This window comes from Mesorhizobium sp. WSM1293, assembly GCF_000513875.1.
GTDB classification, from domain to species: Bacteria; Pseudomonadota; Alphaproteobacteria; order Rhizobiales; family Rhizobiaceae; genus Mesorhizobium; species Mesorhizobium ciceri.
The window spans coordinates 55,508-111,591 of record NZ_AZUV01000013.1; the positions used below are offsets into that span (position 1 = coordinate 55,508).

The following is a 56,084-nucleotide window of genomic DNA, read 5'->3' on the forward strand; positions in this document are numbered from 1 at the left end:
TGGAGCGGCAGCGACTGGGCTCGCCACCAGATCCATCATCGCGACTTCACCATTCCGCCGGCCCTGGCTGCCTACCCTTCGCACGGTCATATCGACCTTTTGTCGCAAGCGCGTGGCAAAGGCATCGGCCGGCGGGCGATGGCTTTTCTCGAGCAAAGGCTCGCCGCGCTCGGTTCACGCGGGCTTTGCCTCGAAGTGATGCCGGACAATCACAACGCGCTGCGCTTCTACAGGGCCATCGGGTTCGCGGTGTTGCGGGAGCCGGGATTGCCGGACCACAGCATCTATGTCGCCAAACGGCTGACAACCGCACCGGGAGTTATATGAATGGTGGGCGATGACGGGCTCGAACCGCCGACATCTTCGGTGTAAACGAAGCGCTCTACCAACTGAGCTAATCGCCCGCTCCGGGCCGGACCTTTAAGCGGTCAGGGTCCGCTTCGCAAGGCCAAATGAGCGCAGGACGCCCTGGTTGGATGCCGGTTCTGCCAACAAAACGCCGGCTGTCAAAAAACCTTCTCCTGTTTGCTGTTATGATGGTTTGGTGCGCTTGACACCCGGTGGCGAACCCCTTATCCAGCGCCCCAACGACGAACACGGCTGACACGTGTTCGCCATGCGCGGGTGTAGCTCAGTTGGTTAGAGTGCCGGCCTGTCACGCCGGAGGTCGCGGGTTCGAGCCCCGTCACTCGCGCCATTTCTCTCAAGGGTATCAAGCCCTTGGCTTTGGAGAAATGTCGACATTGATTGTCAAAAATGTTGTCTTGCAAGAGACCTGAGGTCACTCAGGTCCGTTCGGCTCGTGCAGACGTCTTGCCGCGCAAGATCATCCTCTCGCCAGCAGCGCCTCGACCTCCTGCAGCGTCGGCATGGATGGCGCAGTCCCTGGCCGGGTCACCGAGATTCCGGCGACGGCGCAAGCGAAGCGCACCGCCTGCAGCGGTTCCACGCCCCTCGAAAGTGCTGCCGCAAGCCCGCCATTGAAAGCATCGCCTGCCCCCGTGGTTTCGACCACCGGGCCGGCGCTGACGGCTGGAACATGGTCGGAGCGATTTTTCGAGTGCAAAAGCGCACCCTTGTCGCCGAGCGTGACGATGACCGTGCCGACGCCCTTTTCGAGCAGCCTGTCCGCAGCGGCTCGCGCCTCGTCGACCGAGGACACCTTCATCCCGGTCAGTTCCTCCGTCTCGGTCTCGTTGGGTGTGAAGTAGTCGCAGAGCGTGTAGATGCGGTCGGGAAGTTTTGCCGCGGGGGCTGGGTTGAGGATCGTCGTCACCCCTGCCCCACGCGCGATCTCCAGCGCGCGCATAGCTGCTTCGATCGGCTGTTCGAGCTGCGTGACAAAGACGCCGGCATTGCTGATCAATGCGGCATTGGCTTCGATATCGGCTGGAGAGATCAGCATGGCAGCACCGGGGCTGACGATGATGGCGTTGTTGCCGGTGGTCTCCTCGACGAAGATGTAGGCCGCGCCGGTGTAGCTTTCCGGCGTATCGATGACGGCATTCTTGACGCCCGCCTGCGCCCAGGTCTGCCTGGCCATGTCGGCGAAGGGATCGACGCCGAGGCGGGTGAGGAAGGTGACGTCAGCGCCGAGCTTGCCGGCGGCCACCGCCTGGTTCGAGCCCTTGCCGCCGGGACCCAGCGTGAAGGATGTGCCGAGGATCGTTTCGCCCATGCGCGGCTGCCGCTGCGCCCTGTAGGCGGTGTCGGCGACGAACACACCCAATATGACGACCGGCTTGCCCGAAGCCATGCCGCTACTCCGCATCCGGCGGCACGACGCCCTTGCGGAAGGCGAAGCAGCCATAGAAGCGGCGTTCGCCGGTCTGGATGACACAATAGGCTTGTTTGGCGCGCTCGTAGAAGGCGTAGCGCTCGACCGCGATCATCGGCCACGACTTGCCCTCGGCCTTATCGACTTCCTTCTGCACTTCCTTCTGCACTGCAGGAATCTCGTCCGGCTTGCCGACGATTTCCATGCGCGCGGCCGAATCGTCGACGAACGTGTCGAGCGGGTAGAGCGACAGCACCGCCTTGACCACTTGCGCGGCCGAGGCATCGATGCGCAGCACGCGGCCGAGCGCCGTCTGGCGCGCCACCGAATCGGACGGAAAATTGGTGTCGGCGATGATCAGATCATCGCCATGCCCCATTGCCCGCAATGCCTGCAGCACGTCGGCATTGAGCAGCGGGTTGATGCCTTTGAGCATGGTATTCCTCGTGCGTTGGGATCAGAGACGCTTGCCGGTCTCTGCGTCGAAAAGATGGATCTGGTCGAGCCTTGGCTTCAGCTTCAGCGTATCGCCCGGCTTGAAGTCGTGGCGCTCGCGAAACAGCGCCACCATCTCGCCTTCGCCGAAGCGCAGGAACACCAGCGTTTCCGAGCCGGTCGGCTCGACCACCGAAATCTTCGCCGGCACGCCGTCGGGATGGATCTCGAGGTGCTCCGGTCGCACGCCATAGACGACCGCTTGACCGTCCTGCGCGGCATTGCCCGATCCGATCGGGAACAGCGTGCCTGCGATGTCGACCCCTGGCTTGTCGCCCTTGCGCATGGTGCCCTTGAGCAGGTTCATCGAAGGCGAGCCGATGAAGCCGGCGACAAACAGGTTGGCCGGGCGGTCGAACAGTTCCAGCGGCGCGCCGACCTGCTCGATGCGGCCGTCGCGCATGACAACGATCTTGTCGGCCATGGTCATGGCCTCGATCTGGTCGTGGGTGACGTAGATGGTGGTGGTCTTCAGCCTCTGGTGCAGTTCCTTGATCTCGGTGCGCATCTGCACGCGCAGCTTGGCGTCGAGATTGGACAGCGGCTCGTCGAACAGGAACACCTGCGGATTGCGCACGATGGCGCGGCCCATGGCCACGCGCTGGCGCTGCCCGCCGGAAAGCTGGCGGGGATAGCGCTTCAGATAGGGATTGAGGTCGAGGATGTCGGCGGCGCGCTTGACCCGCTCGGCGACCACGGCCGGATCGGTTTTCCTGAGCTTGAGCGCGAAGGCCATGTTCTGCTCGACCGTCTTATGCGGATAGAGCGCATAGTTCTGGAACACCATGGCGATGTCGCGCTTGGCCGGCGGCAGATGATTGACGACGCGGTCGCCGATGGCGATCGTGCCGGCGGAGACGGTCTCCAGCCCGGCCACCATCCTGAGCAGCGTGGACTTGCCGCAACCCGAGGGGCCAACCAGTACCACGAACTGTCCGTCTGCGATGTCGACGCTGACTTCGTGCAGAACCTTGACCGTTCCAAAGGCCTTGGCCACCTTGCTGATCGCGACTTGCGCCATGTCTCCCCCATCGGCTCCATTAGCCGTAGGCGCAGAAGCTAACCAACGCGACCTGCCAGGGCAAGTCGGTCCCTTATAGATAAAAACCCGCTCTCGTTGACACGGCGTTGGGTTGTGAGAATAGTGGCAGGCGCTGGTCAAAATGTCGGTGCCCGATCCGCAATCGGAACTTCAATCGACGCAGGGTGGGGTCCTGCCTAATTCGTTTCCGAAACGGGAGCATCGTTGGCGCTCCGGCGTCCGACAGTTGGCCGATTTATTCACACTGATGTTCTGGGAGGAATAGGCGATGAGAACGGGTCTTTACGACAAACTGGTTCGAGCCGGCGCCACAAGGCGCGACATATTGAAGGGTGCGGCAAGCATGGCCGCGATCGCAGCCGCATCCGGCGCCGGACTTGGCGCCTTGACGCGCCCGGCCTCCGCGGCAAGCGAATTGCGCACAAAAATCCTGCAGATCCCCGGCGTCGGCAAAGGCCAACCGACGGACGCCGATTTCCAGAAGGTCGGTGAACTCTGCCTCGAAGCCACCAAGGCCAATGTCAAGGAAGGCGAATTCGCCGGCGTCGAGCTGACCTTCATGGGTCTCAACAACCAGAACCTGCACAATGTGCTGTTCCGCGGCTTCCTGAAGCCATGGGAGACCTATACCGGCGCCAAGATCAACTGGATCGACCTGGCGCAGGCCGACTACAACGCCCGCCTGCAGCAGTCGATCGCGACCGGGACCGTCGACTTCGACATCATCGAAATGGGCGCGCCGTTCGAAGGCGATGTCTGCGGCAAGGGCCTGACGTCGGAAATGCCCGACTGGGTCAAGACCCAGATCGATTTCGACGATCTGGTCAGCTATCTGAAGCCGCCGGTCGGCACCTGGGACGGCAAGCAATACCGCGTGACCGTCGACGGCGACGCGCACAACTTCAACTACCGCACCGACGTGTTCGCCGATGCCGACCTCGCCAAGGCCTGGAAGGACGGCGGCGGCGAAGGTGAATGGGGCGTGCCGAAGACCTGGCAGCAGGTTCAGGCGGTGACCAAGTTCCTGAAGGGCAAGAAGCTCAAGGACCAGGACGTCTATGGCTATCTCGACGCGCCGAAGCCCTGGGGCGGCTTCGGCTTCTATTTCCTTGGCAGCCGCGCCACCGCCTATGCCAAGCACCCCGACGACAAGGCCTGGCTGTTCGACGCCGACACGATGAAGCCGCGCGTCAACAATCCGGCCTGGGTGCGCGCCATCCAGGACGTCATCGACGCGCTGCCCTCCGAACCCGCCGACCAGATCAACGCCGATCCGAACACGACCGCCTTCCAGCAGTTCCTGGCCGGCACCGGCTCGATGGTCACCTGGTGGGGCGACGTCGGCTCCAACGTCAAGACCAACGACTCTTCCGTCGTCGGCGACGTCACCGGCTTCTCGATCCTGCCGGGCTCGGACGATGTCTACAATGCGAAGACCGGCGCCTGGGACAAGCTCGCCAGCGGCCCGAACTATGCGCCCAACTGCGCCTATCTCGGCTGGGGCGTCTATGTCATGGCCCGCGTCGATGCCGACGAAAAGAAGAAGAAGGCGGCATGGTCCGCTGCAGCCCATCTCGGCGGCAAGGACCTGTCGATCTGGACGGCGATGTATCCGTCGGGCTTCCAGCCTTACCGCAACTCGCATTTCGACATTCCCGAATGGGTGGCGGCCGGCTACGACGAGGCCTTCATCACCTCCTACCTCAAATCGGAATCCGACAGCTACAACCATCCGAACGCGGCGATCGAGCCACGCATCCCCGGCATCTTCCAGTACTACAGCGCCGCCGAGGACATCCTGGCCAACACTTTCGCGGGCAAGATGAAGGCGCAGGAAGGCGCCGACGCCATCGCGGCGGCATGGGAGAAGCTGACCGACCAGATCGGCCGCGACAACCAGATCAAGCTCTACAAAGCTTCGCTCGGCATGTAGGCTGGCCTATGAACCGTGGTCCGGCGGCAACGCCGGACCACTTTAGACAGGCTCCGGCTCCTCGAGAGCCTTCAAACGGGCGAGATTTGTGGCTGACCAGACATCGACCGCGAACCCGTGGCCGGCAGATGCCGGCACTTCCGATCTGATCTCTCCAGGCCGTAAACGCCTTGGCTGGGCGCTGATGGCCGTTGCGACGCTTGGCCTGCTGGCGACGATCGTGCTGGAGATCCTCTACAAGGGCAGCCCCGATACGATCGGCTTCGAGACCTGGCGCCCCGTCGTCTATGCCTATGTTCTGTGGGGCGTGGCGATCGGTGTCGGCCAGGTGCTGACGCGCGGCGAAGACGGCCAGCGTGCCCTGTTTCTGCTGCCGGCGCTGCTGTTCACCATCGCCATGGTGATCTTCCCGACGCTGTTCGGTTTCTACATCGCGCTCACCGACTGGAACCTCAGTTCCTTCAGCGGCCGCCGGTTCAACGGGCTCGACAATTTCTGGCAGATGCTGGGCGATCCCTACTACCGCAACGCGCTGTTCAACATGGTGCTCTACGTGCTGGCGGTGGCGGTCGAATATGTCATTGCCTTCGGCTTGGCGCTGCTCCTCAATGCCCAGATCCGGGCGCGAAAATTCTTCCGCGTCGTCTTCCTGATGCCGCTGATGCTGTCGCCGGTCGCGGTGTCGTGGATGATCGGAAAATCGCTGATGGAATACAGGTTCGGACCGGCCGCAACGCTGGCGCGCCATCTCGGCTGGGAAAATCCCGCCTTCTTCTCCGATCCGATCATCGCGCGCATATCGATCATGATACTGGATGCCTGGACCTTCATTCCGTTCATGATGATCATGCTGCTGGCCGGGCTGCAGGCGATGTCGCGCGAGGTGCTCGAAGCCGCACGCGTCGACGGCGCCAATGCGTGGCAGACCTTCTGGCAGGTCACCTTCCCGCTGATGCTGCCGGTGTCGGTGACGGCGGTGGTCCTGCGCATCATCTTCAAGCTGAAGCTTGCCGACATCATCATCACCGTGACGTCCGGCGGCCCCGGCGGCGCCACCGATTCCGTGTCGAGCTTCATCTACCGCGAATACCGCGACCGCTCGAATGTCGGCTACGGAACCATGCTGGCGATGGCCTATCTGGTGATCATCGTCGTGTTCGTCACGTGGTTGTTGAAATTTGCCAACCGTTTTGTCCGCAATGTCAATTAAAGCAAGATGGGGGTGAATTGAGCCCGATGAGCGTTCAGACCACCGAATATGTCGCCTCGGAGATCCGCTCGCCGGCGAGCTTCCTCGCCAGCCGCGTCTTCATCTATGGCGCGCTGGCCTTCTGGGCGTTCATCTGCCTGTTCCCGATCTATTGGACGATCACGACCTCGTTCAAGACCGCAGTCGACGTCACGCAAGGCCATCTCATCCCCTTCGTCGACTTCCAGCCGGACTGGAAGGGCTGGCGTTCGCTCGGCCTGTCGCCGGACTCGATCTTCCAGACCTCGACCGTGCGCGAGGAGTTCCTCAAGCGCTTCATGAATTCGGTGATCACCTCGGTCGGCGCGTCGAGCCTCGCCATCATCATCGGCAGCCTCGCCGCCTACGGGCTCACCCGCTATCGCTACCATTTCGCCTGGTTCAAGAACGAGGACATCTCGTTCTTCTTCCTGTCGCAGCTGATCCTGCCGCCGGTGGTGCTGGCGCTGCCCTTCCTGGTGCTCTACCGCGAGGTCGGCCTGCTCGACACGCGCATCGGGCTGATCCTGCTCTACACGCTGATGGTGCTGCCGATCGTCATCTGGATCATGCGCGACCAGTTCAACTCGATCCCGGTCGAGCTCGAGGAAGCCGCCCTTGTCGACGGGCTGTCGATCTGGGGCGCGTTCTTCCGCATCGTCATGCCGATCGCGCTGCCGGGCATGGTCGCCGCCTTCATCCTGGCGATGGTGCTGTGCTGGAACGAGTATTTCTTCGCCGCCCTTTTGACCTCGACCGACGCCAAGACAATTCCCGTCATGGTGGCGAGCCAGACCGGCTCGCAAGGCATCAACTGGTGGTCGATGGCGGCACTAGCGACGGCGGCCATCGCGCCGCTCGCCGTCATTGGCATCGCGTTGGAGCGCTATCTGATCATGGGCATGACCGCGGGCGCGGTGAAGTAGCATGGCGCCCTCTTACCTTGGGAGAAGGAAGAACCGCGCTAGGGCCTTAGAATCATCCGCAGATGATCCATGATCATGGCCACGCCCTTCTGCCCGAGCTCGGCCGAGGCGTCCTTGGCACTCGCCGTATACCAGCCGGTATTGTCGGCGAAGTGATTGGCATCGACAGCCTCCGGGCATAGCGCCAGCATCAGCGAGGTCTCGCCGATGCCGGCATGGTCGAACGGGTACTTGCCGTTCATGTCAGCCGACATCAGCGGATGCACCTGCACCCAGTTGAAGAAATTTTCACCCGCCGCGTGTCCTGAATAATAGTCCGCCATCGCCTGCGACCCCCACCAGCCCTCGCCGCGCTCCTTTTCGAGGAAGCGGAAGATCGCCTGGCGGCCGGCGGCCTTGAACGCCAGATCGGTCGGCATGCCGGCGACAAAGTTCTCGGTCTGGTGGTGGATAATGGCGTGGATGTTGCGGAAGCCGATGCGCAGCAGGCTGTAGAACAGTTCCTCGCCGAACGGCGCCAGCGCATTGCCGCCGACCTGCACCGAGCCGCTGCCTTCCGGCGGCGCCACCGCATAGCTTGCCGCACCGTAGTAGAAGGGCGGCAGGATGACGACGTCCTTCTCCTTTTCGAACAGCTCCAGCGTCTTGATGACGGCCAGCGTGTCCATGCCGACGGCCATGTGCTCGCCATGGTATTCCAGCACGCCGAGCGGCAGAGCGACCGGCCAATTCTCGGCGATCGCCCTGCGGATCTGGTGTGGCAGCATCAGTTCATAGCGCATGATCTATTCCATGTTGGTGTGGCGGGCGCGCATGGCTTCGGGCGACACGCCGGTCAATTCCCTAAGCTTCAGCACCATCACCTCAAACAGCAGGAACAGCGCGCCTTCGAACACCGAGCCCATCGGCAGGACCGATGTTTTTTGCGCCCCCTGATCGTTGGCCATGGTCTGCGCGGGAATGAGCAGCGTGAAGTCGGCAAGCCTTGCCGCGCTGCCTTCGGCCTGGGCGGTCAGCAGGAGATTGGTTGCACCTGCTTGGCGCGCGACCTGCATCAGGGTCAGCACGGTCGAGGTTTCTCCCGGCCCGGAACTGACCAGGAAGACATCGCCCTGCCCCAGAGGCGGCGTGTTCATGTCGCCGACCACGGAAACCGGCAGGCCCAAATGGTAGAGCCGCATGGCAAAACCCTTGACCTGCAAGGCCTCGCGGCCGCAGCCATAGACGACGATCTGTCGCGCGCCGGCTAGCGTTTTGCAGGCGGCGTCGATCCGGCTTTCGTCGATGCGTGCCAGCACGCCACCCAGCTCCTCAAGTGAGGTCTCGAACAGGCTTTTGCTCTTGTCGCTCACCGCAAACCCGCCATTGAAAAATCACCCTGGTATTTGCCGCTCTTGCTGCCACGAACAGCTTGATTTCGTTATGCTAGCAACCGTGAAAATGCGTGTCCAACGCGCAGCTATGCTTTTGCCTGATCACAGGCGTGATAGTGTCATGTCAGACAAATCAGGCGAGGCAAACAGCAGGATATGAAGACACGGCATTTCGACCGCATCGGCAATGGCGGCATCAGTTTCACCGAGCTCGGCTTCGGCGCGGCGCCGCTCGGCAATCTCTACCGTGCCGTCTCCGACGAGGACGCCAACGCCACGCTGGAGGCCGCCTGGGCGACCGGCTGCCGCTACTACGACACCGCGCCGCTCTATGGGCTCGGCCTCTCGGAAACGCGGCTCAACCCGTTCCTGCGCGGCAAGAAGCGCGCTGACTATGTGCTGTCGAGCAAGGTCGGCCGCATCATGCGTGCCTGCCCGCCCGAAGAGCGCACCGGCATCGGCAAGTTCTTCGACACGCCATCACGCCGCGAGGTGTACGACTACAGCTATGACGGCGTCATGCGCTCGTTCGAAGCCTCGCTTGAGCGCCTCGGCGTCGATCGGATCGACATACTCTTCGTGCACGATGTCGACATCTTCACGCATGGCAGCAAGGAAGCCTCCGACCGGCGCATCGAGGAGTTCATGCGCTCGGGCTATTACGGCCTGCTGTCGCTGCGCGACCAGGGCGTGATCAAGGCGTTCGGCGGCGGCATCAATGAGTGGCAGGTCGCGCAGACGCTGGCTGAGCGCGGCGACTTCGACCTGTTCCTGCTGGCCGGGCGCTATACGCTCTTGGAACAGGAGGCGCTGACGTCCTTCCTGCCGCTCTGCCAGGCACGCGGCATCGGCATCGTTCTCGGCGGACCCTACAACTCCGGCATTCTCGCAACAGGGCCGAAGCCCGGAGCCTACTACAACTACTCCGAAGCGCCGAAGGACATACTCGACCGGGTCGCCGGGATCGAGAACGTCTGCAAGCGTCATGGTGTCAGGCTGATCGAGGCCGCCCTGCAATTCCCGCTGCTGCATCCTTCAGTCGTTTCGGTGATCCCCGGTGGCCAACGGCCGAGCGAAGTCGAGAGCAATCGCTCGCTGCTCGATGCGAAACTGCCCGCAGCACTTTGGGCGGATCTCAAGGAGGAAGGTCTTATGCGCACTGATGCGCCGACCGCATAAGCCGGCCGCGTCGCGTCAGCGTCGGGCACCAAAATGAAAAGCCGGGCAAGCCCGGCTTTTCTGGTCGCATGAACCGACGTAGGGCACCAAAATGAAAAGCCGGGCAAGCCCGGCTTTTCTGAGGTCTCTGAAAAGAAAAAACGCTTAGTTGACTGCGTCCTTGAGGCCTTTGCCGGCCGAGAACTTCGGCACGGTACGCGCCGGGATCTTCACTTCGGCGCCGGTCTGAGGATTGCGGCCGGTCGAGGCGGCACGCTTTGACACGGTGAAATTGCCAAAGCCGACAAGCCGGACATCGCCGCCCTTCTTCAGTTCGCCGGTGATCACGGAAAATACCGCATCGACCGCCGACTGCGCGTCACCCTTCGAAATGCTCGCGGCGTCGGCGACAGCGGACACCAGTTCGTTCTTGTTCATAAAAATTCCCTTCCATGAGAACACCGGAACTATCGACTCATCCGGCAGGAAACGGACTTTAGAAAGAAGCGCTCCCGCAACCAAGTCGAAAAGGCAGGAAAAAAGCGGAAAAAGCCCGGAATTCCGGGGTTTTTCACATGAAAAAGCCGGGCGTCAGGCCCGGCTCTCCGTTTGTGCGCTGCAACCTCGACGAAAACCAACGCATGGCCCCGAAAACCGTAGCCGGTTTGCGGCAAGGGCCATGCGCAAGTCTGGGCGTCAGAGCGTCCTTTGTGCGTCCAGATGGACGCCCGGCGCTCTAATGCGCCAGGGACTTTCCAGCGTCGTCGGCACTGTCTGTCGCAGCCGGCGGATTGACCGGCTCGACCCATTCGATCGGCTCCGGCATACGCACCAGCGCGTGGCGCAACACCTCGCCGACACGTGAGACCGGAATGATCTCCATGCCGTTCTTCACATTGTCCGGAATCTCCGCCAGATCCTTGGCATTGTCTTCCGGGATCAGCACCTTCTTGATGCCGCCGCGCAGTGCGGCGAGCAGCTTCTCCTTGAGCCCGCCGATCGGCAGGATACGGCCGCGAAGCGTTATCTCGCCGGTCATCGCCACATCCGCCCGGACCGGAATACCCGTTAGTACCGATACAATAGCTGTCGCCATGGCAGCACCTGCAGACGGGCCGTCCTTCGGCGTGGCGCCTTCCGGCAAGTGCACGTGGATGTCGCGCTTGTCGAACAGCGGCGGCTCGATGCCGAAATCGACGGCGCGCGAGCGGACATAGGAGGCCGCCGCCGAAATCGATTCCTTCATCACGTCGCGCAAATTGCCGGTCACCGTCATGCGGCCCTTGCCGGGCATCATGACGCCTTCGACCGTCAGCAGCTCGCCGCCGACTTCCGTCCAGGCGAGTCCGGTAACGACACCGACCTGATCGTCAGCCTCGACCTGACCGAAGCGGAAGCGTTCAACACCGAGGTAATCGGCGAGGTTCGCCGCCGTGATGTTCACCGTCTTCTTCTTCGTCTTCAGGATCTCGGTCACCGCCTTGCGCCCGAGCTTCATCAGCTCGCGCTCCAGGCTTCTGACGCCCGCTTCACGGGTGTAGGTCTGGACGATGGCGCGGATCGCGTCCTCACCGACGGAAAACTCCTTCGGCTGCAGCGCGTGATCGCGGATCACCTTAGGCATCAGGTGCCGCTTGGCGATCTCGATCTTTTCGTCCTCGGTGTAGCCGGCGATACGGATGATCTCCATGCGGTCCATCAAGGGCGCCGGGATGTTCAGCGTGTTCGCCGTCGTCACGAACATGACGCTCGACAGATCGTATTCGACCTCGAGGTAGTGGTCCATGAACGTCGAGTTCTGTTCCGGATCGAGGACCTCGAGCAACGCCGATGACGGATCGCCACGGAAGTCCTGGCCCATCTTGTCGATCTCGTCGAGCAGGAAGAGCGGGTTGGACTTCTTGGCCTTCTTCATCGACTGGATGACCTTGCCGGGCATCGAGCCGATATAGGTGCGCCGGTGGCCACGGATCTCGGCCTCGTCACGCACGCCGCCCAGCGCCATGCGGATGAACTCGCGTCCAGTCGCCTTGGCGATCGACTTGCCGAGCGAGGTCTTGCCGACACCGGGAGGGCCGACGAGGCACAGGATCGGCCCCTTCAGCTTCTTCTGGCGGCTTTGCACGGCGAGATACTCGACGATGCGCTCCTTGACCTTGTCGAGGCCGAAATGGTCGGTATCGAGCACGTTCTGCGCGAAAGCCAGATCCTGCTTGACCTTGGAGTTCTTGCCCCACGGGATAGACAGGATCCAGTCGAGATAGTTGCGCACGACGGTCGATTCAGCCGACATCGGCGACATCGTCCGGAGCTTCTTCAACTCGGCTTCCGCCTTTTCGCGGGCCTCCTTGGAGAGCTTGGTCTTCTTGATGCGCGCCTCGATCTCGGCGGCCTCGTCGCGGCCGTCCTCACCTTCGCCGAGTTCCTTCTGGATCGCCTTCATCTGCTCGTTCAGGTAGTACTCGCGCTGCGTCTTCTCCATCTGGCGCTTGACACGCGAGCGGATGCGCTTCTCCACCTGCAGGACGGAGATTTCGGCTTCCATGAAGCCCATCGCCTTTTCCAGCCGCTCCTTGACCGAAAGCGTGGCCAGCATCTCCTGCTTCTCGGGGATCTTGATGGCGAGATGCGAGGCAACCGTGTCGGCGAGCTTGGAGTAGTCGTCGATCTGGCTGGCAGCACCCACCACTTCGGGCGAGATCTTCTTGTTCAGCTTGACGTAATTCTCGAAGTCGGTGACGACCGAACGCGCCAGCGCCTCAACCTCGACCTCTTCCTCTTCCGGCTCGACCAGCGCCGCGGCGCGGGCCTCGTGGAAATCGGGACGGTCGGTGAACGAGACGATTTTCGCACGCGAAGCGCCTTCGACCAGAACCTTGACGGTGCCGTCGGGCAGCTTGAGCAATTGCAGCACATTGGCGAGCGTGCCGATGTCGAAAATGGCATCGGGCTCGGGATCGTCATCGGCGGCATTCATCTGGGTGGCAAGCAGGATCTGCTTTTCCTGACCCATCACCTCTTCCAGCGCCTTGATCGACTTCTCACGCCCGACGAAGAGCGGAACGATCATGTGCGGGAACACCACGATGTCGCGCAGTGGGAGAACTGCGAAGACGCCGTCGCTGGGTGCCTTGGATACTTTGGCCATTGTCCAACCTTTCATGTCGCGGCCGCTAATTGAGCCAACCGCGAATCTTATATTAACGACCGAGGATCGTTCCGCCTACCACCGTTTGTGACGGGAGTTTTACAGCACAGAAATCGGGCACCTCGGCCTTCTCCAGTTAGTTGGATGCACGACCCCCAAAGATCAAGGGGCGTGTCCAAATCCGCACTCCCAACCCGTCCGCGAGTGACACATTTGCGACGCCAAGCCCGTACGCCGCGCAAACCGCTGTGCGACAGCAAAACGGCGCCTTGCGGCGCCGTTTCAGAATTTCGCTGCGGGCTCATGTCAGGCGCTGACATTGCCCTTCTTTTCCTTCTGCTCGGAGTAGATGTAGAGCGGCCGGGCACTGCCGGTCACCACCTCCTCCGAAATCACCACTTCGCGCACGCCTTCGAGTGCGGGAAGCTCGAACATCGTGTCGAGCAGGATCGCCTCCATGATCGAACGCAGGCCGCGCGCGCCGGTCTTGCGCTCAATAGCGCGCTTGGCGATCGCCGAAAGAGCGTTCTCATGGAAGGTCAGGTCGACATTTTCCATCTCGAACAGCCGCTGATACTGCTTGACCAGCGCGTTCTTCGGCTCGGTCAGGATCTGGATCAGCGCCGGTTCGTCGAGGTCTTCCAGCGTCGCCAGGACCGGCAGACGGCCGACAAACTCAGGGATAAGACCGAACTTCAACAGATCCTCGGGCTCGACCAGGCGGAAAACATCGCCAGTGCGGCGATCCTCCGGCGAAGCGACGACCGCGCCGAAGCCGATCGACGTCTTGCGGCCGCGATCCGAGATGATCTTGTCCAGCCCGGCGAAGGCGCCGCCGCAGATGAACAGGATGTTGGCTGTGTCGACCTGCAGGAATTCCTGCTGCGGGTGCTTCCTGCCGCCCTGTGGCGGCACGGAGGCGACGGTGCCTTCCATGATCTTCAAGAGCGCCTGCTGCACGCCCTCGCCCGACACGTCGCGGGTGATCGAGGGATTGTCCGACTTGCGCGAAATCTTGTCGATTTCGTCGATGTAGACGATGCCGCGCTGGGCGCGCTCGACATTGTAGTCGGCCGACTGCAACAGCTTCAGGATGATGTTTTCGACGTCCTCGCCGACATAGCCGGCTTCGGTCAGCGTCGTCGCGTCAGCCATGGTGAACGGCACGTCGATGATGCGGGCCAGCGTCTGCGCGAGCAGCGTCTTGCCGCAACCGGTCGGGCCGATCAAAAGGATGTTGGACTTCGCCAGTTCGACATCGTTGTTCTTGCCGGCATGCGCGAGGCGCTTGTAGTGATTGTGGACCGCCACCGACAGCACGCGCTTGGCGTAGGGCTGACCGATGACATAGTCGTCGAGAACCTTGAGGATCTCCTGCGGTGTCGGCACGCCTTCGCGCGACTTCACCATCGAGGTCTTGTTCTCTTCACGGATGATGTCCATGCAGAGCTCGACGCACTCGTCGCAGATGAAGACCGTCGGACCGGCGATCAGCTTGCGCACTTCGTGCTGGCTTTTGCCGCAAAACGAGCAGTAAAGCGTGTTCTTGGAATCGCCGCTGTTGTTGCCGACCTTGCTCATTTTCATGTCCTTTCATGGCCGCCCGCCGATGGTCTGGCTGAAAGGGCGCATACTCTATCTATCGCGGGAATCCGCCGCCGCCAGTGTGTCCCGGCTCCCGCAACGCATTCCGTACGAAACACAAATCAGAAAACGTGGCAATGATTCGCGACAACCCCGCATAAAGCTAAGCCGCCGAAACTCAACATAGCCTTAACGTAGGCAATCCTGTCCCCCGAGGGAACAGCCAATTGTGGCCGAAATGCCGCAAGACGCGCCAAAAGCGCGTGATGGTGCCATCCAACTGCCAACTTGCCTTTATGCCAGCGCCCCTTCGGCCGCCTCGCGCGACGAAATGACCTTGTCGATGAGGCCGAAATCCTTGGCTTCGTCGGCGGTCATGAAATGGTCGCGGTCGAGCGTTTTCTCGATCTCTTCATAGCTCTTGCCGGTGTGCTTGACGTAGACCTCGTTGAGGCGACGCTTCAGCTTGATGATATCCAGGGCATGGCGCTCGATGTCGGACGCCTGGCCCTGAAAGCCGCCGGAAGGCTGGTGAACCATGATGCGGGCGTTCGGCGTGGCAAAGCGCATGTCCTTGTGACCGGCAGTCAGGAGCAGCGAACCCATCGAAGCCGCCTGGCCGATGCAGAGCGTCGACACGGCCGGCTTGATGAACTGCATGGTGTCGTAGATCGCCATGCCCGAGGTGACGACGCCGCCCGGCGAATTGATGTAGAGGTTGATTTCCTTCTTCGGATTCTCAGCTTCGAGGAACAAAAGCTGCGCGCAGACCAGCGTCGCCATGCCGTCCTCGACCGGACCGGTGATGAAAATGATGCGCTCCTTGAGGAGGCGCGAGAAAATGTCGTAGGCCCGCTCGCCGCGATTGGTCTGTTCGACCACCATCGGAACGAGGTTCATGTAGGTTTCGACGGGGTTCTTCATCAGGTATCTCTTATCTCGCGGTGGGATTCCGGCGCCGGGAATGCCGGCAGATCGGGCAGAATCGGTTCTGGATCGTTATTCCGTAAATAGGATGCCGGCTCGTCCTTGTGCAAGGCCGACCCCTCCTAGCCATCTGGGTAAGTCGAATCAAGCTTTCTGACCAAGGATTCGCGGCGGCGGATGCTTCCGCGGGTCCGGAGCCGCATCGCCGGCCCCGCAACGTAGCAGTTTCTTAACCGCGTCACTTAACGAAATGCGCCGAAACCGCTTTTTTCCGAGACGGCTTCCTCTACAATTCAACGTTGAACTTATGCATAGAGTTCAACAGGGGGAGTGTCATGCCCGGGAAAACCGCATGCTTCACCATTGCCGGCCTGACCGTGCTCGGCACGATTTCGCAGACGGCGGCCGGCGGCCGCGCCGTCGAATGTTATGAGCCGGTCCGCAGTCCGGCCGTCTATGACACGGTCTATGAAGACGTGATGATCAGTCCGCCCGGTCAGCAGGTCGACTATATCGCCCCTATCTTTGGCACGCGCGAGCGCGTCGTGATGACCGTTCCGGCGCAAGTGACCTACCAGATCGTACCGGCCGTCACCCGCACCGTCTATCGTACGGTCCGGGTCGATGGCGGCGGCTATTCCTGGGAATGGCGCGTCATCCATGGCCGCAAGGTGCTGTGCAAGGTATGGCACAAGGCGCGCTACGAACGCGTCGCAGAGACCGTCGTGATCCGGCCAGAACGCACGCGGCGCGTCGTCATTCCCGCACAATATGACAGCATCGCCGAGGAGGTGCTAGTGCGGCCGGAACAAAGGCGCGTCATCGATGTCCCCGCCTCCTACCAGACCGTCGCGCGTCGTGTGTTGGTCCGGGAAGGCTCATCCAGTTGGCGGCGGGTGCATATTCCCAGGCATTGCCAGGATTAGCGCGCATGGCGTACCCTGCTTCGCAGCGGATCTCCGTTGGGCTGAGGGCATGCGCGACCTGGAAATTTCCAATCAGGAATTGTCAGACCTTGCCGAAGAAGCCTTGGCGCTTGCCAAAACTTATTGGGCCTCCCTCGAGGAACGTCGGACGTATCCCACGACCAGCGGCAAACAGACGACGGAACTCTTCTCGCGGCCTTGGCAGGAGAGCGGTCGTGGTCGGGAAGTCTTGCAGGATTTCAAGTCGATAGCGGAGCATGTGCGGCCTTCAACCGGCAGGTTCTTCGGTTATGTCGTCGGCTCCGGCGAACCGATCGGCGCGCTGAGGGAATTGCTGGCTGCGGTGCTCAATCAGAATGTGACGTCGTGGCGCTCGGCCCCGGCTGCGACATCGATCGAACGCGCCGTCGTCGAATGGTTGGCGGAGGCTGTCGGTTGCCCCGGATTTACAGGCAGCCTGTGCGGCGGCGGCTCGACGGCGAACCTCATGGCCCTGGCGATGGCGCGGGAAGCGAAGCTGCCAGCCAACGAAACAGGCGTGCGGCCGTGCGTGATCTATGCTTCCGAGCAAGTGCACATGTCCATTCCCAAGGCCGTCGCGCTGTTGGGGATCGGTAGAAAAAATCTCCGTTTGATCCCTGTCGACGACAAATTCAGGATGCGGACGGATGCCCTCCAGGCAGCTATTGCCGCCGACCGCGGCATCGGCAACATGCCCATCGCCATCGTGGCCACGGCCGGCACCATCATCTCCGGTGCGATCGATCCCCTTCCCGAAATCGCAGATATTGCCCGCAAGGAAGCGTTGTGGATGCATGTCGATGGGGCCTATGGGGGACTGGCGGCGCTGGCCGTCCCGGAAAAGTTCCAGGGACTGTCTTTGGCGGATTCGCTGTCGCTCGATGCGCACAAATGGCTCTATCAGCCACTCGATTGCGGCTGCCTGCTCAATCGTCACCCAGACATTGCGCGCACGACTTTCTCGCACAGCGACGACTACGTCAGGATATTGAGCGAAGACCCAACGGAAGCATTTGCATTCTTTGAAGAGTCGATCGAACTGTCTCGGCGCTTCCGTGCGCTGAAGCTCTGGATGTCGCTGCAGTATCACGGGCGCCGTGCCTATCGCGAAGCCATCGCGCGCGATCTGCACCATGCCCAGATGCTGGCGCAGACAATCGCTTCACAGCCGGAGCTTGAGCAGCTTGCGCCGGTATCGCTAAGCGCGGTCTGTTTCCGCCACCGCTCTAAGGACAACGAAGCGATCCTGCGCCGCGTGATCGCGCGCGGCCGCGTGTATCTGTCGAATGCAACGATCAACGGTCAGTTCGCGCTGCGGGCGTGTTTCGTCAATCACAGGACGACCTTGGACGACGTGCGGGCGATTGTGTCCGAAGTCATTGCCGCCGCAGACGAACTCAATCATTGAACCGCTGCGGATTTGGCCTCGTGTTTCAGGCGACCTCCGCCCGCAGCCATGCCTTCAGACCGGCGATATCCCCATTGCCGACAGCAGCGGCAACGCGCCTGCCGACCGCCGCGCCGAACTTGTAGCCGTGGCCGGAGCATGCCGAGACAACAAGGCATTTGCCCTTTTCATGCGCCATGAATTTTTCGTCTGATGTGAAAGTGTAGGCGCAGGTGACGACTTCGGTCACCTGATACTCTTCGATGCGGGCGATCGGCGGCGAAAACAGGTTGCGGATCGCCTCGCCCTCGCCCGCCACCGGCTCGCGGTTCCAATCGGCGTCGCTGGTCGGCACCTTGTGCAGCCCGGACCCGAACTTCATGCCGGCGCCGCCGGAGGGCGGGATCACATAGCCGTCGATCGCGCCGCCGACATCGAGCACGACCGGTGCCGCCTGCCAGGCCGCCTTGAGGTCGGCCGGCGGTTCGACATAGGCAAGTGCGGTTCGATAGGTCTTCAATTCTCCATCCAGTTCTGGAAACAGTTTTAGCACCCAGGCGCCGGCGGCGACGACGATGCGGTCGGCCTGCATCGTCGAGCCGCTTTCGAGCACGATGTGGCCGGCTTCGGCGTCGACCTCGACCACCTTGCTGTTTTCGTAGACATTGGCGCCGTTGGCGCGCAGCCACTTTGCCAGGCCGGACGCGATCTTGCGGCAATGCAGGGCGCCGCCTTCGGTCGAGAAATAGGCGTAGCGAAACGACCCGGCTTCCAGAAACGGCCAGCGTTTCACGGCTGCATCGGGCTCCAGCAGTTCGAACGGAAAATTGCCTTCTTCCAGGCCCTCGCGATATTCCTCGGCCTCGTCGCCGGGCTCGCGCGAAATGCAGACAAATCCTCTGGGATCGAGGTGGCTTTCGCCGAGATCGGCCCACATCTCGTCCCAGGCCTGGTAGGCTTCGGTGATCAGCCGGCCGTAGCCGGTCCCCGCGCGATAGGCGCGGCGGATGATGCGATGATGGTCGCCCGACGCGGCCAGCGGGTTCGGGATCGGCCCCTGCTCGACGACCGAAACGCTGTGACCCGCCTTGACCAGCGACCACGCGGTCGAGAGACCGGCAATACCCGCGCCGACAACGATCACATTCATCAGATCAGACTTTCCGCAGCCTTGTCGGCTGGCTCAACGTATTGGGTTGCGGGCGCCAACATACGGTCTGGAACCGGACTGGCAAGCCGCGCTATTGGTCTGGCATGAGCAAATTGACGCCACCCGGCCTGGTCTTTGATCCAGCCACGCGACACCTGCGGCTCGATCCGCACGAGCCTGCCTTTTTTCAGAACCCGTACGAGGCCTATGCATTTCTGCACGGCGCATCGAATGCCTTCTTCTGGGAAGAATTCGGCTTCTGGTGCTTTGGCGGCTTCGACGACGTCAACCGGCTGCTGCGCGACCGCCGTTTCGGCCGCCAGAATCCGGCCGGCATTCCAGACAGTCGCGGCATTGGACAGGACCGCAGCCATCTCAGGGCCTTCGACGGCGTCGAAGCCAATTCGATGCTGGAACTGGAGCCGCCGGTGCACACGCGGCTGAGAACACTGGTCAACCGCGCCTTCGTCTCGCGTCAGGTCGAACGGCTGCGGCCGCGTGTCGAGGCTTTGGCCAACGAGCTGATCGACCGTTTCGAACCAGGCAAGACGGTCGACCTGTTGCCTGCCTTCGCGGCGCCCTTGCCGATCACCATCATTGCCGAAATGCTCGGTGTGCCGGTCGACATGGGGCCGCAACTGCTCGACTGGTCGCACCAGATGGTTGCCATGTACATGCATGGCCGCACGCGCGCGATCGAAGAGACGGCCAACCGCGCCGCGGGCGAATTTGCCGATTTCCTGCGTTTCCATGTCACCGAGCGACGCAAGAACCCTGGCGACGACCTGCTGTCGCTGCTGATCTCGGCGCAGGAGGACGGCAAAAAGCTGTCGGAGGACGAGATGGTGTCCTCGGCGATCCTGCTGCTCAATGCCGGTCATGAAGCGACAGTGCATCAGACCGGCAACGCTGTCCGTTCGATCCTTATGCAAGGCGGCGATGTCAGCCGCTTCTTCGGCTCACCCGAAGCGACCGCGGCAACGGTCGAGGAATGCCTGCGCTTCGACGCGCCGCTGCACATGTTCACGCGCTATGCCTACCAGGAGATCGAAGTCGCGCCTGGCATTGTCGTGCAGCCGGGCCAGACGATCGGGCTGCTGCTCGGCATGGCCAATCATGACCCGCGCGCCTTCGCCGAACCGCAAGCTTTCCGGCCCGATCGTCCGGACCAGAAGAACGTGTCATTCGGCGCCGGCATCCATTTCTGCATCGGCGCGCCGCTGGCCAGGCTAGAATTGCAGGTGTCGCTGAAAACCCTGTTCGAACGGCACCCGAAGCTGCATCTTGCCGAAAGGCCAAGCTTCCGCGACACTTACCACTTCCATGGGCTGGAAAGGCTCGCCGTCGGCTTTTGACGAAGCGCGGGCCTGCCTTGACCTTCCAGGACAGCCCGCTCAGCCAGCTTCCGGGAAAGTGATCAAAGCTTGATCACATACTCCTTGCGAGTCGTTTCAAGCACTTCCCAGCTGCCCTTGAAGCCGGGCTTCAGCACAAAGCTGTCGCCGGTCTTGACGGTGCGCGCTTGCCCACCGTCCTCCGCGATCACCGAAACGCCGGACAGGATGTGGCAGAACTCCCACTCGTCATAGACGATGCGCCATTTGCCCGGGGTCGATTCCCATATGCCGGCATAGAGGCCGCCGTCGCGCTCCTCGACATTCCAGGTGCGGAATTTGGGATCGCCCGAGATCAGCCGGTCGGGCGCCGGTGCACCCTGTTCGGCGTCGACAGCGTCGACGCCGATGGAAAGAAATTTCGACTCGCTCATGATCGGTCAGACCTTGGCTAGCGCCTGTTCGAGGTCGGCGACGATGTCGTTGACGTCCTCGATGCCGATCGAAAGCCGCACCGTGTCCGGTCCTGCGCCGGCCTTGACCTTCTGCTCGTCGGAAAGCTGGCGGTGCGTGGTCGAAGCTGGGTGGATGACCAGCGACTTGGTATCGCCGACATTGGCGAGGTGCGAGAACAGCTCGAGCGCCTCGACGAATTTGACGCCCGCGTCATAGCCGCCCTTCAGCGCGAAGGTGAATACGGCGCCGGCGCCAAGCGGTGAGTACTTCTTCTGCAGCGCGTTGTTCTTGTCTGAGGGCAGGCCGGGGTAATTCACCGATGCGACCTTGGGGTGGTTGGACAGCCAGGCGGCAACCGTCACGGCATTGTCACAGTGGCGCTGCATGCGCAGCGGCAGGGTTTCCAGGCCGGTCAGGATGAGGAAGGCGTTGAACGGGGAGATCGCCGGGCCGAGATCGCGCAGGCCGAGCACGCGCGCGGCAATGGCGAAGGCGAAATTGCCGAAGGTTTCGTGCAGGACAAGACCACCATATTCGGGGCGCGGTTCCGACAGCATCGGGTATTTGCCCGATTTCGACCAGTCGAAGGTGCCGCCGTCGACGATGGCGCCGCCGATCGAATTGCCGTGACCGCCGATGAATTTGGTCAGCGAATGGACGACGATGTCGGCGCCATGCTCGATCGGCCGGATGAGGTAGGGCGAGGCCAGTGTGTTGTCGACGATCAGCGGCAGGCCGTGCTTGCGCGCGATGTCGCCGATCTTCTCGATGTCGACGAAGGTGCCGCCCGGATTGGCGAGGCTTTCGATGAAGATCGCCTTGGTCCTGTCGTCGATCTGGCTTTCGAAGGTCGAGATATCGTTGGTGTCGGCCCAGCGCACCTCCCAGCCATAATTCTTGAAGGCATGGCCGAATTGGTTGATCGAACCGCCGTAAAGCTTGTTGGCCGCGACGAAATTGTCGCCCGGCTGCATCAGATTGTGGAACACGATCACCTGCGCCGCATGGCCGGAGGCGACCGCGAGTGCCGCCGTGCCGCCTTCAAGGGCCGCCATGCGCTCTTCCAGCACCGCCTGGGTCGGGTTCATGATGCGGGTGTAGATGTTGCCGAAGGCCTTCAGCCCGAACAGCGACGCGGCATGGTCTGCATCGTCGAAGACGAAGGAGGTCGTCTGGTAGATCGGCGTGGCGCGCGCGCCGGTCGCCGGATCGGGCTTGGCACCGGCATGGACGGCGAGCGTGTTGAAACCTGGCGTGCGGGTCACTGAAAACCTCCCTTTTGAAACTCTTGAAATCGCCGGGCATTCTTGGCGAAGCATGAGCGCGAATGCAAAGAAGAAAATACCCTTCGGCTAGCGATCTGCGGCCGAGGCCCGAGAAAATGCGCTGGCCTAAGGAATAATTTTGCGCCTAAGGCGTATCGCGCGTCAGGCCTTGCTTTTGGTGCACGTCGTTATCCCAAAACCGCTGCGCACTTTTGAGCGACGTGCACTACTTCTGCCGCACGCCAAAACTCTGGAATCCCGACCGCATCAGCGGCTTCTTCGACGACAGCACGCCGGAATTGACGCCGGTCCAACCGATCTCGCCGGACAGCTTGCCATATTCGATCTTGGGGCAGCGGTTCATCACCACCTTGATGCCGGCGGCCTCGGCGCGCGCGGCTGCTTCGTCATGGCGCACGCCAAGCTGCATCCAGATCACTTTCGGCAAGGGATCGAGCCGCAACGCCTCGTCGACGATGCCGGGCACCGCCGCCGGCGCGCGAAAGATGTCGACCATGTCGATCGGCTCCGGAATATCGGCGAGCCTCGCATAGGTCATCCGGCCGAGGATCTCCTTGCCGGCCTGGCCAGGATTGATCGGAAACACCGAAAATCCCTTGGCCAGCAGATATTTCAGCACGAAATAGCTTGGCCGCACATCATTGGCGGATGCGCCGACCATGGCGACGGTCTTCACCGAATTGAGGATGCCGGCGATGTAGCTGTTGTCGTAACTATCGTGGTTCATGCGGCTTCCTGCGGTAGTGATAGCGGTAAAGTTCACGGCTGAACCCAAGCGAGGCGTAGAGGGCGCGAGCCGGCGTGTTGTCGGCCACCACCTGCAGGCATGCAGCTGACGCACCCGTTTGTCGTGCCCAGTCGATCAGGACGCCCACCGTCTTGCGGCCCAGGCCTTGCTGCCTGAAACGGCCGTCGGTTTCAACCGATTCCACCACAAGCAGCCCATTGCGGATGACGCCATAGGCCAAGGCGGCAATTTCGCTGTCTCGTGTACAGGACACGAACGCCCGGTCGCCGACGATCAGTCCGGTCATCTCGCGAAAGACGCGGCGATCGATGTCGTCATAAGCCTCCATGCGGAAGCGCGCCGCGAGCCAGTCTTCGCCTGGCACAGGCGAAACAGCGACCCGCTCGTCGCGGACTTCAGCCAGATCGCCGATCCCGGCATGGAGATGGATCGTCCCGCCTTCCGGCTGGTAGCCGCGATGGTCGAGTGCGGTTTCGAGCTCGGCGGCGATATCAGGCACTCGGAACATCGGCGCCTGACCGTGGCCGACGTAGAAGGACTCTGCGGCGTCGATCACTTTGTCGGGCGCGCCGCGCTCGACGCGCAATGGGTTCGCAGAATTGGTGCGCCGGATCCTGCCGCCTGAGTGCCGCAGAAGCCAGCCGTCCACGACCGCCTCGGATGCCGCCGGCCAGCCTTCGCGGCAAGCCTGCTCAATCCGCCAGTTGAGATCATCGTCGCCGGCGCTCACGCGTCATCCTCCCGCAGCGCTTCCTCCATAAACGCCTGCGGATCGGTACAGAAGTCGCGCATCATGCGAAAATGATCGGTATCATTGAAATCCATGGCATCAAGTCCGAACCGGCTGATGCGGAACAGCCGCGCGCCAGGGCAAGCCATCAGCAGCGGCGAATGCGTCGCCATGATCACCTGCGCGGTGCCCGACTGGTCCATGCGCCTTAGCATCTTGAGCAGTTCGATCTGACGCGACGGGGAGAGCGCGCTCTCGGGTTCGTCGAGGATGTAGATGCCTTGCCTGCGGCAGCGCTCCTCGAAAAAACGGATAAAGCCCTCGCCATGCGACCAGGACAGGAAGTCCGGCGGCGGGGGCCTGAAAGGGTCTTCCAGTGCCGCCTGATCGAGATATCGGGCCACGGAGTAGAAGGATTCGGCGCGAAAAAACCAGCCGGCGGTGACTTTCGGCAGCCAGTGACCGCGGAATGCGTTGGCCAGCGCGGCACCACTCTTGTCGATGGCGCTGGAATGGTCGACCGGCCTATATCCCTTGCCGCCACCGGCTTCGTCATAGCCGGCCAGCGCACCGATCGCCTCGAGCAGCGTCGATTTGCCGGTGCCGTTCTCGCCGACGATGATGGTGATCGGCGTGGTGAATTCGAGTTCGAAGTCGTGGCCGCGAAACAGCGGCAGGTTCCATGGATATTTTTCCCAATCCTCGACCCGCACGGCATCGAGCAGGATGCGCTTCAGATAGGGAGCCTTGAGCCGCGTCAGCTGCTTGCGATGGGCCATCAGCCAGGTAGCGAAATCGTGCCGTCTTCGGCGATCGGAAAGGCCGGATTGTGCGCCACTTCCCAGACATGCCCGTCGGCGTCGGCGAAGTAGCCGTACCAGCCGCCCCAGAAGGCGCGGCCGGCCGGCTTGACGATGCGGCCGCCGGCTTTTTCCGCCCTGGCGAGCACGTCGTCGACTTCAGCGTCGGAGCGGGTGTTGTAGGCGAGGTAGACCGCCGATGGCGCCGCGGCGAAGGCGATGCCGGAATCCTCTTCTGCGCTGGCACGTGGGAACAGACCAAGAATGACGCCGCCCATCTGGAAGAAGGCGACACCGTCGGTGATACCGGCATGCCGCTTCAAGCCCATAGCCTCGTAAAAGCGCACCGCGCGGTCCAGATCATCGGTGGCGATGGTAATGATAGAGATTCGCGGCTCCATGGTGCTGCTCCTATTCGTCCGTCCATTCCGGCTTGCGCTTGCCGATGAAGGCGCCGATGCCTTCCTCGGCGTCGCGCGCGAGCATGTTTTCGACCATGATCCGGCCGGTATAGGTGTAAGCATCCGCCAGCCCCATTTCGGCCTGCGCGTAAAACGCCTCCTTGCCCGTCTTGACCACCAAAGATGATTTGGAAGCAATGGTTTGCGCGTATTTGGTGACGATCTGATTCAGGTATTCGCGCGGCACGACGCGGTTGACCAGGCCGAATTCCTTGGCGGTTGCCGCATCGATGGTCTCGCCGGTCAACAGCATCTCCATCGCATGCTTGCGCGAGACGTTGCGCGACAGCGCCACCATCGGCGTCGAGCAGAACAGGCCGATGTTGACACCCGGCGTACAGAAGGTCGCCTCATGCGAAGCGATCGCCAGGTCGCAGCTGGCGACCAGTTGCAGCCCGGCGGCGGTGGCCAGGCCGTCAACCTCGGCGATGACAGGCACTGGATGACGCACTATCGCCTGCATCAGCGTCGCACAAGCGGCAAACGTCTCTGCGAAAAAGGCCTTGCCATGATCGGCGTCAGTGCGGCGCGCGGTCATTTCCTTGAGATCGTGGCCGGCGCAGAACACCTTGCCGGCAGCCGACAAGACGATGACGCGAACGGCCTTGTCGGCCCTGGCGCGCTCGAGTTCGGCCGTCAGCGCCGCCATCACCGCCAGCGACAGCGCGTTGGCAGGCGGATTGGCGAGTGTGAGGCGCAGCACGCCCTTGTCCAGTTGTGCGACCACCGGACCCTCAACGGCGGCAGGCTTGATGGCAAGGATTTCGGCCATGGATAAGGTTCTCCGCGATTCCGCTGGGGCTGCCAGACTATTTAATACCGGATCAGGTTTCGTCCAACACCGATCGCTTGCGCCAGGGGACGAAGGTTGTCAGAAATGCCGCGCTGCGCTCATACAGGCCTGGCGCAAAGCGAGAGACTAAGACATGCCCGCTCAGACCAACCTCAAGCCCGTGCTGACCGCGCAACAAGTCAATGCGCTGATGGAAACCGTCTATCCGCAGCTCAATGAGCAGTTCAAATATTTCGAGGCGATCGACGTGTTCCCGGGCGGCTGCACCGTGCGGCTCAACGCCGGCGAACGGCATTTGCGTCCCGGCGGCACGGTGTCCGGCCCCTCGCTGTTCACGCTGGCCGACATTGGCGGCTACGTCTGCGTGCTCAGCCATGCCGGGCCGGATGCGCTTTCGGTCACCGTCAACCTCGACATCAATTTCGTGCGCAAGGCCGAGGCAGGACCGATCGACGGCCATTGCCGCATCCTGAAGCTGGGAAAGAGCCTGATGGTGTTCGACATCGACATCGTTGCCGGCCCAGACGGACACACGGTGGCGCATGCCACCGGCACCTATTCGATCCCGCCGAAGCGGAATGGTGATGTGGTAAAATAATACCTTTTATTCAAGTTATTGTTTTTGCTACATTTTACCTGATATCTACCTTTTCGTTCGCCTTGACGCGGTCACCACCCTCGCCTATAAGCCTCCACGAAGCAGCGGCCCGCAAAGGCCGCCGTTTTGTTATTGGCGGCGGGCAAGCGCCTTTCGCCAATCCAAGCAACAAGAAACGCCTTCTCTTATGAAGGTCAGAACCGAGAGCAGAAAACATGACAACCTTTTCGCAGAAGCCTGCGGATGTGGTGAAGAAGTGGATCCTGATCGACGCCGAAGGTCTCGTCGTCGGTCGTCTGGCCACTGTCATCGCCAATCATCTCCGCGGCAAGCACAAGCCGACCTTCACCCCGCACGTCGACGACGGCGACAACGTCATCGTCATCAATGCCGACAAGGTGGTGTTCACCGGCAAGAAATTCACCGACAAGGTCTATTACTGGCACACCGGCCACCCAGGCGGCATCAAGGAGCGCACCGCGCGCCAGCTGCTCGAGGGTCGTTTCCCCGAGCGTGTCGTCGAGAAAGCCGTTGAGCGCATGGTCCCGCGTGGCCCGCTCGGCCGTCGCCAGATGAAGAACCTGCGCGTCTATGCAGGCGCCGAGCATCCGCATGTCGCCCAGCAGCCCGTCGTGCTCGACGTGGCCAAGCTGAACGCCAAGAACAAGAAGGTCGCATAAGATGGCTGAGCTTTCCTCGCTCGCAGAACTGGGCGCCGCCACCGGCAACACCAATACCCAGCCGGCGGCCCCCGTCCACGTCCAGAAGCTCGACAAGTCGGGCCGCGCCTATGCCACCGGCAAGCGCAAGAACGCCATTGCGCGCGTCTGGGTGAAGCCGGGTTCCGGCAAGATCATCGTCAACGACAAGGAATTCGCGACCTATTTCGCGCGTCCGGTCCTGCAGATGATCCTCAACCAGCCGATCATCGCCTCCAACCGCGCCGGCCAGTACGACATCGTCGCGACAGTCGTCGGCGGCGGTCTCTCCGGCCAGGCTGGCGCCGTGCGTCACGGCATCTCCAAGGCGCTGACCTACTACGAGCCGACGCTGCGCGCCGTGCTCAAGAAGGGCGGCTTCCTGACCCGCGACAGCCGCGTCGTCGAGCGCAAGAAGTACGGCAAGGCCAAGGCCCGTCGTAGCTTCCAGTTTTCCAAGCGCTAAGCACTTCGCAGCTTCAGATCGAAAAGGCCGCCTCCGGGCGGCCTTTTTGTTTGCGGATCGGCAGGGAGGTCGGCGCGGAGCACCGGGTGGGGTGATGGCGCCGGAAACAGGTCAGGCCTTGCCGCCCTTGATATAGTCGATGAACGCCCGCAGCGGGGCCGGAACCAGGCGCCGGCCGGGATAATAGAGAAACGGTCCGGGAAAACTCTGCCACCACGGTTCGAGCACGGGCTCAAGAGCGCCGCTGTCGAAGTAAGGGCGCAGCCAGCCCTCGAAGAGGCCGATGATGCCGGTGCCGGCAATAGCCGCGTCGACGGCAAGATCCGTCGCCCCGCCGATCCGCACGATCAAGGGGCCTGTCGGATCGACCCGCACCACCTCGCCGTCTCGCTCGAATTCCCACGGCAGCATCGCACCGCTGGCAAAGCGCCCACGCACGCAGGAGTGGCCAAGCAGGTCGCTCGGGTGTTGCGGGCGGCCATGGCGATCAAGATAGGCAGGGCTGGCGGCCGTGGCGAAACGCTGCACGCGCGGCCCGATCGGCACCGCGATCATGTCCTGCTCCAGCCGCTCGTCATAGCGGATGCCGGCGTCACAGCCGGCCGCCAGCACGTCGACGAAGTTCTCGTCGGCGATCACCTCCAGCCGGATACCGGGATAGGCGGCGAGGAAACCCGGCACGATATCGGGCAATATCAGCCGCGCAGCACTGACCGGCACGTTGAGACGCAACGAGCCCGCCGGCCTGTCGCGAAAACCGTTCACCACGTCCAGCGCCGCCTCCACCTCCGACAGCGCCGGGCCGAGCCGCTCCAGAAGGCTGAGGCCCGCCTCGGTCGGGACAACGCTGCGCGTCGTGCGGTTGAACAGCCTGACACCGAGCTGCACTTCCAGGCGACGCACCGCCTCACTCAGGCCGGAGGCGCTGCCGCCGCTCGCACGCGCGCCGTCGCGAAAGCCGCCGGCGCGCGCCACCGCCACGAAAGCATTCAGATCGCTGAGGTCCATCATTGTTCGCCATTCCGCACGGCCTGTGTGGATTGTACCGGATTATCACGAGGTTGGGCAGCGCCTATCTCTGCCTCCTCAAGGAGATCAATCATGTCCAACATCCAACAATCCGGCACCTTCGCCCCCGCCACCTTCAAGCTTGGCAGCCGCACCGTGAAGCGGCTCGGCTACGGTGCCATGCAACTCGCGGGACCCGGCGTGTTCGGGCCGCCCAAGGATCATGACGCGGCATTGGCCGTGCTGCGCGAGGCGATTGCGCAAGGCGTCGACCATATCGACACCAGCGACTTCTACGGTCCGCACGTCACCAACCGGCTGATCCGCGAGGCGCTGGCGCCCTACCCCCAAGATCTCGTCATCGTCACCAAGATCGGTGCCCGGCGCGGCGCGGATGGATCGTGGCTGCCGGCCTTTTCCGCGGAAGCGCTGACCCAGGCGGTGCACGACAATCTCAGCAATCTCGGGCTCGAGGTGCTCGACGTCGTCAACCTACGCATCATGTTCGATACCCATGGCCCCGCCGAAGGATCGATCGAAGCGCCGCTTACCGTGCTGGCCGAGCTCCAACAACAGGGTCTGGTCAGGCACATCGGGCTGAGCAACGTGACGCCGGCGCAGATCGCGCAAGGACGGGGGATCGCCGAGATCGTCTGCGTGCAGAACCAGTACAATCTGGCGCATCGCGGCGACGATGCCCTGATCGACGATCTTGCCCGCGATGGCATCGCCTATGTGCCGTTCTTCCCGCTCGGCGGCTTCAACCCGCTGCAATCCTCCACCCTGTCGGAAATCGCGGCGCGCCTCGGCGCCACGCCAATGCAGGTCGCGCTCGCCTGGCTGCTGCGCCGCGCGCCCAACATCCTGCTGATCCCCGGCACATCGTCGGTCGGGCATCTCAGGGAGAACCTCGCTGCGGCTGAACTGGAATTGCCACAGGATGCGCTCAGCGAACTGGACGGCGTGGCGCTAGCGGCTTGAAGCTAACCAATCTCCCCCCTCGTGAGGGAGATTGGCAGCGTCAGCCGCCGCTTAATTGATGCTCGCCGTATTCGCCGGCTCAACCGGCCGCGCCTCGTCGGCATAAGGCACGCGAAAACCATTCGCGGCCAGCCAGTCGATTGCCGCCTTCGGCTCGTCGGTCTGGATGATGGTGGCGCCGCGATCGGCCCAGAAACCCCAGCTTTCGCGCGGCAGGCTGGCCTGCACCGCCAGTTCGTCGCCGCGGCCGCCGGCGAGGAAGCCGCCCGGTTTGTTGGCGATGGCGTAGGTGTCGGCCCAGATGTGCCAGTTGCCCCTCACAGCGGCCGCGCGCATGCGCGTGCTGAACAGCGGCCCGCCCGTCTCGGTCAGCGTCTCGGCGCCTGCCCGCCAGTTGATCAACTCGATCGCGCGCGGCGAGAAGGCGCGGTCGACCGTCCCGGCGAAACCGGCGTCATGCACCGCGTCATCGGCGATGATCGGCATGAACTGGAAGCCGCCGCCAATGGTCTCCATGGCAGCCTTGACCGTGGAAATCCGTTGTGAATTCCACAGGTTCTCCTTGACGATGACCTGTTCGGCCATGCCGAGACCGCGAGCGATCGCAATCATGCCCGGGAGGGCGCCGACGTCGAGCTTGTTGTCGAGGTTGATGAGGATGCGGTTTCTGGTCGCCATCAGCATCTCGCGCAGCGTCGAGACTGTTTCACCTGTCGCCGCACCGGTGCCCTCGACCACCAGCCGGCATGTCTTCAGTTCGGCCAGCGTGTATTTGACCACCTCGCCCTTGCAGGTCGTGGTGCGGTCGAGCCAGCTGTCATGCATGACCACCAACTCGCCGTCCTTCGAGCGCCTGATGTCGACCTCGACGATTTCGGCGCCCATGGCGATCGAGCCCTCCACGGCGGCAATCGAATTTTCCGCGTAGAGCGTCTTGCCGGCCTGCATGCTGCCGGCTCGATGCGCAGCCACCATGACGTGATCGCGCCATTGGTTGGCATGCTCGAAGCGGTCGAGGATCTGTCTGGCGCGGGTCTCGCCGGCCAAGGCCTGGCCAGAGGCGGCTGCCACGGCCGTGTAAAGCAGAAAACTCAGCCAGATGGTCCGCATCGAGAATCGCTCCTTGCCGGATCGACACCCGGATAGGCGACGCCCGTGACATCTGGGTGAACGAAGCCGGCTAGCGGAATACTCGCAGCAGGTGCGTCAGATGCGTTTCGAGAGCCTGCGGAACCACGCCATGGCCGGCATCTCGACAAAACGCCAGGTGATCCAGGAGGCGGCAATGGTAGCGGCGAGCATGACGACGATCGCCACCGCCCCCGTCCAGCCGGCACCGAAGCCGGTGGCAGGCTGGCCGCGCAGCATGAAGTCGCCGATCAGGCCAAGGCCGAGCTTGCGCTCGACGAGCCCCGCGACGTTGATCAGGCGCGCCTGGACGAAGATGTGGACCATGTAGATCGAATAGGACAGCGCGCCGAGCGTCAGCATGAACTGGGCTCTGAGTAAGGCGCTGATCCAGCCACCCTCATGGGCGAACAGAAACAGCGCCAGCGCGAACACCAGGGGTGCCGCGATGCCGAAGTCATTGTCGCCCGCCAGCGAAACGAAAAGCACGATGACGGCCACCATGACGATTTCGGCAAGGGTCCAGTCCATGCGCGGGCCGCCCCTGGCGAGAGCCTGTCGCGCCCCTGCAATGGAATCATGCTGAAACCAGGCCAGCAAGGCGCCGAGCGAGAAGCCGTACAGGCAACGGATGAAGCCGAAATCGAAGGACACATCCATATGATGGGTCGAGAAGCCGAGCAGGAACAGCGGCGCGGTGACGGCGGCCGCGACGAACCATATCCAGGCGCGCGCGCCGGCGACGAAGACCACGCCGGCAAACAGGAGATAGGCGAAGAACTCGGCCGAAATGCTCCAGCTCGGCGCATTCCAGGTCAATTGATCCTCGAAGCCGACACCCTGCAGCAGAAGGAGATTGGCAAGCAGGCTGTTGAGGTCGAAGCCGCCGGTGAAGGGGGCAGCCCCCGTGCCGTGCAATTGCGGCAGCATCAGCCGCAGCAGCTCGAAACCGGCGAAGGCGGCAAGCATGAGCAGATGCAGCGGGTAGATGCGGCCGAAACGGACCAGGGCGAAACGCGCGACCTGTCCCGGTTGGTTGAGCCGATCGCCGTAGCTGCTGGCGATGACGAAGCCGGAAAGGACGAAGAAGAAATCGACGAACAGGTAGGACGAACCGATGAAGGCGCTTTGCGAAATCGTCGAACCGGTAGGAAAGTGAAACAGCGCCACCAGAAGCGCGCAGATGCCGCGCCACGAATCGAGGACCAGGAAGCGTTCGCCGGCGACCGTGCCGGTGTGGGTCGACGCCGCGGCACGGGTGGGGTTGAGAAACGCGGTCTGCGTCATGATGATACAATCCTGTCTTGCCGTGGCACTCGGGCAGCGCCATTCCGTCTCGCCAAGCTATGACTGGCATCTTCCGTGCCGGTTCTGTAGTTGTTGCAACCCGATGAAAAACGAGGATCCGTAATGGCGAACCACACCATCGACAACGCCTTCACCGCCCGTTCCAAAACGGGCGCCGCGTTCGAGCCGACCTATTCCGGCGCGCTGTCGTTCATGCGGCGCAAATACACCAAGGACGTGAAGGGCGCGGATGCGGTGGTGTGGGGTATTCCCTTCGATGCCGCCGTCACCAACCGGCCTGGCGCCCGCTTCGGGCCGCAGGCGATCCGCCGTGCCTCGGCGATCCTCGACAACGACCCGCAGTATCCCTTTTCACGCGATCTGTTCGAGCATCTGGCGGTCGTCGATTACGGCGATTGCCTGCTCGATTCGGGCAACCATCAGAAGACGCCCGGCACGATCGAGCGCGAAGCGGCGAAGATCCTCAAATCAGGCGCCTTCCTGTTGACGCTCGGCGGCGATCATTTCGTCACCTGGCCACTGCTCAAGGCGCATGCCGCCATCCATGGTCCGCTCGCTTTGGTGCAGTTCGACGCCCACCAGGACACCTGGCCGGACGACGGCAAGCGCATCGACCACGGCTCCTTCGTCGGTCGCGCCGTCAAGGAAGGCATCATCGATCCCGACCGGTCGATCCAGATCGGCATCCGCACCCATGCGCCCGACACGTTCGGCATCAAGATCCTCCATGGTCATGAAATCGAGGAGATGCGGGCGTCCGACATTGCCTACGCCATTGTCGACCGCACCGGCGGCAAGAAGACCTATCTCACCTTCGACATCGACTGCCTCGATCCGGCCTATGCGCCCGGCACAGGCACGCCGGTTGCCGGCGGGCCGTCCTCGGCCAAGATCCTGTCGACGCTGCGCCAGCTCAACCAGATCGATATTGTCGGCGCCGATGTCGTAGAGGTTGCGCCGGCCTATGATCACGCCGATATAACGGCAATCGCCGGCTCGATGGTGGCCATGCAATATCTCGGTCTGCTTGCTGAACGGAAAGCCCGGCTTGAAGAGCTGAACAACGGCAATCACAATGGTGCCGCAGTGATTCAAGGCCAGGGCATATAGTCTTGAAAAATCAGGGAATTTGAACAACCCATGAAACCGAAAATCTTCATCGACGGCGAACACGGCACCACCGGCCTGCAGATCAGGGCGCTGCTTGCCGAGCGCGGTGATCTGGAGATCATTTCCATCCCCACCGAGCGTCGCAAGGAAACGGCGGCACGTGCCGAGTTCCTCAATGCCGCCGATGTCGCTATCCTGTGCCTGCCCGACGACGCGGCGAAGGAAAGCGTCTCGCTGATCGCCAACGACACCACCAGGGTCATCGATGCGTCGACCGCGCATCGCGTGGCGGAGGGCTGGGCGTATGGTTTCGCCGAGATGGACAAGGACCAGGCAAAGGCGATTGCCTCGGCAAAGCGCGTCGCCAACCCAGGCTGCTGGCCGCAGGGACCGATCGCGACGCTGCGGCCGCTGGTCACAGCAGGCCTGCTGCCGGCGGATTTTCCGATCACCGTCAACGGCATTTCGGGCTATTCGGGCGGCGGACGGCCGATGATCGAGGACTACGTCGCCAAGGGCGAGGACGCCTCGGAATTCCTGCCTTACGGCCTCACCCTGCAGCACAAGCACGTGCCGGAATTGAGGGCCTATGCAAGGCTGTCGCATGATCCGATCATGCAGCCGGCGGTCGGCAATTTCGCGCAAGGCATGATCACCGTGGTGCCATTGCAACTCGGCGGCCTCGACCATGTGCCGACCGGTGCGGAGCTGCATGCGGCGATTGCCGACCATTTCGCCGCCATCAAGGGCGGTGTGGTCGAGGTGGCGCCCTATGCGCATTCGGAGCGCATGCCGGAGATCGATCCGGAGATCTACAACGGCACCAACCGGATGAAGGTCTATGTCTTCGCCAACGACAAACGGGCGCAGGCCCTGCTGCTGGCGGTCTACGACAATCTCGGCAAGGGCGCCTCGGGTGCCGCCGTCCAGAACATGGATCTGATGCTCGGCCTCTGATGGACACGCCAGCCTTTCCGGCGCGCTGGAAAGTCAGCGCGCCCGAACTCATTGCCGAGACCTTTTCGAGCCGCATCTGGAAGGTATTGCGCGAAGACGGATCGCCGGCGATCGTCAAGGCGCTGAAGCCTTTCGATGACGTCGCCGACGAGTTGCGCGGAGAGCACTATCTCGCCTGGCGGCGCGGCGAAGGCGCGGTGCGTCTGCTCGGCCGCGACGGCCACAGCATGCTGCTCGAATATGCCGGTGAAACCCTGCTGCAGCAGGTTCTCGACGAACAGGGCGACTTTGCCGCGACCGCAATCGCGGCGGAGCTGATGGCAAAACTGTTTTCACGGGGGAAAGCCCCCTACCCGTCCGAGCTTCAGCCGCTCCGGGAACGCTTCGCCAGCCTGTTCGACAAGGCGAATACCGATCGCGACGCCGGCCTTGACAGCCTCTATGTCGAGGCAGCCGTCATCGCCGAGCGGCTGCTGGCCGATCCGCACGACATCAGGCCCCTGCATGGCGATCTGCATCACGAAAACATCCTGCACGGGCCGCGCGGCTGGCTGGCGATCGATCCGAAGGGCGTGCTCGGCGATCCCGGCTTCGACGCGGCGAACATGTTCTACAACCCGCTCGACCGGGACGATCTCTGCCTCGATCCGAAGCGGATCGCTGATATGGCCGAGATCTTTGCCAGAACACTGAGCCAGACACCGACCGCTATCCTCGATCATGCCATTGCCTATGGATGCCTGTCGGCGTCCTGGCATCACGAGGACGACAATGCGGTCGAGGAGAATCGCGAAATGTCGATCGTCAAGGCGATCCGGGCGGTGCGGGCAAGCTTCTGATCCGACCCAGTAGATCGGCTCGGGATCAGCCCCTGAGCGCTATTCCCGTCGGCAAGGGATAGGCGCCCTTGGTGCCGCGCCAATGGGCTGCTGCAAAGCTCAGCACGATCAGCGCAAATCCCTGATGGGTCAGCGCCATATGCAACGGCACATGCATGAGCAGCGTGCCGACGCCGATCGAGGCCTGCACCAGCACCAGTAGAAACAGCAGCGTCGCGCGGCGCGCATGCGTCGAGCCTGGCAGCCGCCGGCGCGTGGCGATCATGTGCCACAAGGCCACGACGAATACCGTGTAAGCGCCAAGCCGATGGACGAACTGCACCGTCTTCGGGCTCTCGAAGAAGTTGCGCCATGCCGGCTCGAGGATCAGCAGATCGCCGGGAATGATCTTGCCGTCCATCAGCGGCCAGGTGTTGTAGCTCAGGCCCGCATCGAGCCCGGCGACCAGGCCGCCGAGATAGATCTGGATCAGCGCCAGCAGCACGATGAAGCCGGCCAGCCTCTGCGTCGACCTATCGGCGGCAGGCTCGGAATGCGGCGCCAACCCGCGCGCGACCACCATGGTGGCGGTGAAGATCAGTGCGGCAAGCGTCAGGTGGGTCGCCAGCCGGTACTGGCTGACGGAGACCCGGTCGACCAGGCCAGAGGCCACCATCCACCAGCCGATGGAGCCTTGCAGGCCGCCGAGCAGCAGAATGCCCACGAGTTTCGGACCCAGGCCGCGCTCGATGCGGCGCGTTGCCCAGAAGAACAGCAGCGGCAAGGCGAAGACCAGGCCGACGCTGCGCGCCAGGATGCGATGCGCCCATTCCCACCAGAAGATCGATTTGAACGCTTCGATGCTCATGCCCTTGTTGAGCTCGGCATATTGCGGGATCTGCTGATAGAGCTGGAATTCCTCCTGCCATTCGGCATCGTTGAGCGGCGGGATTACGCCATGGATCGGCTTCCACTGCGTAATCGACAGGCCGGAATCGGTGAGCCTGGTGGCGCCGCCGACCAGCACCAGCGCAAACAGCACCAGAAGCACCACATAGAGCCAGGCGCGCAGCAGCGCCCGGTTATGCAGGTCGCGGTCGCGGGCGACGTATGGCGCGGCAGCTGATATGGCAGCCATGATCTTGTCCCGGCAGGTTGATTTGGCGGATTGGTGGACCATCGCACCCGTGCTGGCAAGACCATCCGGCGCGGCACGCCGTCGCGCCGCGTCTCACCGGTTGCGCAGTCTCGCCTCAAGGCCTATGCGAGGCCGTTACCCCTTGAGCCTGCCAGGCCGCCTGTGCAAATTCCGGCACGCTCGATCAGGAGACCAACAATGCCCCTGCGCCTGAAAAAGCTGATCGGAATGTTTCTGCTGGTGGCGCTGGTCATCATCTATGCGCTGGTCGCATCGATCTTCGCGGTCGCCCGGCTGTCGGAGTCGGGTCCGTGGGTGCATTTCCTGTTCTTCCTGCTCAGCGGCCTGCTCTGCGTGCTGCCGGCAATGGGCATCATCAAATGGCTGATGGTGGAGCCGAGGGCCAAGCGCTAGGCGAAACCGCCAGCGTCAGATGGTGACGACCATCTTGCCGGCATTGGCGAGCGGCGTCGTCACGCCCGACAGCATGGTGCGAATGTGGGCGAGGCTCTGATAGCGGCCGTTGACGGAAATGCGCGGTAAAGCATGCAGGAACCCGGCATGTTCGGCGCGCAGCACGCCGTGGCGCGTCGTCACGGCAGAGGTGTAGCCTGCGTCACGGGCAAAGCCGACTTCGCGACAGCCTACGGCACTCGCATAGCCATAGGGGTAAGCGAAATGGCGGGGCTCTTCGCCCAGTTCGGCCAGCAACATGGCGCGCACGGCGCCGATCTCGTGCCGGGCATCGGCTTCGGAGAGCCGCTTCAGATTGCTGTGGTTGATCGTATGGGCGCCGATCGTCACCAGCGGATGCGCGGCGATGCGGCGGATTTCGTCCCAGTTCATCAGTGTCCGCAGGCGCGGACCGTCGGCGTCGATGCCATTTGCGCGAGCCAGATCGCGCAACACCGCCTGCAGGTCCTCCTCGCGGATTTCGGAGGTGAGATAGGCGTGCAGGCGTGCATTGGCCTGCAGCTTCTTCGCGGGGGTCGAGCAATCGATCGTCAGCGGACCCTTCGGCCGCGTCAGCGTCAAGGTATCGCGCGCGTTGACGATGTCCTCGACAACGTCCCACCACAGGTCGGCTGTGCCGTTGATCAGCCCAGGCGCGACATAGATGGTGATCGGCGCGCCGTGCTTCTCCAGCACCGGCAGCGCCTCGACCATGTTGTCGCGATAGGCATCGTCGGCGGTGATCGTGGCAAACTGACCGCCTTTGCCGCCCGCCTTGATGCACTCCACCGCCTCGTCCATGGAGACGAAGGCATAGCCATGCGCCTTCATGTCGGCGATCATGGCGTCAAGGAAGCCGGGCGCGATATTCAGATGCCGGTTGACGCTGTCCGGCTTTTCCGGCGTCGCGGTAACACGGTGCAGCATCAGGATGGCGCCAATGCCGCCGATGAACGGCTTGGCCAGCGGTGCAAGGCCGGTATAGCGGGCGACGTTCAGCGCCAGTTTCCGGATTGCCTCCCCGCCGTCGATCATTCATTCACCTTTTGCGCCTAGGCTGATCCAAGCACGGAATGCGCCTATGCGAACCCCCAAATCGCGACCAATACGCCCTAAGGATTGAGGTATGGTTGACGCAACTGCGTCATTTGACGGCAATCGGCTTGCGGCAACCGAAGCATCGTCGCGCGCCTTGCCACGGGACCGTGCCGGCCTGTCGATCTCGGTGGCGTCCACGGACGGACTGGCGGCCTATGCCGAGTTCTGCCGCTCGGCTCTGTTTGGTCCGGCGCAGGGTGCTGCCTGGATCCTGAACTGGGCGGCCGAGACACGACCGGACCTGCTCGTCGCGACGCTGAGTGCCGAGGGCAAACCGGTTTTTTCGCTGGCGCTGGAGGTTGCCTCGAAGGGGCCGTTCCGGATCGCCCGCTTCATGGGTGGGCGCCACGCCAACGGCAACTTCGTCGCCGCGGACCCGAACTGGCTGGCCAAGGCGGATATGCCGGCCCTCCGATCGGTGCTGGCGGCCATCGCCGAGGCACGCCCGGACATCGATCTGGTCGCGCTCGAGCGGTTGCTGCCCGATCTCGACGGCGTCGCCAATCCGCTCGCATCGCTTGACCATTTTTCCAGCCCGAATCTGTCGCTGGCCGTCGATCTCGCCGGCGGCTTCGATGCACTGCTTTCTCGCGCCAGCGGCAAACGCAAACGCAAGAAGCACCGGTCGCAGATCCGGAAATTCGAGACCGTCGGCAGCCACCGGCGCATCGAGGCCCGCACCCCGGACGAGGTCGACAGGCTGCTCGACGCCTTCTTCGAGATGAAGGAACTCCGCTTCCGCAAGATGGGCATCGCCAACGTCTTCGGCGACGCGCAGGTGCGCGGCTTCTTCCGCGCGCTGTTTTCGCAAGCACTTAGCGAGGACAAGCCTTCCTTCGTGCTGCACGGGCTCGAGGTTGCCGGCAAGCTGCGCGCCATTACCGGTTCAAGCCGCTCGGGCAAACGCCTGATCTGCGAATTCGGAGCGATCGCCGAGGACGATCTCGGGCACGCCAGCCCCGGCGACTTCCTGTTCTTCGACAACATCCAGGAAGCCTGCGAGACCGGTTTCGAGGTGTATGACTTTTCGGTAGGAGATGAGCCTTACAAGCGGCTGTGGTGCGATATCGAAACGCGGCATTTCGAAGTGCTGGTCCCCTTGACCGTGAAGGGCCGCATGCTGGCGCTGACGCTTCGGCAAGGCGCGCGGCTGAAAGCCTTCGTCAAGAACAGCCCGACGATCTGGAAGCTGACCAAGGTGCTGCGCCGCAAAGCCGCCGGCCAGGCGGCGCCCTCGGAAGAAGATAGCTAACGCAATGACGCCGATCATCCGCACACTGTCCCTGCAGGAACTGGCGCTTCTCGTCGACTGGGCGGCCGCGGAAGGCTGGAATCCGGGTCTTGAAGACCCGGCGATGCTCCAGGCGGCGGACCCCGAAGGCTTCATCGGCGCCTTTGTCGGCGACGACATGGTCGCGGCAATTTCGGCCGTGGCCTATGGCAGCGAATTCGGCTTCATCGGCCTCTACATCTCCCGGCCTGACATGCGCGGCATGGGCTACGGCAAGACGGTGTGGGACGCCGGCATGAAAAGGCTTGCAGGCCGGACCGTCGGCCTTGACGGCGTCGCCGAGCAGCAGGCCAATTACCGGCGCAAGGGCTTCGCGCCGGCCTACGAGACCATCCGCTTCACCGGGCGCAAGGCAGGCCCGACGGCCAGGGCCGATGGGTTGCGGACGATTACAACGCAACTCCTATCCGATGTCGTCGCCTATGACGCCCATTGTTTTCCGGCGCCGCGGCGGGCCTTCCTGCAGCGATGGCTGCAGGAACCGCATCATGGGTTGGCGGCAATCGGTTCGCGCGGCGTGACCGGCTTTGGCGTGGCGCGCCGGTGTCGATCCGGCTTCAAGATCGGCCCGCTGTTTGCCGACGACATGGAAATCGCTTTGCAACTCCTGGAGGGACTGGCCGGTGCCTGTGAGGGCGGCGAGCTGCATATCGACGTCCCCGCCGATAACACCGGTTTCATAACTGCGCTCGATGCGGCCGGCTTTGCGCCGACCTTCACCACCACGCGCATGTACAAGGGGCCTGCCCCGGAACTGGACCTGCAAAGGGTGTTCGGCGTAACGACCCTGGAACTGGGCTAGATCGGGCGAACCGCTGAACGGCTCCGCCAGGCGATCCGCGGCTCTCTCAGGCGGCGGCAGTGCGCCGTCCCGGCACCGGATTGCCGGGCGGTTCGTGGCCGAGCGGCGTCACCAGCGTCAGGTCGGGATAGCCGTTCTCGATCAGTTTGACGGCAGCTTGCGTCACCTCGTCGTCGGCCTCCAGCATGGAGAGAAAAACCTCGGTGGCGTCGCCGGTCAGACGGCCGATGCCCTGCGCGTCGGCTGGTCCGCATTCGACCACGACCAGATCATAAGCCGTTGTCAGCGATTGCATGATGATCGGCAGCCGGTCGGCGGCGCGCATGGCGCGGACCGGATCGGCGGTTCCGACCGGAATGACGTGACAGTCCGAGTAGAGATCGGCATGGATGACGTCACTGAACTGCGCTTCCGAAGCGAGCAGGTTGGTGATGCCGGGAAAAAGTCCGCTGTCCAGCATCGGCCGCGAGGCGGCCCCCGACGCGGTGAGGTCCAGCAACAGCACGCGCAGCCCGGCGTCGGCGACTTCGCGCGCCACCAGGATCGCCGATGCAGCCGCCTCGTCGCCTTCCGGCGAGACGAATATGGCGCGCGCCGCACCGCTGGCGATCAGCTTTTCGGCAGCCCTTTCGATATCGATCTCGCCCAGGGTGGAACGCGCCGGTTCGGGCTCGACAACCGTTTGCTCTGTCGCCGCCGTAGCGGGCATTGCGACCGCATCCGGCGCCTCGGCCATGGCCTGCATCGCAGCGGCATAAGGCTCCGCATCGGCTTCATGCGCAGGTTCAGGCAGTTCCTGGTGAATGACGGCTTCCTGGAAGACGGCAGGCTCGGGGCGGACAAATGGCTTGGCGGCCGGCGTCTGCGCCACATGGGGCATCGCCACCTCATCGATCCGTTCGAAACGGGAACCGCTCGCCGGCCGCATCGCGCGGCCTGAGAACAGCTCCCGCAGAAGCGTCACGATGGCCATGATCAGCAGCGATGCGGCGAAAGCCGCGCCGACGATGGGTCCCACCTTCGGAAAATAGGCCTCGGAGGGAACCGACGCCTTCGAGGCGATCCGGGCGTCGACCGGCAGATAGTTGCGGTCCTGGCGCGAAGCGGCTTCGCGGTAGTTGGTCAGGTAGAGTTCGAGCTGCTGTCGCTTGGCGGTCGCGTCGCGCTGCAGTGCGTCGAGGTCGACCTGTTGTTCGCCGGCCTGCGCCGAAGCGGCTTTCAATGTGTTGACGTCGGCGACGAGCTGGTTCTCGCGGGCCTTTGCCGTCTCGGCCTGCATCAACAGGCCTTTCATGATCTTCTGGGCCTCGCTGCGAATCTGCGCGTCGAGATCGGACAGTTGCGATTTCAGCGCGCGAATGCGCGGATGATTGCCAAGCAGCGTCGTCGACAGATCGGCGATGTTGGAGCGCAATTCGACCTGTCGCTCACGCAAGCGCTGGATCAGGTCCGATGACAGAACCTCCGGCACGGCGTCCAGCGAACCGCCATTCTGCAGCGCCCTGCGCACACCGTCGGCGGTCGCTTCGGCCGCAGCGCGGTTGGCGCGCACTTTCGACAGTTCGCTCGACAGTTCCGAAAGCTGCTGGGTGGCCAGCACCGAATTGTTGCCACCCATCAGAAGATCGGACTGGGCGCGATAGGCGGCGACCTTCGCCTCCGCATCCTTGACCTGCCGCTGCAGGTCAGCGATCTCGGGCGCCAGGAAGTCTGCCGCGGCGCTGTTCGATTCGAGCTTTGCCGCCCCTTGCCCCGCTATATAGGCGGCAGCGATGGCGTCCGGTATGGCGGCCGCGAGCTTGGGATCTTCCGATGAGAACTCGATGGCAATGATGCGGGTCTTCTCGACGCCGTAGACGTTGAGCTTCTCGTGCATTTTCTTGAGCACGCGCTCTTCCGTCGGAATTTCCATCGGGTCGCTTTTCAGGCCGACCAGGACCAGAGCGCGGCTCAGCGCCGACATGTCGAGCGCTTCATTGAACTCGGGCAGTTTTTCCAGCCCAAGCTTTTGCGAGACCTGCTTGAGGATTTCGTTGGAGGAAATGATCTGGACCTGGGTGGCGACGCCCTGCTCGTCGAGAATAGGCTTGTCGGTGTCGTTGTTATTGCTGGCCGGCCGCGTGTAGATGGATTCGCGCGGCGCGATCTCCACCTGCGTCTCGGCCTTGTAGTGCCGGGTTGCCAGCGAGGCGAAAGCAAAGGCCAGCCCGGTCGCCAACAGGACGACGAGGCCTATACGCAGCCAATTCCTCGCCAGGCTGGCGAAGAGCTGCCTGAGATCGACATCGACATCTGCGGCCGCGGACTGAACGGACATGCATCCCTACTCCGATACTGGGTCAGCACGTACCGTAAACAACTATGGTAACTCAGCCGTTAAGATCGCGGTAAGTTTCCGTTAGGGTTTACTGGCGGGCGACAAACAAAACCACCAGAAATCGCAAAAACTCTTGCCGATGCGCCACGTGTCGGCCGCTCCCTTTACCGGCCATTAACCCTAACAGGATGATAACGGGCCTCGATCCCTGATGTTTGCTGCGACGCCGCAGCGGCCCAGTCGAAGGTACTTGTCCGGTCATGAAAAGCACTGCTTCCCTGTTTCGCGCGCTGCTTGCCGTATCGATGCTGGCTGGCTGTTCCAGCTACCGGCCGACGCCGGCCGCCTTCCATGAGGTGCTCGATCAGCCCTACCGTCTTGGCGCCGGCGATCGGGTCCGCGTCACCGTGTTCGAGCAGGACGGGCTGACCAACACCTACAGCGTCGATCAATCCGGCTATCTCTCCTTCCCGCTTGTCGGCGCCATACCGGCGCGCGGCCACACCGCGCAGCAGATGGAAAAGGAGATCGCCGACAAATTGCGGCAAGGCTATCTGCGCGATCCCGACGTTTCGGTCGAGATCGACCGCTACCGGCCGATCTTCGTCATGGGCGAAGTGGGTGCCGCCGGCCAATACTCTTACGTCCCCGGCCTGACGGTGCAGAAGGCAATCGCCATTGCCGGCGGCTTCACGCCGCGCGCCAACCAGGAAAGCGTCGACATCACCCGCGACATCAACGGCAAGGTGATGACCGGCCGCGTGGTCACCTCCGACCCGCTGCTGCCGGGCGATACGGTCTACGTCCGCGAACGCCTGTTCTGACAGATACCAAGTGGCGGACAGGCTCAGGATCGTCCATTGCTTTCGCTCACCCGTCGGAGGAATTTTCCGGCATGTGCGCGACCTGACCGAGGCGCAGGTCGCCGCCGGGCATTCCGTCGGCATCGTCTGCGATTCGACGACGGGCGGCGCGTTCGAGGAACATCTGTTCGAGCAGATGAAGAACATGCTGGCGCTCGGCATTCATCGCACGCCGATGCAGCGCCACGTCGGTCCCGGCGACCTTGCCTCGGCCTGGCGCACGTACAGGATCATCAAGGAATTGCGGCCGGACGTACTGCACGGGCACGGCGCCAAGGGTGGCGCCTATGCCCGTCTGTTCGGCTCGTTGTTGCGGGTATCAAGGTCTCGCGTAGCCCGCCTTTATTCGCCGCATGGCGGCTCCCTCCACTATGACGAGAACACGACCACCGGAAAGCTGTTCTTCGCGCTCGAGCGCTTCATGGCTCGCTTCACCGACTATCTGCTGTTTGTCTCGGACTATGAGCGGCGGACCTATCGCCACAAGGTCGGCGAGCCGCCCATTCCCAACACCTTGGTCTATAACGGCCTGCGCGCCACAGAATTCGAGCCGGTGATCACCGCCCCGGACGCAGCCGACCTGCTTTATATCGGCATGATGCGCGACCTGAAGGGGCCGGACATCTTCATCGACGCATTGGCGCTCGCCGGCCCACGGTTCGGCCGCGCGCTGACCGCGGTGATGGTCGGCGACGGCGACGACCTACCGCGTTACCACGGGCAAGTGAAACGCCTCGGGCTCGAGCGCCATGTCCGCTTCCTGCCGCCGATGCCGGCCAGGGAGGCCTTTGCCCTTGCCGCGCTTATCATCGTTCCTTCGCGCGCCGAAGCCATGCCCTATATCGTCCTGGAAACGCTTGCCGCGGGAAAGCCGATGATCGCAACAGCGGTCGGCGGCATTCCGGAGATATTCGACACCGGTTCCCCTGCCCTGATCCGACCTGACCCGATCGAGCTCGCCGAAAGGATGAGCCAGGCGCTGGCCGACCCGGCCGCCTATCGCGATCTGATGCCGGATGGGGCCGACCTCAAGGCACGCTTCGGCGCCGATGTGATGGCCGCCGACATCGAGAACGCCTATTTCGCCGCGCTCGACAGGTAGGCGCAGGACCAAGCCGTTCCAAAGCCGTATGTTGTTTCAAGGGTTTCTTAGCTCTCTTTTGCTATGATCGAGGGGAAGCTTGCGGAAAGCCCTCATGAACGAGATCGACCCCGCGCGCCGCTTTTCAGCAGAGGCGGTGCGTAAATTCGACGGCCCGGCCGATGGCGACACGCCAAGCGGCATGAACGATGTCGCGCGCCAGGTCGCCTCGCAGTACCGGCGCGATACGATGTCGCCGATCATGGTCAGCGGCGTCCTGCGCATGGTCGAATTCGGCTTGCTGTTCCTGTCCGGGCTCGCCGTCTATTTCCATTATGTCGGGTTCTTCAATTATCTCGCCTGGCAGTATCCGGTAACGATCGCCGCCGCGTCGTTCCTTGCCGTGGTGCTGCTCGACGTCACCGACTGCTACCAGATCGTCGCCCTGATGCGGCCGATCGCCAATTTCGGCCGCGTGCTGCTGGTCTGGGCCGGCACTTTCGCCCTCATGGCGCTGACGGCGTTCGTCATGAAGATGTCGGAAAACTATTCGCGTCTTTTGTTGGGCAGCTGGTTCGTCATCGGCTTCGTTCTCATCTTCGGCCTCAGGCTGGTAATGTCGAAGCTGATCCGGGCCTGGGCGCGCGATGGCCGCATGGAGCGGCGCGCCGTCATCGTCGGCGGCGGCAAGGCGGCGGAAATCCTGATCCGCTCGGTCGAAAAGCAGCCCTACAACGATATCCGCATCTGCGGCATCTTCGACGATCGCGGCGACAAGCGCTCGCCGCCCATCGTCGCCGGCTACCCCAAGCTCGGCACCATTTCGGAACTGATCGAATTCGCCCGGATCGCGCGTATCGACATGCTGATCGTATCGTTGCCGCTGACCGCCGAATCGCGCGTTCTGCAGTTGCTGAAGAAGCTGTGGGTGCTGCCGGTCGACATCCGGCTTTCGGCGCATTCCAACGCGCTGCAGTTTCGCCCGCGTGCCTATTCCTACATCGGCGCGGTGCCGATGCTGGATATCTTCGACAAGCCGATCAACGACTGGGATTCGGTGGCCAAACGCGCCTTCGACATCGTCTTCAGCCTGATCGGCATCGTCGTGTTCTCGCCGGTGATGCTGGCGACCGCCATCGCCATCAAGCTCGACAGCAAGGGGCCGGTTCTGTTTCACCAGAAGCGGCACGGTTTCAACAACGAGATCATCGAGGTCTACAAGTTCCGTTCGATGTATACGGACAAGGCCGACCCGACCGCCAAGCAGACCGTGACCAAGAACGACCCGCGCGTCACCCGCGTCGGCCGCTTCATCCGCAAGACCTCGATCGACGAGTTGCCGCAGTTCTTCAACTCGCTGCTCGGTTCGCTGTCGCTGGTCGGCCCGCGTCCGCACGCCATCGCCGCGCAGTCGCATAACCTGCTCTACAACGAGGTCGTCGACGGCTATTTCGCCCGCCACAAGGTCAAGCCCGGCGTCACCGGCTGGGCGCAGATCAATGGCTGGCGCGGCGAGATGGACACCAACGAGAAGATCCGCATGCGCACGGAGTATGATCTCTACTACATCGAGAACTGGTCGCTGCTGTTCGATTTGCGGATCCTGTTCCTGACGCCGCTCCGGCTGCTCAATACGGAAAACGCCTATTGAGCGCGATCAGCCATGATCTGCCGCAGGCCGTGGTCAACGCCAAGCTGATCGCGCTGATTTCCTCGGGCGCGGTCTTCATCGGCATTCTGCTGTCCGGCTTCGTCATCAGCGAGCCGGCGCCCTATGAGCTCTACATGGCCGGGCTGATTGCCATCTGGGCGCTTTTCGGCTTGCGGATTTCCCGCGCGGCAACGCCGCTGCTGGTGCTGCTGGTGACGATGAACATCGGCGGCATGATCTCCATGACGCAGATGGCGGACCTCGCCAACACGCCGCTCTATCTCGCCGTGTCGATGTTTCTCGCCTTCAGCGCGGTGTTCTTCGCATCGATCACCGCTGTACAGCCGAACCTCTACCGATTGATCTTCATTGCCTATGTGGTTTCGGCCGTGGCGACCTCGCTGCTTGGCATTGCAGGCTACTTCCACGCCTTTCCGGGCGCCGAGATGTTCACCAAATACGATCGTGCCGCCGGCGCCTTCCAGGACCCGAACGTGTTCGGCCCGTTTCTGGTGCTGCCCGGCATCTATCTGCTCTATCTGCTTTTGACCGGACCGGTGACACGCATGCCGCTGCTGGCGGTGCCGCTGCTGATCATCACCGCCGGCATCTTCTTCTCCTTTTCGCGCGGCGCCTGGGGCATGTTCGCGGTTTCGGCCGTCCTGCTCACCGGCTGCCTGTTCCTGCAGAGCGCCAGCGGCATGTTCCGGCTGCGCGTGGTGGTGATGACGATTGCAGCACTGGCGCTGCTGGTCGTCGCCATGATCGTCATCCTGCAGCTGCCCGGCGTGTCGGAGATGTTTTCCAACCGCGCCCATCTCGAACAGAGCTACGACACCGCCCGCCTCGGCCGCTTCGCCCGCTACGGCATCGGCTTCCAGATGGCGATGGAGCATCCGTTCGGCATCGGCCCGCTGGTCTTCGGCACGATCTTCGGTGAAGACACCCACGACATCTGGCTGAAGATGCTGATGGATTATGGCTGGCTCGGCTTCGTGTCGTTCCTCGCGCTCGTCTTGTGGACGATAGCAGCCGGCTTCCGCATCCTGCTGCGCGACCGGCCGTGGCAGCCCTATCTCCTGTGCGCCTATGTCGCCTTCATCGGCAATATCGGGCTCGGCACCTTCATCGACATCGACCACTGGCGCCATGTCTACCTGCTGCTCGGCCTGATCTGGGGCGCCATCGCGCTGGAATACAGGCACCAACGGCTGTTGCGGCCTGCCTTGCAGGGCTCGCCGGCACCGGCATAAAAGTCGCGGGAGTGAGAGGGCTTCACGTTGGCCTTCGGTGGAGATCCGGCCCGCTCTACATCACGACGAAGACAGCTTCGAGAGCTTCCCGAATACGAGTTTCTGATGGATTTCCTGACTAGGCGCTCTACATGCGCTTTACTCGGCTTCATTTGCGTTTTGAAGCGTCAGGCCAGTGTAGATCGAGTGCTCGACGGACGGTTGGTCCATGGCAAAAATATGCGGCTGTGGCAAAAACATTACATAATTTCATTTCACTCCCGGCTATTGTTGTTCCCGAGGGAATTACTTGGGTTGGGAGAAATACGTGAATAGATTCTTAGCAGTTCTCGCGGTTGCCGCCCTGTCGGCAAGCACCGCGTCAGCAGCAGACATGTTGGCCCCGGTTGCGGGGTCGGCCTATGACTGGAGCGGCCTCTATGTCGGCGGCCATCTCGGCGTTGCCAATGGTGACATCACGGCAACGGATATGACCGAGCCAAACGGTGGGTTCTTCACCGACCTCGTTCCGGCGGGAACAGAAGGATTTGACTTCAACAAAGCCGGCGTAGCCGGCGGTATCCATGCAGGCGCGCAATGGCAGTGGGGACAGTTCATTCTGGGCGGCGAAGCGACCTGGACGGCAACGGGCATCCGCAAGACCATCACCAGCCCCTATTTCCCGGACAGCGACACCGAGACCGCCAAAATCTCGAATTATGCCACGGTCGTCGGCCGCGTCGGCTACGCCTTCGATCGCGTGCTGATCTATGCCAAGGCTGGTTATGCCGGCGGCAAGGTGGATTTCCGCGCCCGAGACAACGACGCTCTGGTGACCTACGAAAAGAATGAGTGGCAGAACGGCTATGCGCTCGGCGCTGGCATCGACTATGCCCTTACGAACAACCTCTCGCTTGGCGTGGACTACACCCACGTTGACCTCGGCCATAAGACGAGCACGGGCGACAACGTGTTCGATGATGGCACTCTCGGCGACAATCCCGAGACCTATCGCACAGAGGCAAAGGTCGATGCCGTGATGGCCCGGCTAACCTACAAGTTTGGAATGGGTCAGTAGTGCATCGACATCATTTTCGCGGATCAGATCTAGCGTCAGGGGAGCTCGTCATCGCTCCCCTTTCCTCGTAGCCTACATATTCCTTCGAACATTCTGGCGATTGAACGAAGTCTTGAACTTCTTTGGGCAATTGCAGCCTAAAGCGGTGCAGGCTATGCCCTTCCAGGGCAAGACAAAGCACGTAGTGTGTCCGCCCTCGGTGACCGGAACCTAAGCAGCACTTGCGGTATGATTTGTCGGTGTGACTTTCGGTCACCAAAGGCACACCGGGACACCGTCTGTTCCCATTTCACCAATTTCAGCGAATTCGCCTCTTGCTTCTGAACCCTTGAGAATATAGGGCTTTCCGCGGTCCGGAGTGTAGCGCAGCCCGGTAGCGCACTTGACTGGGGGTCAAGGGGTCGTCGGTTCGAATCCGGCCACTCCGACCATTTTAGAAGCAGGACTTGCCCCCAAAAGTCCGCCTTTCCAGATGCCCGGTCATTCTGGCCAAATCTCGGATCGGGACAAAATCCCGGAATGTATTCTCAATCGCCTTGCTCGAACTTCGGTTGGGCTCCCTACCCCTGGCACACATTCACCCACTCAGCCCCAATCAGCTCAACCATCCTCTGCGGGCTGATCCGCACCGCCGCATTGGTGGTGCCTGCCGCGGGCACGACCTCGTCAAATTCGCGCAGCGATACGTCGCAATAGACCGGCAGCGGCGCCGGCAGGCCGAACGGGCAGACGCCGCCGACCGGGTGGCTGGTCGCTTCGACAACTTCCGCCGCGTCGAGCATGCGCGGCTTGCCGCCGAACTGGTCCTTGAACTTGCGGTTGTCCAGCTTGGCGATGCCGCTGGTCACCACCAGCATGGTGCGGTCGCCGACGCGCAGGCAGATCGTCTTGGCGATCTGCGCCGGCAGCACGCCATGCGCCTCGGCCGCCAGGGTCACCGTCGCCGAGCTCGCCTCCGTGACGATGACGTCGATGTCAGGCGCGTGGGTGGCGAAGAAGGCACGAACGGAGTCCAGGCTCATATCGAAAAACCCATGGTTCAAAAACTTGAAGGACGGCGGATTGCTGTCCAGCAGCCGGGGCCGCCGCGCATATAAGCACGCGCGGCATACAAATCGGCAAGCGCCAGGCTGAAGCAGACGCTGCGGCAGGTACAAAGAAACCCGCCAAGAGGGCCTTGGCGGGTTCTCTGGAATGCCTGGTGCGGGTCTACGCCAGCGATCGACCTTGCGCCGCCGGCGGCGCAGCCGGGGTGATCAGAGCTTCCTGGGGAAGGTGAAGCGCGGACACAATACGACGCAGCTTCGACGGATCGGTCACTCTGCCGCTTTCGATATCCTCAATCTCGTCCACCGCCAGGCCGCATGTCAGGGAGAGCTCTTCCACGCTGTAACCGCGGGTCTCCCGCATCGCTCTGAGGGTGTTGTAATCTGGCCCGCTCCCGTTGGTTGCCGGTTCGGAGTGGGGTTCGCTTTTCGCATTATGGGGCATTGGCAACTCCATGACTGAAAGAGTTTGATCAAATGAGGAGTGTTGCCTGAGACGGTCGGGAAGATGCCCTCTCACTGGTGATTTGCCAAGGGCCAAAATGGCCGTCACGGGATCGTGAACCGGGTGCCTGGCGCGGCCTCTGGCGCACACGTCGCGATCAAGTTGTTTTGAAGGCCTGATTGGCCTTTTGCCGGCAGTTTCGCCGCGCCCATTCGTTATCTCCGGGTCGCTGGCGCGAAACCATCCGGTTCCAGCCAGTTCTTTCCCGGAAGGATTTTTTGCAATGAACTTGAAGACAGTCATGGTCGTGCTCGGCACGATTTCCAGCCTTTCCGTCGCCGGCGCGGGCGCCGCCCAAGCCGCAGGCGCGCTTCGTGTGCGCGGCACGGTGGTCAGTTTTAAGCCCACGCTGCTCACCGTGAAAACCCGCCAGGGCGATACCGACGCGATCAAGCTCAAGGCCGGCTGGAAGATCTCGGGCGTCGCCAACGCCTCGGCAACGGACATCAAGCAGGGCGATTTCCTCGGCATTGCCTCCGTATCGAAAGCGGATGGCGGCAGCGGCGCCCTGGAGGTGGTGGTCTTCCCGGCCGCGCTGAAAGGCACTGGCGAGGGTGACCGCCCCTGGGACCTGCAGCCAAACAGCCGGATGACCAACGGCACCGTCGCCGATGTTACCGATATAAGCGGGCGATCCGTCACGCTGACCTATGACAATGGCCAGACCAAGAAGATTTCGATTCCCGACACCACCCCTGTCGTCACCTTCGCGCCGGCGACGCCGACCGACCTCAAGCCGGGTGCGACGGTCTTTGTCACCGCTGAGCGGGGCAGTGACGGCGCACTCAGCGCCAGCCGCGTCGTGGTCGGAACCAACGGCGTCGTGCCGCCGATGTAGTCGGACAGGCGGCCAATGGCCGCCTCTCGATCTTGCCGTGCATGGTGGCGGGAGGCTGGATTGGGCAGAAACAGTCCAGAAACAAAATTCTACAATCGGGAAATACTGACGAAAAAATTCAGGCGCGTAATTCCATTCGCGGCGGCCGGGCTATCGCCCCGATCCATATGCGCCCGCGAAACAAAAGGAAACGATCCATGAAGAAGTCCCTCCTCTCGGCCCTCGGGCTTGCAGTTGCATTGGCTTTCACGGTGCCCGTCATCGGTGCGACGAGTGCGGATGCGGCCCCGATGGCAAAGCATCATCGTCACCACCACCATCATCATCGCCACCATGTCCGCCACCACCATCATCACCGCCACCACCACCATGTGATCGGAAACAAGGCCTAAGCACCGCAAACTGCCACCGAGAAGACCGGCCTTGGCTTCCTGTCCAAGGCCGGTCTTCTCTTGGCATTGCGGCGCGTCAGCTCGACACGATTTGGGCGCACCAAGTTCGTCGAATGACGGCGCCAGCTATCTCAACCATCAGAAGCACCGCCTCAGCGCCGGCTGAACAGCAGACTGGCGACAAGACCGAGCACCACAAGGCCGACAGCAGCGGCAGCCGCCGGATGGTCGCGGGCCGACCTCTCGATCACCCTGCCCTGTTTGCGCAGTGCCGGCATGGCGTCGCGCAGACGCCCCGCAAGATCGGAATAGGTGTCGAAGGCTGCATCGCGACCGTCCTCGTAGTAGGCGCCGCCTCGCCTCGCCACAGCCCTCTTCAGGCTGGCCAGTTCTTTGGTGAGAGCCGCGACCTGCCTGTCGAGATCGATGTCCGAGAGGGTCGAAAATGATGCCATGATGTGTTTCCTTCACTTGCAGAAGGAAACGTAACGCCTCACCGGAAGACGGGTTCCGGTTTCGAACTATCGCGTCGGGCTGCGGTCAGCGCACCTGATCAAGCAGGCGCTTGCATTCCAGGAGGTCGAACAGCGCCTCCTGCAGCAAGGCCCTGTTGTCGCGCGAGAGTTTCGATGCATCCGGCTGCACCGGACCGTCCTCGTCGCTCTTGCCCAGGCCGAAAAAGCGACGGCTGGGTTTGACGCGCGGCTGGCCGACCAGTTCGTCGTCCATGCTGCGCGGCTGGGCCACCGGCGTCAGCGGCACCTGGTCAGCCTGCCTTCGCTGCGAGATCGCCTCGACGGCGGCCATGTCGCCATTGCCGATGGCAACCAGGAAATGGTTGCCGTTCTCGCGCAACAGCTTCTGCACGCCCTTGATGGTGTAGCCCTGGTCGTAGAGCATATGGCGGATGCCCTTGATCAGCTCGACATCCTGCGGCCGGTAGTAACGACGGCCGCCGCCGCGCTTCATCGGCTTGATCTGGTTGAAACGCGTTTCCCAGAAGCGCAGCACATGCTGCGGCAAATCGAGATCTTCGGCGACCTCGCTGATGGTACGAAAGGCGTCGGGGCTCTTGTCCATGGGCGAATCCTCACGCTGGACGATGATCCGGCCTAGCTGCCGAATCGGGGCTTATTTCAGCGGTTTATGAAGCAATATTCAAGCCCGGCGTCATGGCGGTGGCGGTTTTCAACCGCGCAGTAGGATTACTTGCCGCTTTTGGCCTTGCCGCTCTGATGGGAGCGCAAGATACGGCTCTTCAGCACGTTGGACGACTTGAAGGTCATCACCCGACGCGGCAGGATCGGCACTTCCTCGCCGGTCTTGGGATTGCGGCCGATACGCTCGTTCTTGGAGCGGACGTGGAATGTCGCGAAGGACGACAGCTTCACCGTTTCGCCGCGCACGATGGCTTCGCAGATTTCATCCAGCACCGCTTCGACGAGTTCGGCCGATTCAGTGCGCGACAGGCCGACCTTCCGGTAAACTGCCTCGGCAAGGTCGGCGCGCGTAAGTGTCTTTCCCCCCATGCGACCGTCCCATCAGCTCAAAACATAAAATTCGGCACAACAACGGCAGAGCCTAAGTAATTGATCCGTCAAGGTCAAGGACCGAAACTGGACCGTTCGGCACTTACCAGCGAACCAGGACAGCGCCCCAGGTGAAGCCGCCACCCATCGCTTCCAGGAGGACGAGATCGCCCTTCTTGATGCGGCCGTCGGCAACGGCCACCGACAGCGCCAACGGCACGGAAGCAGCCGAGGTGTTACCGTGCAAATCGACCGTAACCACCACCTTTTGCTCAGCTATCCCGAGCTTCTTGGCGGAAGCGTCAATAATTCGTTTATTGGCCTGGTGCGGCACGAACCAGTCGAGATCCTCGGCTGAGATACCGGCTTGCGCGAACGTCGCCTCGATGACGTCGGTGATCATGCCGACCGCGTGCTTGAAGACTTCGCGGCCCTCCATCCGGAGATGGCCGACCGTACCCGTCGTTGACGGCCCGCCATCGACAAAAAGCTTGTCCTTGTGCGTGCCGTCGGAGCGCAGGCTGGCCGCCAGAACGCCATGGTCGGCGATCGTGCCCGCGCCCTCGCCCGCTTCCAGGATCATGGCACCGGCGCCGTCTCCGAACAGCACACAGGTCGACCGGTCGCTCCAGTCGAGAATGCGCGAGAATGTTTCGGACCCGATCACCAGGACACGCTTGGCCAGGCCGCCGCGGATGTAGAGATCGGCGGTGGTCACGGCATAGACGAAACCCGAACAGACCGCCTGCATGTCGAAGGCAAAGCCGTGATGCATACCGAGCCGGTTCTGGATCTCGACGGCGGTGGCCGGAAACGTGTTGTTGGGCGTCGAGGTCGCCAGCACGATCAGATCGATGTCGGCGGGCGTGAGACCCGCATTGGCAAGTGCGGCACGTGCCGCCGCTTCCCCCAGCGAAGCCGTCGTCTCGTCATCGCCCGCGATGTGGCGCTGGCGAATGCCGGTGCGCTGGGCGATCCACTCGTCGGAGGTCTCGACCATGCCTTCGAAATCGGCATTCTTCATGATTCGGCGGGGCAGCGCGGCGCCCGTGCCGCGCACGACTGATCTGATCAAAGTTCTTTCCTATTCCTTTGCGTCGGTGACGACGTCGGATTTCCTAGATGACAGGGCGCGCGGGTTGCGCGCATGAAACAGGTCCAGATCGGCCTCGATACGGTCGAGGAGGTTGTTGCGGACCATGTCATAGCCGAGTTCGATCGCGGCGGCGAACCCGTCAGAATCAGCACCGCCATGGCTTTTGACGACGATCCCGCTCAGCCCCAGGAAAACGCCGCCATTGGAGCGGCCGACATCCATCTTTTCGCGCAAGCGGTTGAAGGCGCCCTTAGCGAAGACGTAGCCGATCCTGGCCATCAGGGTGCGGCTCATCGCGGCGCGCAGATAACCCGCTATCTGGCGCGCCGTGCCTTCCGCGGTCTTCAGAGCGATGTTGCCGGCGAAGCCCTCGGTCACCACAACGTCGACCGTGCCCTTGCCGATATCGTCGCCCTCGACGAAACCGTGATAGTTCATCGAGGCCATGTTGGCTTCGCGCAGCATGCGCCCCGCCTCCTTGACCTCTTCCTGGCCTTTGATCTCCTCGACGCCGACATTGAGCAGGCCGACGCTGGGCCGGGCTATGCCGAAGACCGAGCGCGCCATGCCGGTGCCGAGAATGGCAAAATCGATGAGCTGTTGCGCATCGGCCCCAATGGTCGCGCCGACATCCAGCACCACGCTTTCGCCGCGCAATGTCGGCCAAAGGGCTGCGATCGCCGGGCGATCGATGGTGGCCATGGTGCGCAGGCAGAACTTCGACATCGCCATCAGCGCACCGGTGTTTCCCGCGGAAATGCAGGCGTCGGCCGTGCCGGCCTTGACCGCTTCGACGGCCTTCCACATCGATGACTTCCAGCGGCCGTGGCGCAGCGCCTGGCTCGGCTTGTCGTCCATCCTGACCGCAATTTCGCAATGGAAGAATTCGCTGATCTCGGCAAGCTTGGGAAATTTGGCGAGCTCCGGGCGCACGACCTCCTCACGCCCGAAGATGACGAAGCGGATGTCGGGACGACGGGTCGCGACCGTCATGAGCGCTGGAATGACCACGGCTGGTCCGTGATCGCCGCCCATGGCATCGATGGAAATCCTGATCACGCGGTATTTGTCTCACGGTTAGGCGGCAGGTCGTTTAGCGACCGCGAAGGTTCGGCGAAAATAACGGTTTTGGGCTGCCACACAACCGACTTTTCCGTCGCGGGCGAGCTTTTCAGGATTTTCCCAGCAAGGATCGCAGTTTTTGCTGAAATTCATTCTCCGCCGGTTCGGTCTCGCTGCCGGCGTTGAGCGATGCGCCCTGCTTACGCGGATAGGGGTCGATGGCGAGCCCGAAATACTGTTCGGCGAGTGCCCCGACATCGATCGTGTCACCGGAAAATGTCTCTGGACTGTCAGGGCCTTCCGCGTCGAGCAGGATCTCGCCGCCACCATCGAAACCCTGCCGTCCAAGCTTGGAATCCTCGGGCAGCAGCAGCGCTTCGACCGGTTCGTCGATATGCGCTTCGACAGGCTCGAGCGTGACGATGCAGGCCTGGGTGATGTCGGCTTCGACACGACCGCTTATCTTCACGCCATTGCGCTTCCACGACGCGACCAGAAGCTCGGCGCGATAGGATTCGACCGAAATCAACCCGTGCTCCTCGGCCAGTGCCGCACGCTGTGCGGCATCGGCTTCGATAACCAGCGGCAGGCCCTTTTGCGGCAGGCGCGTGATGTTTGCACGGAAGGAGACCGGGCTTTGCGGGTCCACATGCTTCATTGTTCAACCTCCTTGGCGGCGGGAAAGGTCAGCGTGCCGGACACAATCGATTCGGATGTCTGCGCGGCCAGATGATTGCGCGCGTCGGTAATATAGTCGGCCAGTAGCGATGCTTCCAGCCAGGCGCCCGCGTCGGGCCGGACATTGCGGGCAAGAGCCGCGGTCAGCGCTTCATGGTCGTTTCTTTCCAGGGCATCGTCATAGGCAGCGGTTCGGCCATAAAACATCTTTGCCAGCTTTTTCATGCGTTTGGGCACGCCAACGTCGCCAATGCCCAATTCCCGCAACGAATGGTCGACGTCGAGGAAGAACTCGTCGATCAGCACCTGGGCGACCTCTTGCGCCGCACCGCTCTCACCGCGCAACCTGTGCTGGAACAGGAACATGTGCAGCGACAGCATCTCGAAACGGCCAAGCGGCGTGTCTGGCACATTCCAGTGGGAATAAAACACCGTCTGCCGCGCCGCCGCCACGATTTGTGCGTAAAGCGCCTCGGTGATAGCGCGGTTGGCGTAGCGTTCGCGGCCAAAAAAGCGCTGGAACATTGGGGATGGTCTCCTGGGGACCGTTTGTTGAAGTGGGCTTGTTGCATCGGCAAGCAAGCTGGTTTACCGGTTTCGCGGCCCAGCGCAAGTTGCGGCCAGCTAATGGAGTTGTTGTTGCGCGCGCTGAATTTCAAGTCGACCTTCTCGTCCAGGCCCGCCGGCGCGATCTCGCTGCTGATGATCGTTTCGGCACTATCGGCCTGCCACACCTCCAAGATGATCGGCGACCTCAGCCCGAGTGAGACGCTGACGCAAGGTTACGTCATAGACCAGCAGGCAATCGACCTGGTGCCGGTCGGTTCGAGCCGCGAGCAGGTGCTTCTGGCGCTCGGCACGCCGTCGACGACCGCGACCTTCGACAACGAGGCCTTCTATTACATTTCGCAGACGCGCAAGCGCTACGTCGCCTTCGACAAGCCACGGCTCATCGACCAGCATGTGCTGGCGGTCTATTTCGGCGCCGATGGCCGCGTCACCCAGATCGCCAATTACGGGATGAAGGACGGCAAGATGTTCGACTTCATCTCACGCACCACACCGACCGGCGGCAAGGACCAGAACTTCCTCAGCCAGATCATCAACGGTGCCAGCAAGCTGGCACCTAGCATTCCGGGCGGCGGCGCCTAATTCCTTTCGGCTTCCATTCCGGGAGCC

57 protein-coding genes and 3 tRNA genes (1 of these 60 cut by a window edge) are annotated in these 56,084 nt (G+C 62.5%); 27 read left to right on the plus strand and 33 right to left on the minus strand.

What is annotated here, in order from left to right; genetic code table 11:
* Positions 1-327, plus strand: partial view of a GNAT family N-acetyltransferase gene (locus M729_RS0117755; RefSeq protein ID WP_027162390.1) — the 3' portion only. It extends 327 nt beyond the left edge of the window; 327 of the gene's 654 nt are visible here — the last part of the coding sequence; its start codon lies beyond the left edge, outside the window; it ends in the stop codon at positions 325-327.
* 1 nt (position 328) lies between these two features.
* Here the strand turns inward: M729_RS0117755 and M729_RS0117760 are convergent.
* Positions 329-404: transfer RNA gene (locus M729_RS0117760), tRNA-Val, on the minus strand.
* Between the two features lie 216 nt (positions 405-620).
* Here M729_RS0117760 and M729_RS0117765 point away from each other — a divergent pair.
* Positions 621-697 (plus strand) — tRNA-Asp (locus M729_RS0117765).
* Between the two features lie 129 nt (positions 698-826).
* Here M729_RS0117765 and rbsK read toward each other — a convergent pair.
* The 3 genes from rbsK to ugpC are packed head-to-tail and all read right to left on the minus strand — an operon-like array spanning position 827 to position 3,293.
* Positions 827-1,756, minus strand: a complete 930-nt coding sequence (gene rbsK / locus M729_RS0117770) for a ribokinase (protein WP_027162391.1) — start codon at positions 1,754-1,756, stop codon at positions 827-829.
* 4 nt (positions 1,757-1,760) lie between these two features.
* Positions 1,761-2,213 carry an RbsD/FucU family protein gene (locus tag M729_RS0117775; RefSeq protein WP_027162392.1) on the minus strand — a complete coding sequence of 151 codons (453 nt, stop codon included), beginning with the start codon at positions 2,211-2,213 and terminating at the stop codon, positions 1,761-1,763.
* 21 nt (positions 2,214-2,234) lie between these two features.
* Positions 2,235-3,293, minus strand: coding sequence for a sn-glycerol-3-phosphate ABC transporter ATP-binding protein UgpC (ugpC, locus tag M729_RS0117780; protein ID WP_024504587.1), 1,059 nt, complete (start codon positions 3,291-3,293; stop codon positions 2,235-2,237).
* Positions 3,294-3,582: 289 nt separating this feature from the next.
* Here ugpC and M729_RS0117785 point away from each other — a divergent pair, with 289 nt between their 5' ends.
* From M729_RS0117785 to M729_RS0117795, 3 genes are all read left to right on the plus strand, one after another.
* A complete protein-coding gene (locus M729_RS0117785; protein ID WP_013532183.1) occupies positions 3,583-5,247 on the plus strand; it encodes a sugar ABC transporter substrate-binding protein in 1,665 nt (554 codons plus the stop codon).
* 88 nt (positions 5,248-5,335) lie between these two features.
* Complete coding sequence (locus M729_RS0117790; protein WP_024504588.1) at positions 5,336-6,457, plus strand: sugar ABC transporter permease; 1,122 nt, start codon at positions 5,336-5,338, stop codon at positions 6,455-6,457.
* A 26-nt stretch (positions 6,458-6,483) separates the two neighbouring features.
* Positions 6,484-7,401: a carbohydrate ABC transporter permease gene (locus M729_RS0117795; protein WP_013532185.1), complete on the plus strand. Its 918-nt coding sequence runs from the start codon at positions 6,484-6,486 to the stop codon at positions 7,399-7,401.
* 38 nt (positions 7,402-7,439) lie between these two features.
* On the opposite strand, the gene M729_RS0117800 is transcribed toward M729_RS0117795, so the two are convergent.
* Together M729_RS0117800 and M729_RS0117805 are read right to left on the minus strand one after the other, a co-directional pair.
* Positions 7,440-8,183 carry a creatininase family protein gene (locus M729_RS0117800; protein ID WP_024504590.1) on the minus strand — a complete coding sequence of 248 codons (744 nt, stop codon included), beginning with the start codon at positions 8,181-8,183 and terminating at the stop codon, positions 7,440-7,442.
* Between the two features lie 3 nt (positions 8,184-8,186).
* Positions 8,187-8,753, minus strand: a complete 567-nt coding sequence (locus M729_RS0117805; protein ID WP_027162393.1) for an SIS domain-containing protein — start codon at positions 8,751-8,753, stop codon at positions 8,187-8,189.
* Positions 8,754-8,930: 177 nt separating this feature from the next.
* Between M729_RS0117805 and M729_RS0117810 the strand changes: the two genes are divergently transcribed.
* On the plus strand, positions 8,931-9,953 hold the full coding sequence (locus M729_RS0117810; RefSeq protein WP_013532188.1) for an aldo/keto reductase: 1,023 nt from the start codon (positions 8,931-8,933) through the stop codon (positions 9,951-9,953).
* A gap of 144 nt (positions 9,954-10,097) precedes the next feature.
* On the opposite strand, the gene M729_RS0117815 is transcribed toward M729_RS0117810, so the two are convergent.
* From M729_RS0117815 to clpP, 4 genes are all read right to left on the minus strand, one after another.
* Positions 10,098-10,370, minus strand: a complete 273-nt coding sequence (locus M729_RS0117815) for an HU family DNA-binding protein (RefSeq protein ID WP_006201846.1) — start codon at positions 10,368-10,370, stop codon at positions 10,098-10,100.
* Positions 10,371-10,668: 298 nt separating this feature from the next.
* The gene (lon, locus tag M729_RS0117820; RefSeq protein ID WP_013532189.1) at positions 10,669-13,080 is read right to left on the minus strand and encodes an endopeptidase La; all 2,412 of its coding nucleotides are present in this window, start codon (positions 13,078-13,080) and stop codon (positions 10,669-10,671) included.
* A gap of 306 nt (positions 13,081-13,386) precedes the next feature.
* Positions 13,387-14,661 (minus strand): ATP-dependent Clp protease ATP-binding subunit ClpX, encoded by a 1,275-nt coding sequence (gene clpX / locus M729_RS0117825; RefSeq protein WP_013532190.1) that lies wholly within the window; start codon positions 14,659-14,661, stop codon positions 13,387-13,389.
* Between the two features lie 297 nt (positions 14,662-14,958).
* Positions 14,959-15,588 carry an ATP-dependent Clp endopeptidase proteolytic subunit ClpP gene (gene clpP / locus M729_RS0117830; RefSeq protein WP_013532191.1) on the minus strand — a complete coding sequence of 210 codons (630 nt, stop codon included), beginning with the start codon at positions 15,586-15,588 and terminating at the stop codon, positions 14,959-14,961.
* Positions 15,589-15,926: 338 nt separating this feature from the next.
* Between clpP and M729_RS0117835 the strand changes: the two genes are divergently transcribed.
* Both M729_RS0117835 and M729_RS0117840 read left to right on the plus strand, forming a co-directional pair.
* On the plus strand, positions 15,927-16,517 hold the full coding sequence (locus M729_RS0117835; protein WP_027162394.1) for a hypothetical protein: 591 nt from the start codon (positions 15,927-15,929) through the stop codon (positions 16,515-16,517).
* Positions 16,518-16,566: 49 nt separating this feature from the next.
* Positions 16,567-17,946: a pyridoxal-dependent decarboxylase gene (locus M729_RS0117840; RefSeq protein ID WP_027162395.1), complete on the plus strand. Its 1,380-nt coding sequence runs from the start codon at positions 16,567-16,569 to the stop codon at positions 17,944-17,946.
* A 25-nt stretch (positions 17,947-17,971) separates the two neighbouring features.
* Here M729_RS0117840 and M729_RS0117845 read toward each other — a convergent pair whose 3' ends face one another.
* Entirely contained in the window at positions 17,972-19,075 is a 1,104-nt protein-coding gene (locus M729_RS0117845; RefSeq protein WP_027162396.1) for an FAD-dependent oxidoreductase, read from the minus strand.
* 104 nt (positions 19,076-19,179) lie between these two features.
* Between M729_RS0117845 and M729_RS0117850 the strand changes: the two genes are divergently transcribed.
* Complete coding sequence (locus M729_RS0117850) at positions 19,180-20,430, plus strand: cytochrome P450 (protein WP_027162397.1); 1,251 nt, start codon at positions 19,180-19,182, stop codon at positions 20,428-20,430.
* 62 nt (positions 20,431-20,492) lie between these two features.
* Here the strand turns inward: M729_RS0117850 and M729_RS0117855 are convergent, their stop codons facing one another.
* The 7 genes from M729_RS0117855 to M729_RS0117885 form a co-directional block, all read right to left on the minus strand.
* Positions 20,493-20,843, minus strand: a complete 351-nt coding sequence (locus tag M729_RS0117855; protein ID WP_013532197.1) for a cupin domain-containing protein — start codon at positions 20,841-20,843, stop codon at positions 20,493-20,495.
* 6 nt (positions 20,844-20,849) lie between these two features.
* The gene (locus tag M729_RS0117860; RefSeq protein ID WP_024504598.1) at positions 20,850-22,130 is read right to left on the minus strand and encodes an O-acetylhomoserine aminocarboxypropyltransferase; all 1,281 of its coding nucleotides are present in this window, start codon (positions 22,128-22,130) and stop codon (positions 20,850-20,852) included.
* Between the two features lie 226 nt (positions 22,131-22,356).
* Complete coding sequence (locus M729_RS0117865) at positions 22,357-22,878, minus strand: CoA-binding protein (protein WP_013532199.1); 522 nt, start codon at positions 22,876-22,878, stop codon at positions 22,357-22,359.
* On the minus strand, positions 22,865-23,629 hold the full coding sequence (locus M729_RS0117870) for a GNAT family N-acetyltransferase (protein WP_027162398.1): 765 nt from the start codon (positions 23,627-23,629) through the stop codon (positions 22,865-22,867). Before M729_RS0117870 ends, M729_RS0117865 begins: the two co-directional genes overlap by 14 nt.
* Positions 23,626-24,408 carry an AAA family ATPase gene (locus M729_RS0117875; protein WP_027162399.1) on the minus strand — a complete coding sequence of 261 codons (783 nt, stop codon included), beginning with the start codon at positions 24,406-24,408 and terminating at the stop codon, positions 23,626-23,628. Before M729_RS0117875 ends, M729_RS0117870 begins: the two co-directional genes overlap by 4 nt.
* Positions 24,408-24,830, minus strand: a complete 423-nt coding sequence (locus tag M729_RS0117880; RefSeq protein ID WP_027162400.1) for a VOC family protein — start codon at positions 24,828-24,830, stop codon at positions 24,408-24,410. Before M729_RS0117880 ends, M729_RS0117875 begins: the two co-directional genes overlap by 1 nt.
* Before the next feature lie 10 nt (positions 24,831-24,840).
* Positions 24,841-25,662 (minus strand): enoyl-CoA hydratase, encoded by an 822-nt coding sequence (locus M729_RS0117885; RefSeq protein ID WP_027162401.1) that lies wholly within the window; start codon positions 25,660-25,662, stop codon positions 24,841-24,843.
* Between the two features lie 154 nt (positions 25,663-25,816).
* Between M729_RS0117885 and M729_RS0117890 the strand changes: the two genes are divergently transcribed.
* The 3 genes from M729_RS0117890 (at position 25,817) to rpsI (ending at position 27,445) form a co-directional block, all read left to right on the plus strand.
* A complete protein-coding gene (locus M729_RS0117890) occupies positions 25,817-26,281 on the plus strand; it encodes a PaaI family thioesterase (protein ID WP_027162402.1) in 465 nt (154 codons plus the stop codon).
* A 215-nt stretch (positions 26,282-26,496) separates the two neighbouring features.
* Positions 26,497-26,961 carry a 50S ribosomal protein L13 gene (gene rplM, locus M729_RS0117895; RefSeq protein ID WP_013532205.1) on the plus strand — a complete coding sequence of 155 codons (465 nt, stop codon included), beginning with the start codon at positions 26,497-26,499 and terminating at the stop codon, positions 26,959-26,961.
* A 1-nt stretch (position 26,962) separates the two neighbouring features.
* A complete protein-coding gene (rpsI, locus tag M729_RS0117900) occupies positions 26,963-27,445 on the plus strand; it encodes a 30S ribosomal protein S9 (protein WP_023810272.1) in 483 nt (160 codons plus the stop codon).
* 111 nt (positions 27,446-27,556) lie between these two features.
* Here rpsI and M729_RS0117905 read toward each other — a convergent pair whose 3' ends face one another.
* Positions 27,557-28,456, minus strand: a complete 900-nt coding sequence (locus M729_RS0117905; RefSeq protein WP_013532207.1) for a LysR family transcriptional regulator — start codon at positions 28,454-28,456, stop codon at positions 27,557-27,559.
* A gap of 90 nt (positions 28,457-28,546) precedes the next feature.
* Between M729_RS0117905 and M729_RS0117910 the strand changes: the two genes are divergently transcribed.
* Positions 28,547-29,434: an aldo/keto reductase family oxidoreductase gene (locus M729_RS0117910; RefSeq protein WP_027162403.1), complete on the plus strand. Its 888-nt coding sequence runs from the start codon at positions 28,547-28,549 to the stop codon at positions 29,432-29,434.
* A 51-nt stretch (positions 29,435-29,485) separates the two neighbouring features.
* Here the strand turns inward: M729_RS0117910 and M729_RS0117915 are convergent, their stop codons facing one another.
* Together M729_RS0117915 and M729_RS0117920 are read right to left on the minus strand one after the other, a co-directional pair.
* Positions 29,486-30,544, minus strand: a complete 1,059-nt coding sequence (locus tag M729_RS0117915) for a glycerophosphodiester phosphodiesterase family protein (protein WP_027162404.1) — start codon at positions 30,542-30,544, stop codon at positions 29,486-29,488.
* A 96-nt stretch (positions 30,545-30,640) separates the two neighbouring features.
* A complete protein-coding gene (locus M729_RS0117920) occupies positions 30,641-31,849 on the minus strand; it encodes an acyltransferase (protein ID WP_027162405.1) in 1,209 nt (402 codons plus the stop codon).
* A 123-nt stretch (positions 31,850-31,972) separates the two neighbouring features.
* Between M729_RS0117920 and speB the strand changes: the two genes are divergently transcribed.
* From speB to M729_RS0117935, 3 genes are read left to right on the plus strand one after another with little or no spacing between them, the layout of a single operon-like run.
* Positions 31,973-32,980 (plus strand): agmatinase, encoded by a 1,008-nt coding sequence (gene speB, locus M729_RS0117925; protein ID WP_013532211.1) that lies wholly within the window; start codon positions 31,973-31,975, stop codon positions 32,978-32,980.
* Positions 32,981-33,010: 30 nt separating this feature from the next.
* Positions 33,011-33,937 (plus strand): N-acetyl-gamma-glutamyl-phosphate reductase, encoded by a 927-nt coding sequence (gene argC, locus M729_RS0117930; protein ID WP_013532212.1) that lies wholly within the window; start codon positions 33,011-33,013, stop codon positions 33,935-33,937.
* Entirely contained in the window at positions 33,934-34,776 is an 843-nt protein-coding gene (locus M729_RS0117935; protein WP_198032111.1) for an aminoglycoside phosphotransferase family protein, read from the plus strand. The genes argC and M729_RS0117935 overlap by 4 nt, the downstream gene beginning before the upstream one ends.
* Before the next feature lie 25 nt (positions 34,777-34,801).
* Here M729_RS0117935 and M729_RS0117940 read toward each other — a convergent pair whose 3' ends face one another.
* Entirely contained in the window at positions 34,802-35,893 is a 1,092-nt protein-coding gene (locus M729_RS0117940; protein ID WP_027162407.1) for a COX15/CtaA family protein, read from the minus strand.
* A gap of 198 nt (positions 35,894-36,091) precedes the next feature.
* Here M729_RS0117940 and M729_RS0117945 point away from each other — a divergent pair, with 198 nt between their 5' ends.
* Positions 36,092-36,307: a DUF2842 domain-containing protein gene (locus tag M729_RS0117945; protein ID WP_027162408.1), complete on the plus strand. Its 216-nt coding sequence runs from the start codon at positions 36,092-36,094 to the stop codon at positions 36,305-36,307.
* Between the two features lie 15 nt (positions 36,308-36,322).
* On the opposite strand, the gene M729_RS0117950 is transcribed toward M729_RS0117945, so the two are convergent.
* The gene (locus M729_RS0117950; RefSeq protein ID WP_027162409.1) at positions 36,323-37,381 is read right to left on the minus strand and encodes a polysaccharide deacetylase family protein; all 1,059 of its coding nucleotides are present in this window, start codon (positions 37,379-37,381) and stop codon (positions 36,323-36,325) included.
* Positions 37,382-37,472: 91 nt separating this feature from the next.
* Here M729_RS0117950 and M729_RS0117955 point away from each other — a divergent pair, with 91 nt between their 5' ends.
* Positions 37,473-38,696 (plus strand): GNAT family N-acetyltransferase, encoded by a 1,224-nt coding sequence (locus tag M729_RS0117955; protein ID WP_027162410.1) that lies wholly within the window; start codon positions 37,473-37,475, stop codon positions 38,694-38,696.
* A 4-nt stretch (positions 38,697-38,700) separates the two neighbouring features.
* The gene (locus M729_RS0117960) at positions 38,701-39,537 is read left to right on the plus strand and encodes a GNAT family N-acetyltransferase (RefSeq protein WP_027162411.1); all 837 of its coding nucleotides are present in this window, start codon (positions 38,701-38,703) and stop codon (positions 39,535-39,537) included.
* Positions 39,538-39,583: 46 nt separating this feature from the next.
* Here M729_RS0117960 and M729_RS0117965 read toward each other — a convergent pair whose 3' ends face one another.
* Positions 39,584-41,854 carry a Wzz/FepE/Etk N-terminal domain-containing protein gene (locus tag M729_RS0117965; RefSeq protein WP_027162412.1) on the minus strand — a complete coding sequence of 757 codons (2,271 nt, stop codon included), beginning with the start codon at positions 41,852-41,854 and terminating at the stop codon, positions 39,584-39,586.
* A gap of 260 nt (positions 41,855-42,114) precedes the next feature.
* Between M729_RS0117965 and M729_RS0117970 the strand changes: the two genes are divergently transcribed.
* From M729_RS0117970 to M729_RS0118000, 6 genes are all read left to right on the plus strand, one after another.
* The gene (locus tag M729_RS0117970) at positions 42,115-42,678 is read left to right on the plus strand and encodes a polysaccharide biosynthesis/export family protein (protein ID WP_013532220.1); all 564 of its coding nucleotides are present in this window, start codon (positions 42,115-42,117) and stop codon (positions 42,676-42,678) included.
* Positions 42,679-42,688: 10 nt separating this feature from the next.
* Positions 42,689-43,819: a glycosyltransferase family 4 protein gene (locus M729_RS0117975; RefSeq protein WP_013532221.1), complete on the plus strand. Its 1,131-nt coding sequence runs from the start codon at positions 42,689-42,691 to the stop codon at positions 43,817-43,819.
* A 94-nt stretch (positions 43,820-43,913) separates the two neighbouring features.
* Positions 43,914-45,449 (plus strand): undecaprenyl-phosphate glucose phosphotransferase, encoded by a 1,536-nt coding sequence (locus M729_RS0117980; protein WP_013532222.1) that lies wholly within the window; start codon positions 43,914-43,916, stop codon positions 45,447-45,449.
* Entirely contained in the window at positions 45,446-46,702 is a 1,257-nt protein-coding gene (locus M729_RS0117985; protein WP_027162413.1) for an O-antigen ligase family protein, read from the plus strand. The genes M729_RS0117980 and M729_RS0117985 overlap by 4 nt, the downstream gene beginning before the upstream one ends.
* 289 nt (positions 46,703-46,991) lie before the next feature.
* The gene (locus M729_RS0117995) at positions 46,992-47,759 is read left to right on the plus strand and encodes an outer membrane beta-barrel protein (RefSeq protein WP_013532224.1); all 768 of its coding nucleotides are present in this window, start codon (positions 46,992-46,994) and stop codon (positions 47,757-47,759) included.
* 354 nt (positions 47,760-48,113) lie between these two features.
* Positions 48,114-48,190 (plus strand) — tRNA-Pro (locus tag M729_RS0118000).
* A 129-nt stretch (positions 48,191-48,319) separates the two neighbouring features.
* Here the strand turns inward: M729_RS0118000 and M729_RS0118005 are convergent.
* Together M729_RS0118005 and M729_RS1000000139305 are read right to left on the minus strand one after the other, a co-directional pair.
* Positions 48,320-48,781, minus strand: a complete 462-nt coding sequence (locus tag M729_RS0118005; protein WP_027162414.1) for a YbaK/EbsC family protein — start codon at positions 48,779-48,781, stop codon at positions 48,320-48,322.
* 187 nt (positions 48,782-48,968) lie between these two features.
* On the minus strand, positions 48,969-49,553 hold the full coding sequence (locus M729_RS1000000139305; protein ID WP_224620241.1) for a helix-turn-helix transcriptional regulator: 585 nt from the start codon (positions 49,551-49,553) through the stop codon (positions 48,969-48,971).
* Between M729_RS1000000139305 and M729_RS0118015 the strand changes: the two genes are divergently transcribed.
* A complete protein-coding gene (locus tag M729_RS0118015) occupies positions 49,534-50,148 on the plus strand; it encodes a hypothetical protein (RefSeq protein ID WP_027162415.1) in 615 nt (204 codons plus the stop codon). The two genes, M729_RS1000000139305 and M729_RS0118015, sit on opposite strands and share 20 nt — an antisense overlap.
* A gap of 544 nt (positions 50,149-50,692) precedes the next feature.
* On the opposite strand, the gene M729_RS0118025 is transcribed toward M729_RS0118015, so the two are convergent.
* The 7 genes from M729_RS0118025 to M729_RS0118055 form a co-directional block, all read right to left on the minus strand.
* Positions 50,693-50,995, minus strand: coding sequence for a hypothetical protein (locus M729_RS0118025; RefSeq protein WP_013532229.1), 303 nt, complete (start codon positions 50,993-50,995; stop codon positions 50,693-50,695).
* Positions 50,996-51,080: 85 nt separating this feature from the next.
* The gene (locus tag M729_RS0118030) at positions 51,081-51,620 is read right to left on the minus strand and encodes a MerR family transcriptional regulator (protein WP_027162416.1); all 540 of its coding nucleotides are present in this window, start codon (positions 51,618-51,620) and stop codon (positions 51,081-51,083) included.
* Between the two features lie 125 nt (positions 51,621-51,745).
* Positions 51,746-52,069 carry an integration host factor subunit alpha gene (locus M729_RS0118035; protein ID WP_013532231.1) on the minus strand — a complete coding sequence of 108 codons (324 nt, stop codon included), beginning with the start codon at positions 52,067-52,069 and terminating at the stop codon, positions 51,746-51,748.
* A 103-nt stretch (positions 52,070-52,172) separates the two neighbouring features.
* Entirely contained in the window at positions 52,173-53,144 is a 972-nt protein-coding gene (locus M729_RS0118040) for a beta-ketoacyl-ACP synthase III (RefSeq protein ID WP_024504674.1), read from the minus strand.
* A 9-nt stretch (positions 53,145-53,153) separates the two neighbouring features.
* Positions 53,154-54,224 carry a phosphate acyltransferase PlsX gene (gene plsX / locus M729_RS0118045; RefSeq protein WP_024504675.1) on the minus strand — a complete coding sequence of 357 codons (1,071 nt, stop codon included), beginning with the start codon at positions 54,222-54,224 and terminating at the stop codon, positions 53,154-53,156.
* Positions 54,225-54,336: 112 nt separating this feature from the next.
* Complete coding sequence (locus M729_RS0118050) at positions 54,337-54,885, minus strand: DUF177 domain-containing protein (protein ID WP_027162417.1); 549 nt, start codon at positions 54,883-54,885, stop codon at positions 54,337-54,339.
* Positions 54,882-55,430, minus strand: a complete 549-nt coding sequence (locus M729_RS0118055) for a ubiquinol-cytochrome C chaperone family protein (protein ID WP_027162418.1) — start codon at positions 55,428-55,430, stop codon at positions 54,882-54,884. Before M729_RS0118055 ends, M729_RS0118050 begins: the two co-directional genes overlap by 4 nt.
* Before the next feature lie 114 nt (positions 55,431-55,544).
* On the opposite strand from M729_RS0118055, the gene M729_RS0118060 reads away from it, so the two are divergent.
* Positions 55,545-56,057, plus strand: coding sequence for an outer membrane protein assembly factor BamE (locus M729_RS0118060; RefSeq protein WP_013532236.1), 513 nt, complete (start codon positions 55,545-55,547; stop codon positions 56,055-56,057).
* The last annotated feature ends 27 nt before the right edge of the window (positions 56,058-56,084 follow it).

Coding starts and splice junctions, on each gene's coding strand:
- rbsK (WP_027162391.1), bottom strand. CDS start 1,756: ATGGCTTCGGGCAAGCCGGTCGTCATATTGGGTGTGTTCGTCGCCGAC.
- M729_RS0117775 (WP_027162392.1), bottom strand. CDS start 2,213: ATGCTCAAAGGCATCAACCCGCTGCTCAATGCCGACGTGCTGCAGGCA.
- ugpC (WP_024504587.1), bottom strand. CDS start 3,293: ATGGCGCAAGTCGCGATCAGCAAGGTGGCCAAGGCCTTTGGAACGGTC.
- M729_RS0117785 (WP_013532183.1), top strand. CDS start 3,583: ATGAGAACGGGTCTTTACGACAAACTGGTTCGAGCCGGCGCCACAAGG.
- M729_RS0117795 (WP_013532185.1), top strand. CDS start 6,484: ATGAGCGTTCAGACCACCGAATATGTCGCCTCGGAGATCCGCTCGCCG.
- M729_RS0117800 (WP_024504590.1), bottom strand. CDS start 8,183: ATGCGCTATGAACTGATGCTGCCACACCAGATCCGCAGGGCGATCGCC.
- M729_RS0117810 (WP_013532188.1), top strand. CDS start 8,931: ATGAAGACACGGCATTTCGACCGCATCGGCAATGGCGGCATCAGTTTC.
- M729_RS0117815 (WP_006201846.1), bottom strand. CDS start 10,370: ATGAACAAGAACGAACTGGTGTCCGCTGTCGCCGACGCCGCGAGCATT.
- lon (WP_013532189.1), bottom strand. CDS start 13,080: ATGGCCAAAGTATCCAAGGCACCCAGCGACGGCGTCTTCGCAGTTCTC.
- clpX (WP_013532190.1), bottom strand. CDS start 14,661: ATGAGCAAGGTCGGCAACAACAGCGGCGATTCCAAGAACACGCTTTAC.
- clpP (WP_013532191.1), bottom strand. CDS start 15,588: ATGAAGAACCCCGTCGAAACCTACATGAACCTCGTTCCGATGGTGGTC.
- M729_RS0117835 (WP_027162394.1), top strand. CDS start 15,927: ATGCCCGGGAAAACCGCATGCTTCACCATTGCCGGCCTGACCGTGCTC.
- M729_RS0117840 (WP_027162395.1), top strand. CDS start 16,567: ATGCGCGACCTGGAAATTTCCAATCAGGAATTGTCAGACCTTGCCGAA.
- M729_RS0117845 (WP_027162396.1), bottom strand. CDS start 19,075: ATGAATGTGATCGTTGTCGGCGCGGGTATTGCCGGTCTCTCGACCGCG.
- M729_RS0117850 (WP_027162397.1), top strand. CDS start 19,180: ATGAGCAAATTGACGCCACCCGGCCTGGTCTTTGATCCAGCCACGCGA.
- M729_RS0117855 (WP_013532197.1), bottom strand. CDS start 20,843: ATGAGCGAGTCGAAATTTCTTTCCATCGGCGTCGACGCTGTCGACGCC.
- M729_RS0117865 (WP_013532199.1), bottom strand. CDS start 22,878: ATGAACCACGATAGTTACGACAACAGCTACATCGCCGGCATCCTCAAT.
- M729_RS0117875 (WP_027162399.1), bottom strand. CDS start 24,408: ATGGCCCATCGCAAGCAGCTGACGCGGCTCAAGGCTCCCTATCTGAAG.
- M729_RS0117880 (WP_027162400.1), bottom strand. CDS start 24,830: ATGGAGCCGCGAATCTCTATCATTACCATCGCCACCGATGATCTGGAC.
- M729_RS0117885 (WP_027162401.1), bottom strand. CDS start 25,662: ATGGCCGAAATCCTTGCCATCAAGCCTGCCGCCGTTGAGGGTCCGGTG.
- M729_RS0117890 (WP_027162402.1), top strand. CDS start 25,817: ATGCCCGCTCAGACCAACCTCAAGCCCGTGCTGACCGCGCAACAAGTC.
- rplM (WP_013532205.1), top strand. CDS start 26,497: ATGACAACCTTTTCGCAGAAGCCTGCGGATGTGGTGAAGAAGTGGATC.
- rpsI (WP_023810272.1), top strand. CDS start 26,963: ATGGCTGAGCTTTCCTCGCTCGCAGAACTGGGCGCCGCCACCGGCAAC.
- M729_RS0117905 (WP_013532207.1), bottom strand. CDS start 28,456: ATGATGGACCTCAGCGATCTGAATGCTTTCGTGGCGGTGGCGCGCGCC.
- M729_RS0117910 (WP_027162403.1), top strand. CDS start 28,547: ATGTCCAACATCCAACAATCCGGCACCTTCGCCCCCGCCACCTTCAAG.
- M729_RS0117915 (WP_027162404.1), bottom strand. CDS start 30,544: ATGCGGACCATCTGGCTGAGTTTTCTGCTTTACACGGCCGTGGCAGCC.
- M729_RS0117920 (WP_027162405.1), bottom strand. CDS start 31,849: ATGACGCAGACCGCGTTTCTCAACCCCACCCGTGCCGCGGCGTCGACC.
- speB (WP_013532211.1), top strand. CDS start 31,973: ATGGCGAACCACACCATCGACAACGCCTTCACCGCCCGTTCCAAAACG.
- argC (WP_013532212.1), top strand. CDS start 33,011: ATGAAACCGAAAATCTTCATCGACGGCGAACACGGCACCACCGGCCTG.
- M729_RS0117940 (WP_027162407.1), bottom strand. CDS start 35,893: ATGGCTGCCATATCAGCTGCCGCGCCATACGTCGCCCGCGACCGCGAC.
- M729_RS0117945 (WP_027162408.1), top strand. CDS start 36,092: ATGCCCCTGCGCCTGAAAAAGCTGATCGGAATGTTTCTGCTGGTGGCG.
- M729_RS0117950 (WP_027162409.1), bottom strand. CDS start 37,381: ATGATCGACGGCGGGGAGGCAATCCGGAAACTGGCGCTGAACGTCGCC.
- M729_RS0117955 (WP_027162410.1), top strand. CDS start 37,473: ATGGTTGACGCAACTGCGTCATTTGACGGCAATCGGCTTGCGGCAACC.
- M729_RS0117960 (WP_027162411.1), top strand. CDS start 38,701: ATGACGCCGATCATCCGCACACTGTCCCTGCAGGAACTGGCGCTTCTC.
- M729_RS0117965 (WP_027162412.1), bottom strand. CDS start 41,854: ATGTCCGTTCAGTCCGCGGCCGCAGATGTCGATGTCGATCTCAGGCAG.
- M729_RS0117970 (WP_013532220.1), top strand. CDS start 42,115: ATGAAAAGCACTGCTTCCCTGTTTCGCGCGCTGCTTGCCGTATCGATG.
- M729_RS0117980 (WP_013532222.1), top strand. CDS start 43,914: ATGAACGAGATCGACCCCGCGCGCCGCTTTTCAGCAGAGGCGGTGCGT.
- M729_RS0118005 (WP_027162414.1), bottom strand. CDS start 48,781: ATGAGCCTGGACTCCGTTCGTGCCTTCTTCGCCACCCACGCGCCTGAC.
- M729_RS0118015 (WP_027162415.1), top strand. CDS start 49,534: ATGAACTTGAAGACAGTCATGGTCGTGCTCGGCACGATTTCCAGCCTT.
- M729_RS1000000139305 (WP_224620241.1), bottom strand. CDS start 49,553: ATGACTGTCTTCAAGTTCATTGCAAAAAATCCTTCCGGGAAAGAACTG.
- M729_RS0118025 (WP_013532229.1), bottom strand. CDS start 50,995: ATGGCATCATTTTCGACCCTCTCGGACATCGATCTCGACAGGCAGGTC.
- M729_RS0118030 (WP_027162416.1), bottom strand. CDS start 51,620: ATGGACAAGAGCCCCGACGCCTTTCGTACCATCAGCGAGGTCGCCGAA.
- M729_RS0118035 (WP_013532231.1), bottom strand. CDS start 52,069: ATGGGGGGAAAGACACTTACGCGCGCCGACCTTGCCGAGGCAGTTTAC.
- M729_RS0118050 (WP_027162417.1), bottom strand. CDS start 54,885: ATGAAGCATGTGGACCCGCAAAGCCCGGTCTCCTTCCGTGCAAACATC.
- M729_RS0118055 (WP_027162418.1), bottom strand. CDS start 55,430: ATGTTCCAGCGCTTTTTTGGCCGCGAACGCTACGCCAACCGCGCTATC.